The sequence below is a fragment of the Buchnera aphidicola (Aphis fabae) genome, assembly GCF_009069125.1.
In the GTDB taxonomy this organism is placed as follows: domain Bacteria; phylum Pseudomonadota; class Gammaproteobacteria; order Enterobacterales; family Enterobacteriaceae; genus Buchnera; species Buchnera aphidicola_BB.
This window is the reverse complement of the sequence record NZ_CP042427.1, coordinates 403,700-461,370: the sequence shown is the minus strand read 5'-3', so window position 1 is coordinate 461,370 and position 57,671 is coordinate 403,700. Positions and strand designations below refer to the sequence as shown.

Genomic DNA, 57,671 nt, shown 5'->3' with positions numbered 1-57,671 from the left:
CTTAAAGCAAGTTCTACTTGTTTTTTTGCTATAATAGGTCTAGCTAAAGCAGTTCCTAATAAATAAGTACCTTCATATAAAGCACCTGTTTTTAATATAGGAAAAACATAATCTTCTATAAACTCATCTTTTAAATCAAAAATATGGCAGCTAGAAGCGCCAGATTGCAATGCTTTTTTATTAATATCATTTAAATCATCTTTTGATTGACCGATATCTGCCACAAAAGCAATAACATCAACTTTATAAGTTTCTTTTAACCAAGGTATAATTGCAGAAGTATCTAATCCTCCTGAATATGCCAATACAACTTTTTCAAGATTCTTATTCATATTTAAATACCTTTAATATAATCAAACTATGATAAAACTCGTGTTCCAATATTTATACCATTAAATAATAATTTTAAATCTTCTATATTTTGCCAGCTTGCAATATCTACTGAACGATTCAAAATTTTAGCTGCGTCTAGTGCTGCATTTACTTTAACAATCATACCATCCGTAATAATTCCTTGAGAAATTAATTTTTTAGCTTGAATATTATTTATTTCTTTAATTCTTTGACCTTTACCATCTAATATTGAACTGATATCTGATAATAAAATTAAATGAGCCTCCAATGTCGTTGCTAATGCTGTTGCAGCTAAGTCTGCATTTACATTCATTAATTGACCATCATTAGTAATACCTATAGAACTAATAATTGGCAAAATACTTTGTTTACATAAATTTAATAAAAAAACAGGAGATCCCGATGTAACTTTTCCAACATGTCCTAAATCTTTATCTAATATTTCTGTATTTGTACTCTTTCCATCAGATAAACATAATCCTACAGCATTAATTTTATTTTTTAATGCCCATGCTAGAAGAATTTTATTAGCTGTTCCAGCCAAAGCACCCGTAATAATATTTATATGTTCAGAAGGAGTAATTCGTAATCCATTTTTTTTCTTTACTGGTAAAGATAATTCATTCATTAAATTATCTATTAATCGTCCACCTCCATGAATTATTACAATACTGCGTTTATTAGATTGTTGATACTCATAAATAGCTTTAAATAAACCCATCATTGCATTATCACTTTCTAAAAGAACTCCACCTAATTTAATAACTAAAGGAGTCATCATTAAATACCTCGTCAAATAATTGATTCTGTTTCAGAAAATCCAAAACGAATATTAAAACATTGTACTGCTTGAGCAGCTGCACCTTTTAATAAATTATCTTCAGCTGTTACAATAACAAGATATTCATTTCTAATAGTAAATCCAATGTCACAAAATGGTAATTTTGCTATTCCTTTAATACTTGGAAAAGTGTTTTTATATATTCTAATTAATGATTTATCTTTATAAAAAGTATTATATATATCATAAATGTTAGTTAACTTAAGATTTGTTTTTAATTTACATACAATAGTGGCAATGATACCTCTTGAAAATGAACCCAAGTGTGGAATAAAAACTACTGGAATACCTAGATGCTCTATAATTTCTGGAGTATGACGATGTGTAAAAATATTATATGGAGCTAAACTAACTTCACAAAAACTATTATTAATATTAGGTTGTCTACCAGCACCACTAACACCACTAATTGCATTAACTATAGGAATATATGATTTAGATAAAACATCAGCTTCTACAAAAGGTTTTAGTGCTAATTGTATACAAGTAGCATAACAACCTGGAACCGCAATTAATTTAGCTTTTTGAATTTTTTTATAATTCCATTCAGCTAGTCCATAAATAGATTTTTTTAAAATTTTTTCATAATTATGAATAAAACCATAATATTCTAAATAAATATCAATATTATTTATTCTATATGCGCCCGATAGATCTATTACAATATAATTATACTCCATAAACAAAGGAACCAAAGTATGACTAACATTATGATCTGTAGCTAAAAATACAACATCTATATTATCTTTGATTAAAGTAAAATCTTCAATAGAATCAAATGGAATATTTATAATATTTGTATATTCTGGATACAAATCAGAAAATGATTTTCCTATATTAATACTATCTTTAGAAACAAAAATTTTTTTTATTCTAGCAAATTTATGACGATTAATATAATTAACTAATTCTGCTCCAGAGTATCCACTGGCACCAATAATTACAACATTTAACATAAATTAAAAACCTTAAAAAACAAAAAACTATTATAAAAAATTAATTTATTAAATTATTTAAATATAAAACAATATTACACTTTTATTAATCTCATTGATGTTTTTACTTTACAAGTAAGATATGTTTTAATATATAAAAAATCTCAAAAAGTTTTATTAAATGAATAGAAAAATACCTTCTTTTATTGAAATATATAAATCACTAATTAAAATACCTACAATTAGTAGCGAAAAAAAAACAATAGATCAAAGTAATAAAATTTTTATTGATTTATTATCAAATTATTTTTCAGAATTAAATTTTTCAATACAAATAAAAAACATACCTAATACAAATAAATTTAATATGTTATCCTCATTTGGAACAGGAAAAGGAGGTTTATTATTTTCTGGACATACAGATACAGTTGATTTCGATCAAAATACATGGACTAAAGATCCTTTTAAATTAACTGAAAAAGATAATAAATTATATGGATTAGGTGTAGTAGATATGAAAGGATTTTTTGTTTTTTTATTAGATATTATATCTTCTATAAACATAAAAAAAATTAAAAAACCAATTTATATACTTGCTACAGCCAATGAAGAAACAGATATGTCTGGAGCAAGATATTTTGCTCAATCTACAAGTATTAAACCAGATTGTATTATTATTGGCGAACCCACATGTTTAAAATTAGTCAATGCTCATAAAGGTCATTTGTCATATAAAATTGATATTTTTGGTCATACTGGGCATTCAAGTAATCCTGATAATGGTATTAATAGCATTGAAATTGCATATAAAGTAATAAAAGAATTAATTAATTTAAAAAAATATCTTCAACAAAAATACTCACATAAAGATTTTTCTATTGCACATCCAACTATGAATTTTGGATCTATAAAAGGTGGCAATTCAATTAACCGAATTTGTTCATTGTGTAGTATAACTTTTGAAATACGACCTATACCTCAACTAAATCTTAAAACACTTGAAGTACTATTAAAAGAAAAACTAAAAAAAATTAAAAAAAAATGGCCAAATCGAATTTTTTTAAAAAATCTTTTTTTTTCTGTTCCTGCATATGAAATATCTAAAACTCATCACATAGTTCAAAAAATAGAAAGTTTCTGTAAAATTAAATCTAAAAGTGTAAATTATTGTACAGAAGCACCATTTTTAAAAAATATTGCACCTACATTAATTTTAGGTCCTGGTTCAATTGAACAAGCACATTATCCAGATGAATATTTACATTGTGATTTTATTCAACCTACAAAAAAAATTTTAAAAAAAATAATAATGAATTTTTGCTATTAAAAAAATAATGTATATAATTTCTACATTTTACAAACCAAATAAACGACAGATAGAATATACTATATCTGATTGATTTAAAGTATAAAAATGAAAATTTTTTACACCTTCTTCAGATAAATTTTTTATAATATCTATTACTATACTTGCACCTATAACTTTTTGAGCAACTAGATCATCAGTTAATGTATCAAAAATTTCAAACATCCAATATGGAATACTAACATTAGTCATTTTAGAAAATCGTTTTAACTGTTCAAAATTATAAATAGGTAGTATACCTGGTATAATTTCAACATTTATATTATTTTTAATACAATTATCTCGAAAACGTAAATAACTTTCAGTATTAAAAAAAAACTGAGTAATAGCTCGATTAGCACCTGCATCTATTTTCTTTTTTAAATTTAAAATATCAGATTTTGAATTTGTTGATTCTGGATGTGTTTCAGGATAAGCGGCTACAGAAATATCAAAATCAGCTATTTTTTTTAATAAAATAACTAAATCACAAGCATACATTTCATGCAAATGATATTTATCATTAGAATCTCCTCTTAAAGCAAATATGCTTCGAACACCGTTTTCCCAATAAAATTTTGCTATTTTTTCTAACTCCAGTGTTGTTGAATCAACACAAGTTAAATGAGGGGCTGTGATAACACCAGTTTTTTCATGTATTTTTTTTACAATTTTATATGTTTTTTCCCGTTCACCACTATTTGCTCCATAGGTGACAGAAAAAAAAAATGGTTTTAATTCATTTAATTTAATCACAGAATTAAATAATTTATTTTCTGAATCTATATTTTTAGGTGGAAAAAATTCAAAAGAATATTTCATTTTTTTATTTAAGTTATTCAATTTTTGATCAATTATATCTTTATGATATTTATTTTTTAAAAAACTCATTTATAAAAACTCCACTAAAATATTTTAATTTCATCTATAATATTATAAGTAAACATACGATTTTTATACTTAAAATAGTATATCTTTAAACAATATTAAAAATTTATATGCATAAAAATCAAATCTATCAAAAATCTTTAAAAGATTTAAACACATTTTCTATAAATGTAACAGCAAAAAAAATTATTTTTATTAGAACCATTAAGTCATTAATTGATATTTGTAAAAAATGTGACTTATCTAATATTCCTTATATCATTTTAGGAGAGGGTAGTAATGTACTGTTTTTAGAAAATTACAAAGGAATAGTTATTATTAATAGAATTAAAGGAATTACAATTAAAGAAAAAAAAAATTTTTGGTTATTACATGTTCTTTCAGGAGAAAAATGGAATGATTTAGTTAAATATACATTAAGAATGGGTTTTTTTGGATTAGAAAACTTAGCATTAATTCCTGGTTGTTTAGGATCTGCTGCAATTCAAAATATCGGTGCATATGGTTTAGAGTTAAAAAATGTATGTCAATATGTTGATATTATTTCTTTAAAAAATTCTAAAATAATAAGAATTGAAAAAGATTTATGTAAATTCTCTTATCGAAATAGTATTTTTAAACATAAGTATACAGAAGGATATGCAGTACTTGCTGTTGGTATAAAAATATTAAAAAAATGGAATCCTATTGTTTTTAAGTCATTTTTTAAAAACATAAATATTACAAAAATAAATCCTTATAAAATATATAATAGTATATGTAGAATAAGAAAAAAAAAACTACCTAATATTAATAAACTAGGAAATGCAGGTAGTTTTTTTAAAAATCCTATTATTTCTAAAAAAAATGCAAAAAAAATTTTATCTTTATATATGAATATACCATATTATTTCCAAATTGATGGATCTATAAAAATTTCAGCTGCTTGGTTAATTGAAAAATATGATTTTAATAATATTAAAATTGGAGACGCAGCTATTTATCAAAAACAAAAGCTTATATTGATTAATCAGAAAGAAGCAAAACCAAAAGAAATTTTAAAACTAGCCAAAATAATACAAGAATCTATTTTAAAAAAATTTAAAATATGGTTAGAACCTGAAATAGATTTTATTAATTCTTCAGGGAAAATAAAATTATTGAAAAATATTTAATTTAAATATTTATAAATCAAATTTTTTATCTTAAAACATTATTTTATTTATTATATTAACTAATAATTTGAAAAAAAAATTATTTTTCAAAAAACCTTGCAATAACAACGAAAAAACATATAATATTAAAAAGTCAAATTTATTTGATTAATTTAAAAAATAATTTTAATATAGCCGGCTTAGCTCAGCAGGTAGAGCAACTGACTTGTAATCAGTAGGTCACCAGTTCGATTCCGGTAGCCGGCACAATATTTTTATAGGTGGGATTCCCGAGCGGCCAAAGGGAGCAGACTGTAAATCTGCCGTCTGAGACTTCGAAGGTTCGAATCCTTCTCCCACCAAAAATGCGGACATCGTATAATGGATATTACCTCAGCCTTCCAAGCTGATGATGCGGGTTCAATTCCCGCTGACCGCTCAAAAAATTACTGCTGATATGGCTCAGTCGGTAGAGCACACCCTTGGTAAGGGTGAGGTCCCCAGTTCAATTCTGGGTATCAGCATTATTTTTTTTATTTAAAAAACTAATAAAATTTCAAAAATAATATTCAATCCAAACATCTCAATCTCACCTATAATTAAAATTTTCTAAATCCTAAAATCAATATATCTTTAAAAAGATTTTAATTTTTCAAAACATTTTTTAAAATTTATATTTTAAAAAATTAAATATTAAAAAATTCTAACATATTTTTTCTTTTAATTATTTTATTTTTTGTAATGCGCAGGAGAAACTATGAATATACAAATGCCTAATCAGAAAAAATTTAAAAATATAGAAAAAATAAAGTGGATTTTTATATGTATAAATTTTATTTTATGTATTTTAATTGACTATTATTTTAGTAAAATAAATTTTTTTATCCGAATTTCATTAATATTTTTTTTAATTAGTTGTACAATCGGTATCTTAATTAGTACAGAAAAAGGAAAATCTATTCTATTATATGTAAATGCCTCAAAAAGTGAAATGAAAAAAATAATATGGCCTAAATATAAAGAAACTTTATATACTACACTTATAATTATTTTTGTGACAATATTTATGTCGCTACTTTTGTGGGGTCTAGATAATATTATATTTCGTTTAATAGCATTTATTATTAATTTAAGGTTATAAAAAATGCACGAAAGCTCAAAAAAAAAATGGTATGTATTACAAGCTTTTTCTGGTTTTGAAAGTCGTGTTGCTCAATCAATACGAGAACATGTTAAATTAAATAAAATGCAAAATTTTTTTGGGGAAGTAATGGTTCCATCTGAAGAAGTAGTAGAAATTAGAGGAGGACAACGTAGAAAAAGTGAATATAAATTTTTTCCAGGATATGTTTTAATTCAAATGATTATGACAGATGCAACATGGCATTTAATTAGAAATATTCCTAGAGTATTAGGTTTTATTGGAGGCAAATCAGATAAGCCATCACCAATCAGTAATAAAGAAGTAGAAACTATTGTTAATAGACTGCGTCAAATTGGTGATAAACCAAGACCGAAAACTTTATTTGAACCAGGAGAAATGATTCGAGTTAACGATGGTCCTTTTGCTGATTTTAACGGAGTGGTAGAAGAAGTAGATTATGAAAAAAGTAGATTAAAAGTATCTGTCTCTATTTTTGGAAGATCTACTCCTGTAGAGTTAGATTTTAGACAAGTTGAAAAAAATTAAAAACATTTTTATATAAATACTAAAGAGAATCTTGAAATGGCAAAAAAAATACAATCTTACATAAAACTTCAAGTATCTGCTGGCATGGCAAATCCAAGTCCTCCAATAGGTCCTGCATTGGGACAAAAAGGAGTAAATATTATGGAATTTTGTAAACTATTTAATGCAAAAACAGAAAATATAGAAAAAGGATTACCTATACCAGTAATTATAACAGTATATTCTGACCGTTCATTTACATTTATAACTAAAACACCTCCAGCTTCTATCTTATTAAAAAAAGCCGCTGGAATTAAATCGGGATCTAGTAAACCGAAAACAGAAATGAAAGGTAAAGTAACAAAATTACAAATTGAAGAAATAGCTAATATCAAAAAAAAAGACATGACTGGTTCAAATATTCAAAATATGATTCAATCTATCAAAGGAACAGCTAAATCTATGGGTTTGATCATCGAGGATTAATTATGATTAAAATTGCTAAACGTATGAAAAAAATAAAAAAAAATGTTGAAATTAACAAATTATATCATATTGATGAATTAATTACATTACTAAAAAATTCATCAAAAGTAAATTTTATTGAAAGTATTGATATCGCTGTTAATTTAGGAATAAACCCAAAAAAATCAGATCAAAATATACGAGGAACAACTATATTACCACATGGTATTGGTCGTATTGTTAAAGTGGCTGTATTTACTCAAGGTGAAAATGTTGAAATAGCCAAAAAAGCTGGTGCAGAATATATTGGAATGGAAGAATTATCTGAAAAAATAAAAAAAGAAGGTATTATGTTTAATACTGTTATTGCATCACCTGACGCTATGAAAGTTGTAACTCAATTAGGTCATATATTAGGACCTCGTGGATTAATGCCTAATCCTAAATTAGGTACAGTGACAACAAATATTGCTGAAGCAATTAAAAATGCAAAAACAGGACAAATTTGTTATCGAAATGATAAAAACGGAATCATTCATGCTACTATCGGAAAAATTAACTTCGAAAACATTCAGATTAAAGACAATTTTAATACTTTTTTAGAATCAATAAAAAAATCAAAACCACCACAATCTAAAGGAATATACATAAAAAAAATTGTCTTATCTAGTACTATGGGAATCGGTTTAACTCTAGATCAATCGAATCTATCTTTATAATAAGATGTTTTTACTTTACGATAGAAAAAAAATTATTTATAATGATATCCCCTTTTTAAAAAAAATTCAAAATTTATTTTAATAAATTTTTTATAATCATAAAGAAACAATAATACTAATCCCAATTATTACTTAGTATACTTAATTAAAAATCTTTTCTCTAAATAAAAATATAGGAGAATACGATAAAATGGCGTTAAATCTTAACAAAAAAAAAACAATTGTTTCTAAAATAAATCAAATTTCTAATTCAGCTTTATCAGCTGTAATTGCAAACTCTCAAGGAATTTCTGTAAATCAAATAAATCAATTAAGACAGTCAGGACGTAAATTAGGCGTAAAAATGAGTATTGTACGTAATACTCTATTATCTTTAGCAATTAAAAATACAGCTTTTGAATGTTTAAAAAAAATTATAAAAGGTTCTACTTTTATAGCTTATTCTACAAATCATCCAGGTAGCGGAGCTAGATTATTTAAAAAATTTGAAAAAAAAAATAAACAATTTAAAATTACAGGAGCAGTATTTGAAGGTAAACTATTATCTAATTTAGAAATAAATCAACTTGCAGATATGCCAACTTATGAAGAAGCAATAGCAAAACTTTTATTAATATTAAAAATATCAGCTGCTGGAAAACTTATTTATACATTATCTGCTATAAAACAGAAAAAAGAAACCTCTTAAAAGAGGTTATTATTTTTGATGTATTATTAACATCTAAAATAATTCTAATTGTTATTAGGAATTATTGTTATGTCTATTACTAAAGAACAAATTTTAGAAGCTGTATCAGAAATGTCTATTATGAATGTTGTAGAACTTATTTCAGCAATGGAGAAAAAATTTGGAGTTTCTGCAAATATGTCTATGCAGTCCAATAACAACAATGAAAAAAAAGCTGCTGAAGAAAAAACAGAGTTTGATCTTTTTTTAAAAGTTATTGGTCCAAATAAAGTTTCAGTTATTAAGAGTGTTCGTAGTGCAACTGGTTTAGGACTAAAAGAAGCTAAAGATTTAGTAGAGTCTGCACCAACTGTTATAAAAGAAAACATGAATAAAAAAGATGCAGAATCACTTAAAAAAACTTTAGAAGATGTTGGTGCTGAAATCGAAATTAAGTAAAATATTATATATTTTAATTTAATTAACTTCCACATATGGCTGGTGTTTTTAATTCACCAGCCCTTTTACATAATATAAAATATTTAAAAAATTTTAAAAATACTTTTAAAACAAAAATTATTTAAACAACTGAAAACAAATAATTAAAATAAAAAATGTCTCTTCTTCAGATTAAAAGGCAATAATATTAGTCTGCATTTATCTGTCAACGAGCTTAGGAACCCTATGGTTTACTCTTATACCGAAAAAAAACGTATTCGTAAAGATTTTGGAAAACGTCCTCAAATTTTGGATATACCATATCTTCTTTCAATTCAACTTAATTCTTATAAAAAATTTATCAAAATAGACCCAGAAGGACAACATGGATTAGAAGCAGCTTTTCAATCAGTATTTCCTATACGTGGTTATAATGGAAATTCTGAATTACAATATGTAAGTTATAGATTAGGAGAGGCAACATTTGATGTTAAAGAATGTCAAATACGAGGTGCTACTTATTCTGCTCCATTAAGAGTCAAATTAAGATTAGTTATTTATGAACGTGATATATTAGAACCGACAGTTAAAGATATTAAAGAACAAGAAGTATATATGGGTGAAATACCATTAATGACAAATAATGGAACTTTCATAATTAATGGTACAGAAAGAGTTGTTGTATCTCAATTACACCGAAGTCCTGGTGTATTTTTTGATAGTGATAAAGGAAAAACACATTCTTCAGGAAAAGTTTTATATAATGCTCGTATTATTCCTTACAGAGGATCATGGTTAGATTTTGAATTTGATCCAAAAGATAATTTATTTGTTAGAATTGATAGACGCAGAAAATTACCAGTCACTATTATTTTACGTGCTCTTGAATATGACACAGAAGAAATATTAAATTTATTTTTTGAAAAAAATATTTTTAAAATAGATAATAATAAAATTGAATTAGAATTAGTTTCAGAAAGACTTCGAGGTGAAACTGCTTCTTTTGATATTCAAAAAAATGGGAAAATATATATTAAAAAAGGGCGTCGTATTACTGCTCGACATATTCAAGAATTAAATAGATCTAAAATTCAATCTATTATAGTACCAGTAGAATATATTCTAGGAAGAATAGTCTCAAAAAACTACTTAAATCCAATAACAAAAGAAATAATTATCTCAGCTAATACAGAATTATCTTTAGAAACACTAACAAAATTACGTAAATTAAATTTTTCATATATTGAGACACTTTTTACTAATGATTTAGATCATGGTCCATATATTTCTGAAACACTTCGTATTGATTCGTCATACGATAGAACAAGTGCATTAATGGAAATTTATCGCGTAATGAGACCTGGAGAACCCCTTACCAAAGAAGCTACAGAAAATTTATTTGAAAACTTATTTTTTTCTGAAGATCGATATGATCTTTCATCTGTTGGACGTATGAAATTTAACAGATCTTTATCACGTAAAAAAATCGAAGGACTAGGAACATTAAATAAAGAAGATATAATTGATGTAATAAAAAAATTAATTGACATCCGAAATGGAAAAGGAGAAGTAGATGATATCGATCATTTAGGAAATAGACGAATTAGATCAGTAGGAGAAATGGCAGAAAATCAATTTAGACTTGGTTTAGTCAGAGTAGAAAGAGCTGTAAAAGAAAGGTTGTCAGTAGGAGATTTAGAAACTTTAATACCACAAGATATGATCAACGCCAAGCCAATATCTGCAGCTGTAAAAGAGTTTTTTGGTTCCAGTCAATTATCTCAATTTATGGATCAAAATAATCCTTTATCAGAAATTACACATAAACGAAGAATTTCAGCTTTAGGATTAGGCGGTTTAACTAGAGAAAGAGCTGGTTTTGAAGTAAGAGATGTTCATCCAACACATTATGGTCGAGTTTGTCCAATAGAAACACCAGAAGGGCCTAATATTGGATTAATTAATTCTTTATCAGTATATGCAAGAACTAATTCATATGGTTTTTTAGAAACACCTTATAGAAAAGTAAAAAATAGATTCGTGACAAAAGAAATTCACTATTTATCTGCAATAGAAGAAGGTAATTATATTATAGCACAAGCTAATACAAATATAGATAAAAACAATTTTTTTATTGATGATTTAGTAACTTGCAGACATAAAGGAGAATCAAGTTTATTTAATTGTAATCAAGTTGATTATATGGATGTGTCTACTCAACAAATTGTATCTGTTGGAGCATCTTTAATTCCTTTTCTTGAGCATGATGATGCAAATAGAGCTTTAATGGGAGCAAATATGCAACGCCAAGCAGTACCTACTCTAAAAACTGATAAACCTTTAGTAGGTACAGGAATGGAAAGAGCTGTAGCTGTAGATTCAGGAGTTACAATTGTAGCAAAAAGAAGTGGTATTGTTCAATATGTAGACGCTTCTCGAATTATAATCAAAGTTCATGAAAATGAAACATACTTGGGAGAAGCTGGTATAGATATTTATAATTTAACTAAATATACTCGTTCAAATCAAAATACTTGCATCAATCAAAAACCATGTGTTCAATTAAATGAAAAAATAAATAAAGGAGATGTATTAGCCGATGGACCATCTACTGATTTAGGCGAATTGGCATTAGGACAAAATATGCGAGTAGCTTTTATGCCTTGGAATGGATATAACTTTGAAGATTCTATATTAGTTTCAGAAAAAGTTGTACAAGAAGATCGATTTACTACAATCCATATTCAAGAACTATCCTGTATATCTAGAGATACTAAATTAGGACCTGAAGAAATTAGTTCAGACATACCTAATGTAGGAGAAGCGGCTCTATGTAAATTAGATGAATCAGGAATTGTATATATTGGAGCTGAAATAAAAGGAGGAGATATTTTAGTAGGAAAAGTAACGCCTAAAGGAGAAACACAATTAACACCAGAAGAAAAATTATTACGTGCTATTTTTGGTGAAAAAGCATCTGATGTAAAAGATTCATCATTAAGAGTTCCTAATGGAGTATCTGGAACTGTAATTGATGTTCAAATTTTTACACGAGATGGTGTAAAAAAAGATAAAAGAGCTTTAGAAATTGAAGATATGCAACTTAAAAAAGCAAGAAAAGATCTTACAGAAGAATTTAAAATATTTCAATTAAGCTTATTTCTCAAAATTAAAAAAACTCTTTTATCTTTCAATATTGAAATAGAACATTTAAATCAATTACCTTTTGAAAAATGGCTTTCAATTAATGTGCAAAAAGAAGATCAAAAACAAAAAATAGAAGAATTTGTACAACAACATAATGAATTAAAAAAAGAATTCGAAAAAAAAATAGAAATAAAACGTCGAAAAATCACACAAGGTGATGATCTTGCACCAGGAGTATTAAAAATAGTAAAAGTATATCTAGCAGTAAAACGTCAAATACAACCAGGCGATAAAATGGCTGGAAGACATGGAAATAAAGGAGTAATTTCTAAAATTAATCCTATTGAAGATATGCCGTATGATGAAAATGGAATACCAGTAGACATTGTTTTAAATCCTTTAGGCGTACCATCACGTATGAATATTGGACAAATCTTAGAAACACATTTAGGAATGGCTGCAAAAGGAATTGGAGATCAAATTAATAACATGCTAAAAAAACAAGAAAAAATATCTCACTTAAGAAAATTTATTCAAAAAACTTTTGATTTAGGAGAAAACTTAAGACAAAAAGTAAATTTAGAAGAATTTTCAAATGAAGAAGTATTGCATTTAGCACAAAATTTAAGAAAAGGTGTGCCTATTGCAACACCAGTATTTGATGGTGCAAAAGAAAATGAAATAAAACAAATGTTGAAATTTGCAAATTTACCTATATCTGGACAAATTTTTCTTTTTGATGGAAGAACAGGAGAAAGGTTTGAAAGACCAGTTACTGTTGGTTATATGTATATGTTAAAATTAAATCATCTAGTAGATGACAAAATGCATGCTCGTTCAACTGGTTCTTATAGTCTTGTAACTCAACAACCATTAGGAGGGAAAGCGCAGTTTGGCGGACAAAGATTTGGTGAAATGGAAGTTTGGGCATTGGAAGCGTATGGAGCTTCTTATACATTACAAGAAATGTTAACTGTGAAATCTGACGATGTCAACGGAAGAACTAAAATGTATAAAAATATTGTAGATGGTAATCATCAAATGGAACCTGGAATGCCAGAGTCATTTAATGTGTTATTAAAAGAAATTCGTTCACTAGGAATTAATATTGAATTAGAAAACGAATAAAAAATATTTAATATATTAAGTCAATATATAGATTTAAAACCTTCAAAAGTTTCACTCCAATGAGAGCTCATGCGTGAAAGATTTACTAAAATTTTTAAAAGCCCAAACTAAAACCGAAGATTTTGATGCTATCAAAATTTCATTAGCATCACCAGATGTAATTAGATCTTGGTCATTCGGTGAAGTTAAAAAACCAGAAACGATTAACTATCGTACATTTAAACCAGAAAGAGACGGATTGTTTTGTGCACGTATTTTTGGTCCAGTTAAAGATTATGAATGTCTATGCGGAAAGTATAAAAGATTAAAACATCGAGGTGTTATTTGTGAAAAATGCGGTGTTGAAGTTACACAAAGTAAAGTAAGACGTGAACGAATGGGTCATATAGAACTTTCATCTCCTACAGCTCATATTTGGTTTTTAAAGTCATTACCATCACGTATAGGTTTATTATTAGATATGCCATTAAGAGATATTGAAAGAGTACTCTATTTTGAATCCTATGTTGTTATTAATCCAGGTATGACTCATCTTGAAAAAAATCAAATTTTAACAGAAGAACAATATTTAGATGCATTAGAAGAATTTGGAGATGAATTTCATGCAACAATGGGTGCAGAAGCAATCCAATTATTACTAAAAAATATGCATTTAATAAAAGAATGTGAAAACTTAAGAATAGAATTAAATGAAACAAATTCTGAAACAAAACGAAAAAAATTAACAAAAAGAATTAAACTAATCGAATCATTTCTACAATCTAATAATAAACCAGAGTGGATGATTCTTACTGTTTTACCAGTACTACCTCCTGATTTAAGACCATTAGTACCGTTAGATGGTGGTAGATTTGCAACATCTGATCTAAATGATTTATATCGAAGAGTTATTAATAGAAATAATCGATTAAAAAGACTATTAGATTTAGCTGCTCCTGATATTATTGTTCGAAATGAAAAAAGAATGTTACAAGAAGCAGTAGATGCACTCCTAGATAATGGAAGAAGAGGAAGAGCTATTACAGGATCTAATAAAAGACCTCTTAAATCTTTAGCTGATATGATCAAAGGCAAACAAGGTAGATTTCGTCAAAATTTACTTGGAAAACGTGTAGATTACTCAGGCAGGTCAGTTATTACTGTTGGCCCTTATCTACGACTACATCAATGTGGTTTGCCTAAAAAAATGGCTTTAGAACTTTTTAAACCATTTATATACGGAAAATTAGAAGTACGAGGTTTAGCAACCACCATAAAAGCTGCAAAAAAAATGGTAGAAAGAGAAGAATCTGTAGTTTGGGATATATTGGATGAAGTAATTCGAGAACATCCAGTATTATTAAATCGAGCACCAACGTTACATAGATTAGGTATTCAAGCATTTGAACCTGTTTTAATAGAAGGAAAAGCAATTCAATTACATCCATTGGTTTGTGCTGCTTATAACGCTGATTTTGATGGTGATCAAATGGCTGTTCACGTTCCATTAACACTAGAAGCTCAATTAGAAGCTCGAGCGTTAATGATGTCTACAAATAATATTTTATCACCAGCTAATGGAGAACCAATTATCGTACCTTCTCAGGATGTAGTTTTAGGGTTGTATTACATGACTCGAGAAAAAATAAATGGTAAAGGAGAAGGTATGTTTTTAAATGGTTCTCATGAAGCAGAAAAAATATATCATTTAGGTATTGCTGAACTACATTCTTTAATTAAAATAAGAATAATAGAATATCAAAAAAATGAAAATAACGAGTTAATCCCTGTAAAAAAAATAGTTAATACTACTATAGGAAGAGCAATTTTATGGATGATTGTTCCTAAAGGTTTACCATTTAGTATGGTTAATCAAACTTTAGGCAAAAAAGATATTTCTAAAATGTTAAATATATGTTATCGAATTTTAGGCTTAAAACCTACTGTTACTTTTGCCGATCAAATTATGTATACTGGTTTTGCTTATGCAGCAAGATCAGGAGCATCTGTCGGTATTAATGATATGGTTATACCAGAAAAAAAATCAAATATTATTTATGAAGCAGAAATTGAAGTTGCTGAAATACAAGAACAATTTCAATCTGGTTTAGTTACAGCAGGAGAAAGATATAATAAAGTTATTGATATTTGGGCTGCAGCAAATGAAAGAGTAGCAAAAGCAATGATGGAAAATTTATCTACAGAATTAGTTTTAAATAAAAAAGGAAAATTAAAAAAACAAATTTCTTTTAACAGTATATTTATGATGGCTGATTCAGGAGCAAGAGGATCTGCAGCTCAAATTCGTCAATTAGCTGGAATGCGTGGTTTAATGGCTAAGCCTGACGGTTCTATTATTGAAACTCCAATTACAGCAAACTTTAGAGAAGGTTTGAATGTATTACAATATTTTATTTCCACTCATGGAGCTCGAAAAGGATTAGCTGATACAGCATTAAAAACTGCTAATTCTGGTTATTTAACCCGTCGTCTTGTAGATGTAGCACAAGATTTAGTTGTTACAAAAAAAGATTGTGGGACACATGAAGGAATTATAATGACTCCATTAATCGAAGGTGGAGATGTTAAGGAAGCATTACGTGAAAGAGTTTTGGGTCGAGTAACTGCAGAAAACATATTACATCCTAATACTAAAAAAATACTAATTGAACGAAATACATTATTAAACGAAAAATGGTGTGATCTATTAGAAAAAAATTCTATTGATACTATCAAAGTAAGATCAGTAGTTAATTGTGATACCGATTTTGGTGTATGTGCATACTGTTATGGTCGAGATTTAGCAAGAGGTAATTTAGTTAATAAAGGAGAGGCAATAGGAGTAATTGCTGCTCAATCTATAGGAGAACCTGGTACTCAGTTAACTATGAGGACTTTTCATATTGGAGGAGCTGCATCAAGAGCAGCAACTGAATCTAGTATACAAATTAAAAATAAAGGCATTATAAATCTTAATAATGCAAAGTCTGTAACTAATTCTTCAGGGAAAATAGTTATAACATCAAGAAATGTAGAATTAAATATTATTGATAAATTTGGAAGAACAAAAGAAAGCTATAAAATACCTTACGGATCTATAATGGCTAAAAAAAATGGAGAAGAAGTTACTTCTGGAGAAACTATAGCGAAATGGGATCCACATACTATACCAGTAATTACAGAAGTAAATGGATTTGTTCGTTTTGTAGATATGATAGATGGTCAAAGTATTACAAGACAAGCAGATGAGTTAACCGGATTATCTTCAATAGTAGTTTTAGACACAGCTGAAAGAATGACTATTGGTAAAGATTTGAGACCTTCATTAAAAATTATTGATGAAAAAGGAAACGATGTACTTATTTCAGGAACAGAAATGCCTGCTCAATATTTTTTACCTGGAAAAGCAATCGTACAATTAAATGATGGTGTTAAAATCAGTTCAGGTGATACTTTAGCAAGAGTACCTCAAGAATCAGGAGGAACTAAAGATATCACTGGAGGATTGCCAAGAGTCGCAGATTTATTTGAAGCAAGACGTCCAAAAGAACTAGCTATTTTAGCTGAAATTAGTGGGATTGTTTCATTTGGAAAGGAAACAAAAGGGAAAAGAAGATTAATTATTACTCCAGTAGATGGCAATGATTCATATGAAGAAATGATTCCAAAATGGAGACAGTTAAATGTCTTCGAAGGTGAACGAGTCGAACGAGGCGATGTTATCTCTGATGGTCCAGAATCACCACATGATATTCTTCGTTTACGAGGTGTACAAGCTGTAACTAAATATATAGTCAATGAAGTACAAGAAGTATATCGTTTACAAGGTGTAAAAATTAATGATAAACATATTGAAGTTATCGTTAGACAGATGCTTAGAAAAGCAACAATAATTAAATCGGGAAATTCAGATTTTTTAGATGGAGAACAAGTTGAATTTTCAAGAATAAAAATTTCAAATCGTATATTAAATAAAAAAAATAAAATGCCAGCTACTTTTTCAAGAGATTTATTAGGAATTACTAAAGCATCGTTAGCAACTGAATCATTTATATCTGCTGCATCTTTTCAAGAAACAACTAGAGTCTTAACAGAATCAGCAGTAGCGGGAAAAAAAGACGAACTACGAGGATTAAAAGAAAATGTCATTGTTGGTCGTTTAATTCCAGCAGGTACTGGATATGCATATCATAAAGAACGATTAAATCGTCGTAAAACTACAAATAATAATCATACATTAAATAATAGCAATAATAATTCATCTTCACAAGTTAGCGCAGAAGAAGCATCTGCAAGTTTATCTGAGTTATTAAACTCTACTCTTACATAGAAACTATATCTATATAATTTTTGTAAAATATAATAAAACATGGCTGCTCTATAAAAGCAGCCTAAATAATTTATAAAAATATTAAAAATAAATTTTTATTACAATAACAATATATACTTTATTTATACTATCTTTTTATTTTTTTTTAGATATATTATATATCTTAATTTTATTTAATTCATTTAATTAATCTTTTTTTATCTTAAATTAATTTTAAAGAATATAATATCAATCAAATTTCAATTTAAATTATATAAAATATCAACTTAAATATGTTTTTAAAATTTTTAAAAACATAAAATTTATATTAAAAATAATTTATTTTGATTAAAAAAAAAATACGTTCTTTTATTAAAATTCACATCAACATAATTTAAATTAATTATTATTTTTTTAAATAAAAAGGGAAGATAATGAATAAAACTCAATTAATTAATATTATTTCTAAAAAATCTAATCTATCTAAAATACAAGTTAAATCTACTTTAGAATCAACACTATCGACTATTGTCGACTCTTTAAAAAAAGGTGAATCCGTACAAATAGTCGGATTTGGTACATTTAAAGTAAATTTAAGAGCTTCTCGAACAGGAAGAAACCCACAAACAGGAAAAGAAATTATTATTCCCGCAACAAAGGTCCCTAGTTTTATATCTGGAAAAACATTAAAAAATGCAATTAAATAAAAAATCATTACATTAAAAATTTCAAGGGGGCAAAATGCCCCTATGAAATTAAATATCTGAAAAATTTTTAAATAAATTTTACTAAAAATACTTTTTTATACAAAAGAACTAAAATTATGTTATCAAATAATATATTAAAAAATGCTTTAGTCAGTTTATCTAATAAAGAACATTTATTAGAGATATCAAAAGTTTTATTAGAAAAAAAAATTAATTTATTTTCAACAGGAGGAACTGCAAAATATTTAAAAAATCATAATATACCTGTAGTTGAAATTTCAGAATATACCAACTTTCCAGAAATAATGGATGGTCGTGTGAAAACTATGCATCCTAAAATAATAGCAGGTATTTTAGCTAGAAGAAAAAAAGACCAAACAATTATGAAATTACACAATATACTACCAATTGATATAGTTATTGTTAATTTTTATCCATTTGATAAAATAAATATTGAAAAAAAACATAATATAGAAGAAATGATTAAAAACATTGATATTGGAGGCCCTACATTAGTTAGATCTGCGGCTAAAAATTACAAAGATGTTATAGTTATAGTAAATTTTTCTGATTTCAAATTAATTTTTAATTCAATAAAAAATAACTATGTCAGTATAGAAAAAAGATTATATTTAGCAAGTCAAGCTTTTTCATACACCTCACGTTATGAACAAAACATTGAAAAGTATTTTATAAATGCAAATAAATTTAACACAAAATATAAAAATGATTTATTTCCAAATCAAGTTAAATTAAAATTTATTAAAAAACAAAATTTAAGATACGGAGAAAACCAACACCAAAAATCTGCTTTATATATAAAAGAAAATTTTTTAGATCCTGGTACAATTAGTTCGTCATATCAAATACACGGGAAACAATTATCTTACAACAATATATCTGATGCAGATATAGCCTTAGAATGTGTTAAACAATTTTCTCAACCGGCTTGTGTTATTGTTAAACACGGTAACCCTTGTGGGGTTTCTGAAAATAAATCTCTATTACAAGCATATATATCTGCTTATAAAGCAGATCCTATTTCTGCATTTGGAGGAATAGTTGCATTTAATTGTATAATAGATATAAAAACAGCTGAAGAAATTATTCAAACACAGTTTATTGAAGTAATTATTGCTCCTGAAATAAACAATACATCTTTAGAAATATTAAAAAAGAAAAAAAACATAAGAATATTAATTACTGGAAAATTTAAAAAAAATAATGAAAAAATAGATTTTAAAAGAATAAATAACGGATTGCTGCTACAAGAATATGATAATGATGAAATAAATATAAAAAAATTTAATTTTATTACAAAAAGATTACCTAATGAAGAAGAATTAAAAGACGCTATATTTTGTTGGAAAGTAGTAAAATATGTTAAATCAAATGCAATTTTATATGGTCTTAAAAAAACAACTATTAGTATAGGAGCTGGTCAAACAAGTAGAGTAGATGCAACTCAATTGGCAAATTTTAAGGCAAAAAATAGAGGATTTAATACAAAAGGAGCCACCATGGCATCTGATGCATTTTTTCCTTTTATAGATGGCATAGAAACAGCCGCCTCTATTGGAATCAGTTGTATTATTCAACCAGGTGGTTCAATTCGTGATCAAGAAATAATAGAATGTGCCAATCAATATAATATAGCAATGATTTTTACTCAAAAACGTCATTTTAAACATTAATTTTTACGATATTAAAACAATATAAATATAACTTTAATATTTTAAATGAACAAAAAAATTATTATATTTTTTAAATCATCATTTAGATTTTTATTTATATAAAATAATCTAAAAGATGATTTAATATTTTATTAAGTAAATATTTTTAATAATATAGTATTATATTAGATATTTTTTTTAATTTTATTTCTTATTTTTTTCGAAGCTTCTACCATATTTTTTAATGCAGATACTGTTTCTTTCCAATTTCTTGTTTTTAAACCACAATCTGGATTCACCCAAATACGATTTAATGGTATATACTTCATTGCTTTTTTTAATAAAATATCAATTGCTTTAATATTAGGTATATTCGAAGAATGAATATCATATACACCTGGACCAACTTCATTTGGATATTTAAAATTTTTAAACGACTCTAATAATTCCATGTCAGAACGCGCTGTTTCAATTGTAATAACATCAGCATCTAATAAAGCAATAGAATCCATAATATCATTAAATTCACAATAACACATATGTGTATGAATTTGTGTAGTATTTTTCACATTAAAACAAGTTAAACGAAAAGCGTCCACTGCCCAAGTTAAATAATTATTCCACAAACTTTTTTTCAAAGGCAAACCTTCTCGTAATGCAGGCTCATCAATTTGAATAATTTCAATTCCTTCTTTTTCTAAGTCTAAAACTTCATCCTGTAATGCTAGTGCAATTTGTTTAGAAATAATTTCCAATGAAATATCTTCTCTAGGAAAAGACCAAAATAAAATCGTAACTGGTCCTGTTAACATACCTTTTACTGGTTTTTTTGTTAAAGATTGAGCATATTTCAACCATTCTATAGTAATAGGTTTTGGACGGCTAATATCACCAATAATAATAGGTGGTTTTACACAACGTGAACCATAACTTTGAACCCATCCATTATCTGTAAATACAAAACCATCTAAATATTCACCAAAATATTCCACCATATCATTTCTTTCAGCTTCTCCATGTACAAGCACATCAATATCTAATTCTTCTTGTACTTTTACTACTTCTTTAATATGTTGTTTAATACCTTTCTTATATTCTTCAAAATTTATTAAATTTGCTTTATAATCTCTTCTTAACTTTCTTATTTCTATTGTTTGAGGAAAAGAACCAATAGTAGTTGTAGGTAAAATAGGTAAGTTAAATTTATTTTTCTGTTCTTCAGCACGGATAGCGTAATTGCTAATTCGATGAAAATTATTATTTAAAATTTTAGAAACACGTTGTTGAACTTCAAATTTCTGAACTTTTTTAGAGGAACTACGTTTATAAAGTGGATCAGACCATTGTTCAATAAAAGTAGTATTATTATCTTTTAATGCTTTTAATAATAACGTTAATTCACTACATTTCTGTACAGCAAAAGCAAACCATTTTTTAATTTCTGGATCTAAATGTTTTTCTATATTTAAATCAATAGGAGAATGTAATAATGAACAAGATGAACTAATTAATAAATTTTGACGAAATTTAGTAATTTTAGAAAGAACTTTAAACCATTTTAAAAGATCTGACTTCCAAATATTTCGACCATTAATAACTCCTAAAGATAACATCCATTCTTTAGGAATTTTATTATTAAAATCAAATATATTGTATTTTCCACAAACTAAATCAATATGAATACCATGTACAGGCAAATCACGAATAAATTCTATATTATGATTAATACTATCAAAATATGTTGTTAATAATATTTTAGTTTTTCCATATAAATATTTATAAGCATAAGAATAAGCTTTTTTCCATTTTTCTGGAAGTTCTAAAACTAAAGCAGGTTCATCTATTTGAACAAAATCAATATTTCTTGCAGATAATTCACTTAAAATATATTTATATATAGGTAGTATACTATCAAGCAAGTCTAAACGATCGAAATATTTTTCTTTTACTTTTCCTAACCATAAGTATGTAATAGGACCTAAAATAATAGGTTTAACTTTATAACCTAATAATAAAGCCTCATCTATTTCTTCTAAAAGTTGATTCCAAGAAAATTTTAATGTTCTATTTTTACTAAACTCTGGAACTATATAATGATAATTAGTATTAAACCACTTAGTCATTTCTGATGCAGAAATATCTGGATAAGATCCTCTAGCTATGCGAAATAAACAATCCAAATCAATAGAAGCATTAATATCATTATGTCTTTCTGGTATATTTCCTAACATCATACTAGTACTTAAAACATGATCGTACCAAGCAAAATCTCCAACTGATATATATTGAATTCCAGTATCCTTTTGTTTTTTCCAATTATCTTTTCTTAAATTTTTTCCTATAAGTAATAAATCTGATTGTTTAATATTACCAGACCAATAAGATTCTTGAGCTCTTTTAAGTTCTCGATTTATACCTATTCTTGGAAAACCAAGTATATGACTCGAAATAACCATTTGTTTCCCTTATAATTTTTTTATAAATATTTAATAAATATTTATTTAAAATAATTTAATAATTGATTTATTTAAAATAGATATCTTATAATTCTAGTATTAAATAAAATACGCAAGCGCAAATATTTAATTCTCGATATGAAGGAATCTCATGATCGAAATAAAACATCTACGAACCTTACAAGCCTTAAAAAATAGTGGTTCATTAAGCTCTGCTGCAATTCAATTGCATCAAACACAATCAGCCATTTCTCATCAATTTAATACACTAGAAAAAAGATTAGGTTTCAAATTATTCATTCGAAAAACTAATCCTGTAAAATTTACAATTCAAGGCAAAATTTTACTAAAACTATCTAAAGAGATGTTACCTAAGATAGATAAAGCAATAAAAAACTGCAAATATACTCATCATACTGTTATTAAGCTCGCCATCGAATGTCATAGCTGTATTCATTGGTTAACACCAGCGTTAAAAATTTTCCATAAAAACTGGCCTAAAGTAGAAATAGATTTTTACTCTGATATGATTTTTAGTCCGCAACCATCCCTTCAACAAGGAAAATTAGATATTGTATTAACTTCAGAAGTTTTACCTAAAAATGATTTAATTTATATACCAATGTTTGATTTTGAAGTTCGATTAATTCTATCTCCCAGTCATCCTTTAGCACATAAAGAAAAAACAATTATTCCAGAAGATTTAGTATCTGAAACATTAATGACATATCCAATAGAACGTCATAGATTAGACATATGGAAATTTTTTTTAAAACCAGCAGGAATAATACCAATATTTAAAAATGTAAATAATACCTCACTTCTTATACAAATGGTATCAGCAAAAATGGGTATTACTGCTTTACCACATTGGGTAGTAGATAATTTTGAGAAACAAAATTTAATTGTGACAAAACAATTAGGTCAAGGGGTATGGAAAAGATTATATGCTGCTGTAAGAAATGGCGAACAAAAAGAACTAGCTATACAAAATTTTATTTTTTCTATATGTTCACATGCTAATACTCATTTAAAATTTATTCGTCACATACTACAACCTGGATTTTTTAAAAATTTCAAATATTAATTTAAATTAAAACGTTTATATAATAATAGTTTTATGTAATAAACATTTTATCCAAAAAAGCTGCTACACTATCATCTTTATTATTACCAATAACTTCAGCGTATGGTAAAATATTTTTTAAACGAGAATCAGCATTTTTCATAATACATGGTTTCCCTGAAATACTTAACATATCGTAATCATTCATGCCATCACCAAAAGTAATACATTCTTTTAAAGAAATACCTAAAATATTAGATATTAATTTTAATCCATGACCTTTCGATGTTTTCCCAGATATAACTTCTAAACATCCTGGAACCGAAAAACTAACATTCACTTTATTGCCTAACAAAGTAATAATATATTTTTCAAGATTATATAATTTTTCAAAATTATTACTTGTAAAGAAAACTTTACTCACTTTCTTAAAATTAAATTTATCTGGATGAAAATATTTGTATTTAAGTAATGATAAACTTGGACAAAAGTTATTTTGAATTTTATTGTTATTTATATACCATTGATTATTTCGATACACTTGAGTAATAATATCTGAATCTAAATATTTTAAACAAATCAGTTTAAAAGCAATGTCTACATCTAAATTATTTTCAAATATTAACTTATTATCTAAATTATAAACTTTAGCTCCATTAGAAGTAATCATAAAAATTCTAATATTTAAATTATCTCGAATATGCATCATATCAATATGATGACGACCTGATGCGAAAACAATATACAAACCTTTATTGATTAATAATTTTATGATTTTTTCTGTATATTTTGTTATTTTATTTTCTGGAGATAATAAAGTACCATCTAAATCTACTGTAATAATTCGATACATAATAAACCTTAATATATAAAACAATATATTTAATATGCTTGAAAAATACTTTAATAATCAATTTATATTTATTAACTGCTTATTATATTTTTTAACTTTAATAATATTTTAAATAAAATAATTTAAAAAGTTCATGTATTTATACAAAATATAAAAAAGGATATATATGTTAAAAACTGAGACAATTATCATTATATTAGCAGCTGGAAAAGGTAGTAGAATGAAATCTAATTGCCCAAAGGTATTACATAAATTAGGTGGAAAAACAATATTAGAATATGTTTTAAATACAGCAAAATCTATTAAACCTAAAAAAATAATATTAGTTTGCACAGATAATATAAAAAAAATATTATCTAAAACTCAAAATATTTCTGTAGAATGGGTAATTCAAAAACAGCAAAAAGGAACAGGGAACGCTATAATTATAGCATCAAAAAATTTTTCAAACAATGAAAACATTATTGTTCTTTATGGAGATATGCCATTTATTTCTAAAGAATCTATAAAAAAATTACAAGAATCTAAAAAAAAATCAAATTTAAGTTTATTAACTAGTAACATAGAAAAACCAGAAGGATACGGAAGAGTCTTTAGAAAAAAAGGAAAAGTAATAAGCATTATAGAAGATAAATGCGCTAATAATGAAGAAAAATTGATTAAGGAAGTATATTCGGGAACATTTATAGCAAATGGAAAAGATTTAAAAAGATGGTTATTAAAAATTAATCAAAACAACATTAACCAAGAATTTTATGCTACAGATATTGTTTATTTAGCTTATTTAGAAGGTAAAACTATTTCAACAGTAGAACCTGTACATTATAAAGAAATATTAGGTATAAATAATCAATTACAATTATCTATTTTAGAAAAAATCATTCAACAAGAAATAAGCAATAATCTTATGATAGCTGGTGTAAAATTAAAAGATCCATATCATTTTAACTTAAGAGGAACTTTAAAACATGGAAAAAATATAGAAATAGATACAAATGTTATATTAGAGGGCAATATAATTTTAGGAAACAATGTTAAAATCGGAGCAGGTTCTATAATTAAAAATAGTTTTATTAACAATCAATCTCAAATTAAAGAATATACAATTATAGAAAATGCTAAAATAGGAAAAAATTGCATAATAGGACCTTTTTCTCACTTAAGAAACCACACTATATTAAACAATGAAACACATATAGGTAACTTTGTTGAAATTAAAGATAGTATTATAGGCAAAAAATCAAAAATAAAACATCTTAGTTATGTTGGAAATTCTGAGATTGGTTCTCGAGTAAATATGGGTGCAGGTAGTATTACATGTAATTATGACGGTTTTGAAAAATTAAAAACTATTATTGGTGATAATGTTTTTATAGGATCTAATACCGAATTAATTGCTCCTGTTAAAATTTCAAAAAATACAACTATCGCAGCAGGAACTACAGTGACAAAAAATGTAGATAAACCATGTTTAGTTTATAACAAGAAAAAACAAAAACATAAAGAAAACTGGATTTATACTAAAAAAAATGACAAAAAAAATACTAATTAATCACATAAATTAATAAAAATTATTTTATAATCAAACAAGGGTAAATCTATATGTGTGGTATTGTTGCTGCAGTAACACAACGCAATATAATTAATTTTCTTCTTAAAAGTATTAAACGATTAGAATATCGAGGATACGATTCTTCTGGCTTGGCTATAGTAAATAAAAACAATGATTTTAATCGAGTTAGATGTGTAGGTAAAGTAGATGAATTAATAGAAAAAACAAAAAATAAAAAATTATTTGGAACTATTGGTCTTGCGCATACACGATGGGCAACTCACGGAAAAGTTTCAGAAAAAAATACACATCCACATATTTCCTCTCATATTGCTATTGTTCATAATGGTATTATTGAAAACAGCTTACAACTTAGATCATTATTAAAAAAACAAGGTTATATATTTAATTCTGATACAGATACCGAAGTTATTGTACATTTATTACATTGGGAACAAAAAAAAACAGGTAAATCTCTTCTAGAAGTACTAAATAATAGTTTAATAAAATTAAACGGAAATTATAGCATGGTAATTATGGATAGTCATAATCCATCAAAATTAATAGCCGTTTGTTCTGGAAGCCCATTGATTATTGGCTTAGGAAAAGGAGAAAATTTTATAGCTTCAGACCAAATTGCATTATTAAATATTACAAAACGTTTTATATATTTAAAAAAAGGAGATATTGCTATTGTAAAACCAGAAAAAACTAAAATTTTTAATAAAAATAATTCTATAATTCAAAGAAAAATCATTACGTCTGATGTCAAATATGAATGTGTAAAAAAAGGAAAATATAAACATTATATGGAAAAAGAAATATACGAACAACCAAAATCCATTCGAAATACTCTAAAAAATCGTTTAAAAGACAATACAACTATTTATTTTTCAGAGTTAGGATTAAAAGAAAAAAATATTTTTTTACATTTAGAACATATTCAAATAGTTGCATGCGGAACTTCTTATCATGCTGCAATGGTCTCTAAGCATTGGTTTGAATCACTTGCTAATATTCCATGTGATGTAGAAGTGGCTTCTGAATTTTCTTCTCGAAAATTAGCAGTAAGAAAAAAAAGTTTTTTTATTACTTTATCTCAATCAGGTGAAACAGCAGATACTTTAACAGCATTAAGAATTTCTAAAAAATTAGGATATTTAGGCAATTTAACTATATGTAATATGAAAGGTTCGTCTTTAGTACAAGAATCCGATAACTATTTATTAACTAAAGCAGGAGTTGAAATTGGAGTCGCTTCTACTAAATCATTTACTACACAACTAACTGTTTTGTTAATGTTAGTAGCAAAAATAGTTAGTATCAAAAAAAAAGAAAATGATATTGAAAAAAAAATTGTAAAAATTTTAACTGTTTTACCACATAGAATTGAAGAAGTTTTAAAAAAAAACAAAGAAATTCAAAATATAGCAAAAAAGTTATATAATAAAAAAAATATATTATTTCTTGGAAGAGGTGATCAATATCCTATAGCTATGGAAGGAGCGTTAAAATTAAAAGAAATTTCTTATATCCATGCAGAAGCTTATCCATCTGGAGAATTAAAACATGGACCTCTTGCATTAATTGATAAAAATATACCTATTATTATTACAGCTCCAAAAAACTCATTACTTGAGAAAACAAAACAAAATATTCAAGAAATATGTACAAGAGGTGGTTTAATCTATATTTTTTCTGATGAAGAAATAAATTTAGAAAACAATATCACACTTTTAAAAGTTCCATATGTGGAAGATATAATAGCACCTATTTTTTATATAATTCCATTACAGTTACTTGCATATTATATTGCTTTAAGTAAAGGAACAAATATAGATCAACCAAGAAATCTTGCAAAATCTGTAACAGTAGAATAAAAATTTATATTCATTTTATATAAAAGAGTATGAGTTTTTAGTTCTATACAATAGCCTCATACTCTATATGATATAAAAGTATATTTTAATTAACAATATTTTTACATTTTAATTTAATTTTCTATGGCTATTTTTAATTTCTTCATAGCATTTTTTTCTAATTGTCGTACACGTTCTGCGGAAATTCCATAATTATTTGCCAATGCTTGTAGAGTATTTTTTTTATTGTTATCAAGCCATCTAGACTGAATAATATCACGGCTACGTTTATCTAAACCTAACAAAGCATTACTTAATTTATGTGTTGCATGTTCATCCCAATTATCTCGTTCAAATCCATTAGCAAAATCAGATGTTTTATCTTGCAAATAAGGCATATTTAAATGATTTTTACCATCTTTTAAATCTTCATCTGGAAATGAATTAAAAGTTACATCCTGAGCTGACATACGAGATTCCATTTCTCTAACATCAGCTGTACTTACCCCTAATTCTCGAGCAACGATTTCAATTTCTTCTTTATTAAACCAACCTAGTCTATTCTTACTTTTTCTTAAATTAAAAAATAGTTTTCTTTGAGCTTTTGTAGTGGCGACTTTTACAATTCTCCAATTTCTAAGTACATATTCATGTATCTCGGATTTAATCCAATGAACTGCAAAGGAAACTAAACGCACTCCAATTTCAGGATTAAATCTTCGAACTGCTTTCATTAAACCTATATTTCCTTCTTGTATTAAATCAGCTTGAAGTAAACCATATCCTGAATAATTACGTGAAATATGAATAACAAATCGAAGATGAGAAAGAATTAAAGTTTTAGCAGCATCTAAATCACTATTGTAACGTAAACGATGAGTCAATAACTTTTCTTCTTCAATAGATAACATAGGCCATAAATTAGCTATTCTAATATAAGCATCTAAGTTACCTAATGATGTTACAGACAAAATCTGCACTTTATTAGTCATGTTAATTCCAGCATGAACGAAATATGTTGAATTAATTATAAGTATGTGGGATATTTTTATCATACTTTAGTTAAAATTTAAAATCAAAAATTTATATAAATATTAAATGTATTTGTATTAGAATAAAATTAACAACATAAATTATTTATACTTTAAAATTTATAAAAAAATTATTTTATATTATGAAAAATAGAATTAATAAAATCACTACTATTAAAAGCAAGCAAATCAGTTGACTTTTCACCAGTTCCAATATAACGAATAGGAATAGAAAATTGATCTGATAATGCAAAAATTACCCCTCCTTTTGCTGTTCCATCTAATTTAGTAATAATTAATCCAGTTAAATTAAGTGATTTATGAAACATTTCAGTTTGTTTGATTGTATTTTGTCCATTACAAGCATCAATTACTAATACTATTTCATGTGGAGCAGATACATTTAACTTTTTCATAACTCTAATTATTTTTTTTAATTCTTCTAATAAATGTTGCTTATTATGTAATCTTCCTGCTGTATCAATTATTAAAACATCTATTTTTTTCGAAATAGCAGATTTTAATGCATCAAATGCTACTGCAGCTGGATCGGCTCCGGAAATTTGAGCTATAACTGGAATATCATGTTTTTTCCCTAATATTTGTAATTGCTCTATTGCTGCTGCTCGAAATGTATCTGCTGCTGCTAACATAACAGATTTTTTATCTAACTTATATTTTTTTGCTAATTTTAAAGCAGTTGTAGTTTTTCCTGTACCATTTACACCTACTACTAATATAACAAACGGAATTTGATTTGAAATTAAAAGAGGTTTTTCTACTTTTTTTAAAATTAAATGCATTCTTTCTTGTAGAAGAAAATAAACTTCTTTTGGATTTTTTAATACTTGACGATGAGTATCACTAATTAATCCTTGAATAATTTTTTCAGTAGTATTAACACCAATATCAGATAAAATCATAGTATCTTCTAATTCTTCAAACAAAGCATTATCTATATGTTTTAAAGAAAAGATACGACTAATCCCATCACCAAAAAAATTTTTAGTTTTTTTTAAACTTTCTTTTAATTTAAAAAAAAAATTCATTTTTATATTATTTTCATTATCTAATTTTTTAAAATCTTTAGTATTTATTTTATTTTGTATTTTACATTTATTTAAATCAATTTTATTTCTTTTAATTATCTTTGAATTAATCCAAGAGAATAAATTATTTTTTTTGTTATCATTCATTTAACTGACCCCTTAATTAAAAAAGTAAAAACTATTTACTTTATATTGTAAAAAATTCAAAATTAAATATTTATTTAAATTATATTTAATAATAAAATAAATTATATCACTAACATAGATAATCTAATAAAATGTACAATTCTTTTTTTAAAAAAAAAGGACAAGTTTATATTATTTCAGGTAAGTTAAAAGGAAGAAAATTATCTTTTAAAGAAAATTTAAATATACGTCCGACAACTAATCGAATAAGAGAAACGCTTTTTAATTGGCTTTCTAAATATATTCAAAATTCTCGTTGTTTAGATTGTTTTGCAGGTAGCGGAGCATTAGGATTAGAAGCTATATCTCGACATGCTAAATTTGTTACTTTATTAGAAATAGAAAAAAAAAATGTAATTTCATTGAAAAATAACATAAAAAAATTAAATATATCTAATCTAGAAATCATACATACAAATACTTTAAATTGGTTAAAAAAACCAAAAAAACCATATGATATAATATTTATAGATCCACCATATAATGAAGAATTAATAGATAAAACTATTATTTTGTTAGAGAAAAAAAAATGGATAAAAAATAAATCAATAATTTATATAGAAACAAAAAGAAATCAACCTTTAATAATATCACATAATTTCGATTTATATAAAAAAAAAGTAACTAATCAAATTGCATGCTATCTTTATATTTTTAAAATAAAAAAATCTAAAACTTAAAATATTAATAAATTTAATAGGATAAAATTTTTATGAAAATTTTAGTCTCCAAAAATATAAATCTAGATTTATTTTGTAAAAATCCTTTGCAAATTATAAAAACAACGAAAAATGGAACTTTATCAATATCAAAAAATAAAAAAATTCTATTCTATGTTATAACTCCATCAGTGTTAAAAAAAATATTTGATCTTGAATATAATTTTGAAAACAAAAACACAAAACAAGAAGAAAAAATAAAACAAAAATTTTCTATGCATTCTAAATGGACTCCTGATAAAGATTTTGTTAGAAAAGCGGCATTATGGGGAATAATATTAGAAAAAGAAGCATCTAAATATGAACTTAGCGCTTTTATTTCCTATTGGGAAGCTGAAGGTTGTTTTTTCTATCATGTACAATGGGAACAAAAACTAGCAAGAAGCTTACAAAGAGTTCGTTCTTTTAATCTACTTAAAAAACAAAAGGATATTACTTATATACCAGTACCTGATCAAAAAATACCTGATGGATTTAGAGGTAAATAATGACATTTTATACCGAATTTTTTAAACGTCTTCAGCGAATTATGCCTAATAACATAAAACCTAAATTTAAAAATGATCAAGATTTATTAGCTTGGAACCAGGAACAAGGTAGAATATCATCTGAATCAATACTACGTGAAAACAAAGCAATGAAAATGCAAAGAGTTTTAGGGAGATCTGGAATTCGTGAATTATATATGAATTGTTCCTTTGAAAATTATAAAATTGAACATGAAGGACAAAGAAAGGTACTAAAAGCAGCAAAACGTTATGCTGAAGAATTTCATGAAAATATCGCAAGTTTTATTTTTTCAGGGCGACCTGGAACAGGTAAAAATCATTTAGCATCAGCTATAGGAAACTACTTAATTTTACATGGAAAAAGTATTTTAATTGTAACAGTAGCAGACTTAATGTCTAATATGAAAGGCACATTTAGTGGTACCAGTAATATTACTGAAGAAAACTTATTACATAATCTAAGTAGTGTTGATTTGTTAATGATTGATGAAATTGGAATGCAAACTGAATCTAGATATGAAAAAGTCATTATTAACCAAATAGTTGATAGACGATCATCATCAAAACGATCTACTGGTATGTTATCTAACTTAGATCATAAAGGTATGAAAAGTTTATTAGGCGAAAGAGTAATTGATAGAATGAGATTAGGAAATAGTTTATGGTTAACTTTTGAATGGGAAAGCTATAGACAATATGTAAAAGGTAATGAGTACTAATTAAATTTTATTTAACTCTAGCTACATACTCACCAGATCGTGTATCTACTTTAATTAAAGATCCAACTTGTACAAATAGTGGAACTTTAACAATTGCCCCCGTATTCAATTTTGCTAATTTAGTGCTCGCATTAATAGTATCACCCTTTAAAGTTGATTCTGTATCTACTACTTTTAATTCTACAAAAATATTAGGTGTAACAGAAATTGCTTTATTATTCCAAAATGTAATAATACATGTATCTTGTTCTAATAACCATTTTCTATTTAAACCAATAATTTTTTTTTCTACTGATAAATCTTCAAAAGTATTATTATTAATAAAATACCAAAAATTACCATCATTATATAAATAAGATAATTTATACTCTGAAATATCAGCTATTTCTAATGAATCAGTTGATTTAAAAGTTTTTTCTATTAGTTGATTGGTTAATAATCTTCTTAATTTAACACGAACAAAAGCCTGACCTTTTCCAGGTTTTACAAATTCACTAGACTCTATTAAATACGGTTCTTTTTCGAAAATAATTTTATGACCAATACGAAAATTATTACTTTGATATACTCTCATCAAAACCTCTATAAAAATAATATTAAATATTTAATTTCTAGTGAATAATAAAATTTTAGTACATAATATTAAATACTTAAGAAAAGTTTAAAAAAACTATTCTAAAAATTTTTTAAAATTATTAAGCAAATGAGTTTCATTTTTAAAAATGAAAATGAGCTATTGATTTGAAAATTAAAAACCTTATATTAATTTTTTAATTTAAAATTTATTAATATCTTTAAAACTAATAATTTAATTTTTATTTTTTATTTTATAAACAACAAATCCTTTCCTCAGAAAATATATCTGAGGAAAGAAATCTTTAAATTAATTTGAATAATGATTAACTAAAAAATTTTTACATCATTCCGCCCATTCCGCCCATTCCGCCAGCAGGAGATGCACTTACATCAGAAGATTTTTCATCTTTTGGTAAATCTGTAACCATACATTCTGTAGTAATCATTAAACCAGCAACAGATGCAGCGTATTGTAATGCAGATCTTGTAACTTTAGTAGGATCTAATATTCCAAAATCAATCATATCTCCATATTGATCAGTAGCAGCATTATAACCATAGTTACCTTTTCCATCTTTAACATTATTAGTAACTACAGAAGGTTCTTCACCTGAATTTGAAACAATTTGACGTAAAGGAGCTTCCATTGCACGTAAAGCAACTCTAATTCCAACATTTTGATCTTCGTTTTGACCGCGTAAACTAGATATTTTTCCTGCAACACGAACTAATGCAACACCACCGCCAGCAACCACACCTTCTTCTACAGCAGCACGAGTTGCATGTAACGCATCTTCAACACGAGCTTTCTTTTCTTTCATTTCTACTTCTGTTGCTGCTCCTACTTTAAGTACTGCAACACCACCAGATAATTTAGCTAAACGCTCATTTAACTTTTCTTTATCATAATCGGAAGTAGCTTCTTGAATTTCTTGTCGAATTTGACTAATACGACTTTGGATAGCATGTTTTTCTCCAATACCACCAATGATTGTTGTCGTATCTTTATTAATTACAACACGCTTTGCTTGTCCTAAATCTTCTAAAGTAGCTTTTTCTAATTCCATTGCCAGTTCTTCTGAAATGACAGAACCTCCAGTTAGAATCGAAATATCTTGTAACATCGATTTTCTTCTATCACCAAATCCAGGAGCTTTAACAGCAGCAACTTTTACGATACCACGCATAGAATTAACTACTAAAGTAGCTAATGCTTCTCCTTCTAGATCTTCTGAAATTATTAATAATGGTTTTCCAGATTTAGCAACAGATTCTAATATTGGAAGCATTTCTCGTACATTAGAAATTTTTTTATCAGCCATTAAAATATATGGGTTTTCTAATTCAACGATTCCAGTTTCTGGTTTATTAATAAAATAAGGAGATAGATAACCTCGATCAAACTGCATACCTTTAACAACTTCAAGTTCATTTTGTAAACCTGTTCCTTCTTCTACTGTAATAACTCCATCATTTCCTACTTTTTCCATAGCTTCTGCAATTAAAGCTCCTACTTTTTCATCAGCATTAGCAGAAATAGTACCAACTTGTGTAATTGCTTTAGAATCAGAACACGGTACAGATAAATTTTTTAGCTCTTCAACAGCACTAATCACTGCTTTATCAATACCTCGTTTTAAATCCATAGGATTCATTCCAGCAGCCACAGCTTTTAAACCTTCATTGACTATTGATTGTGCTAATAATGTTGCTGTTGTAGTTCCATCTCCTGCTGCATCATTTGCTTTAGATGCAACTTCTTTTACCATTTGAGCTCCCATGTTCTCGAATTTATCTTCTAATTCGATTTCACGAGCTACTGATACACCATCTTTAGTAATACTAGGTGCTCCAAAAGATTTATCTAAAACTACATTTCTACCTTTTGGACCTAATGTAACTTTAACTGCATCAGCTAATACATTAACTCCACGAAGCATTTTAATTCGAGCTTCATTACCAAATTTTACATCTTTAGCGCCCATTTTGACATTTCCTTAAATATATTTTTTTTATGGATTTATAGCATAGTTTACTATTCAACAATTGCTAAAATGTCACTTTCAGTTAAAATTAATAATTCTTCATTATCAATTTTTTCTGTTTTTGCACCATAACCTTCATTAAAAATTACAATATCTCCGATTTTAACATCTAATGGTTTAATTTCTCCATTATCTAGAACACGACCGTTACCCACTGCCACAACCGTACCTCGGTTTGATTTTCCAGCAGCAGAACCTGTAAGAACAATACCACCAGCAGATTTTGATTCTGCTTCTTGACGTTTTACAAGTAAACGATCATGCAATGGACGAATTTTCATATGATAATACTCCTGTGAATAATCCTGTTTAATTGTTATTTTATGTTTTATTTATAAAAATTTAATGTTTTATCTTTAATATTAAATATAGGGATGTTTATGAAAACTTTCAAGGGTAAAAATTATTTTTAATTATTTTTTTTTTATTAAATAAATTTTTAATTGAAAATTGAAATTGATTTACTATAAAAAAAGTATTGACAAAGTTTTATCTTTGATGATTTAATGTAAAAAATGCCCGGATAGCTCAGTCGGTAGAGCAGGGGACTGAAAATCCCCGTGTCGGTGGTTCAATTCCGCCTCCGGGCATAAATTAATTCATTTGCCTTCATTTACCTATACAAAAAGTAGAAAAAATACGATTTAATAAATCATTTGAACTAAAAGAACCAGTTATTTCTCCTATTAATTTATTCATTAAACTGAGTGATTCAGCTAAAAATTCAATATTTTTGTATTTTAACCAATTTTTATTTGCTTTTAAAAATTCATGATAAGATAAATCAATTTGATGTAAATGACGTCTCCTAGCTAAAAACAATCCTTCTTTTACTTTATTTTTTTCTGATTTTACAAGATGTTTTTTTAATATATTGACTCCTTGACCTGTAAGCGCAGAAATACTAATAAAATAACAATCTTCTATTTTTTTAATACCAAAATCATCTTTTAATAAATCATTTTTATTTAAAACAAAAGTTATCTGTATAGAATTATTATAAAAATTCATTTTTTTAATAAAATCATTTGATATTTTTTTTTGATTTTTAGGATTAATTGTTTTATCTATTACAAATAAAATATGATCACATGTTTTCAGGGTTTCCCAAGCTCGATTAATACCAATTTTTTCAATCTCATCTTGCGTATTATGAAAACCTGCAGTATCAATAATTTCACATAAAAAACCATTGATATTAATCTGTTCATAAAGAAGATCACGTGTTGTTCCAGGAATATTTGTGACAATTGCTCGATTACTTGAAGATAACATATTTAATAAACTAGACTTTCCAGCATTAGGAGGCCCAACAATTATAATTTTTTTAGTTTCTCTTATAATACTTGTATCTGAAATGATTTTTTTTATTTTTAAAAATTGATTTTTTAATTGATTCAAATTATTAGAAACAATATCATCAAAATTAAAATTAATTTCTTCTTCTGGAAAATCTATACTAGACTCGATATCAACACGAAATTGAGTAAGTATTTCTACTAGATTATTTATATCACGTGAAAAATTGCCTTGCAAAGAATTTAATGAAGCTTTAACCATAGATTCAGTTTCAGAATTAATTAAATCATCTATTGCTTCTGCCTGTACCAAATCAATTTTACCATTTAAAAAAGCACGTTCACAAAATTCACCTGGTTTAGCTAATCTTGTGTTTTTAATAAATAAAATTCTTTTAATCAATAAATCTATGATAAATGGGCTACCATGACATTGTAATTCTAATATATCTTCACCTGTAAATGAAAAAGGTGCAGGAAACCATAAAGATATACCGTGATCTAAAATTTCTTTATTTTTATTTAAAAATTTTGTATAAGTAGCAAATCTCGGATTAGGTGTTTTACCTAAAATTTCTATAGCAACTTCTTTTGCATTAATTCCAGAAATTCGTAATATTCCAACAGCACTTTTTCCTGGATGAGTTACTTGAGCAACAATAGTATCATTTTGTATCATAAAATACTTTCTTATCTAGAATATTTTTTTTAAATTTAAATAAAAATTTTTATTTTCATGCTTTCTTTTTAAAATTAAATAAAATAAATTTTTGTTGTATAATAGTAACTAAATTACTAACTATATAATATAAAACTAATCCTGCAGGAAACCATAAAAAAAACACTGTAAAAACAATAGGCATAAAATTCATTATTTTTTGTTGTAATGGATCAGAAATATTACTAGATGATGTACTTTGAATAAAAAACATTGTAAAACCCATAACAATTGGTAAAACATAATAAGGATCTTGAGCAGATAAATCTTTAATCCACAATAAAAAAGGAGCATGACGTAGTTCAACAGATCCAATTAACATATAATAAAGTGATAAAAAAATAGGCATTTGTATAAAAACAGGTAAACAACCACCTAATGGATTTATTTTTTCTTTTTTATATAAATTCATCATTTCTTGACTCATACGCTGTTTGTTGTTCCCAAAATTTTTTTTTATTTCATTAATTTTAGGTTGCAATTTTCTCATCTTAGCCATAGAAATATATTGTGCTTTCGTTAAAGGATAAGTAACAGCTTTCATAATAAATGTAATTAAAATAATAGAAAAACCCCAGTTTCCTATAATATTATATAAAATACTTAATAATTTAAATAATGGTTGAGATAAAAACCAAAGCCATCCATAATCTACTGTTAAATCTAAATTTGGAGCAACTAATGCCATATCTTTTTGTATTGCTGGGCCTATCCATAACTTTGATTTTATAATAGATTGAGAATTTGAAGGAACATTAAAAAAAGCAGATTTATATCCAATAGTAGCAATATTATGATTTATATAAGATGTATAAATAGTATTTAAATTTATATCTTCTTCAGGTATCCAAGCTACAGAAAAATATTGCTGTAACATTGCGATCCAACCACTTTTAGTGAAAATATGTAATTGTTGATTTTTAGAAATATCATCAAACTTATATTTTTCATATTTTGTATCAGTGCTTGAATATGCAGCTCCTCGAAATGTCTGTAAAGCAAAGTTACCACTATAAATATCACGTTTCTTAGGAAGTTTGATCGTTTGTTTTAACTGTCCAAACATACGAAGTTGCAAATTATTATTGCTAAGATTATTTATATGATATTCTATTTGTACATCATATTTACCTGGTTTAAGAATAAAAGTTTTAGTATAAATAATATTATTATTTTTAATAAAACTTATTGGTACACGTAATTCTTTTTTATTATTTTCTAATTCAAAAAAATTCTTTTTTGCATGATAGAGTGGTCTATTATAATTTTCTGCATTATCTGGTCCATCTTTTCCAATTAATCCACTTTGTGCTTGATAAATAAAATCTGATGCTGTTTCTAATAACTTTAGTGGTTTAGAAGAATTTAATTTATCTTTATAAGCTAATAAACTAGCTTCTTCTATATCTCCTCCGCGCATGTTTACAACTAAACGAACTACATCATTTTTAATAATAATTTGATTTTGATAATCTTTCTTTTCAGGTTCTAAACCAATACTACTTTGTTCATTTATATGAATATTTAAAAATGCTTGATTTTGCCATTCTTGCCAAAGTAAAAAAGAAACAAATAAAAAGGCAAAAATAAAAAAATTACGCTGTACTTCCATAATTAATATTCGCTTTTATCTTTCATATTTAAAGATATTAAATTACATCTATCTGAATATAATGGATTACACTTAAATAAACGAAAAATTGTCAATACTATACCTTTAATTACACCAAATTTACGTAAAGATAATAGCATATATGTTGAACAAGTTGGGTAAAAACGACAATTTGATCGCATAAAAGGACTAATACAGTACTGATAAATTAAAACAAAAAAACTTAAAAACCATACAACTATTGTTGATAATTTAACCATAAATTCTCCAATATATTAATTATATTTTTATTGTTTAAAAAAATAATATTTTTTTTAACGACTACTATAAAATCCATAGAAGTTAATTTATGTTGTAATAAACGAAAAGTTTCTCGAATTAATCTTTTAATTATATTACGCTTATATGCATATTTTATATTTTTTTTAGATATGCTAATACCTAATCTAGGATATCCCAATAAATTAGGACGTCCTAAAATAATTAATTCAAACTTTTTTTGAATATAATATTTCTTAAAAACATATTTAAAATTTATAGATTTTAATAATCTTGATTTTTTTTTAAAAAAATAATTTAACACCATACTAAACCTATTATTTACTAGAAACACTCAAACGAGATCTTAATTTAGCACGTCTACGTGATAAAATATAACGACCATTTTTAGTTGCCATTCGAATTCTAAATCCATGTGAACGATTACGCTTTAATATTGATGGTTGAAAAGTTCGTTTCATTTTGATATTTACCTAAATAAAATTAATAAGATTCTATAATTAGTTAAGTATAAAATATAAGAAAATATTTTCTTAAAAATAAATTTATTTTAAAAATAAACTATTACTTTATTATTTTTAAAAATAAAATATAGCTAAAAATAATTTTATCAAATAAAAATATTTAAAAAATACATGAAATCTTTTCGTTATACTTACCTATCTTAAATTGTATAACTTTCAATGTAAAAATATAATTTTATATAATTCTTTTATATAAAAAAATTTAAACTTCAATTGTATTTAATTTTGTTCGCTTGGAGTCTACCGTGTCACTTTGTCTTTGGAAACAGTGTCTTAACCGGTTACAAAATGAACTACCATCTACAGAATTTAGTATGTGGATACGCTCTCTAAAAGCTAAACTAAATAATAATATTTTAGAAATATATGCTCCTAATCAATTTATATTAGAATGGGTAAAAGAAAAATATTTAATTACTTTTAAAACAATACTAAAAGATTTTTGTGGTGTAAATACACCATTATTAACATTTAAAGTATATCAAAATTCTAAAGAAAAAAAATTTAAAAAAAACACTTTAAATAATTCAAAAAAAATAAACATAAAACATAAATGGGATAAAATACCGATTTTAAATGAGTTATCTTATCGTTCCAACATTAATAAAAAAAATAAATTTGAAAACTTTATAGAAGGAAAATCTAATCAATTAGCACGTGCTGCAGCTTCTCAAGTTGCTCATAATCCCGGTAGTTCTTACAATCCACTATTTTTATATGGTGGCACAGGATTAGGTAAAACACACTTACTTCATGCAATTGGAAATGAAATATTAACATATAAATATAATATGAAAATAATTTATATGCATTCTGAACGTTTTGTTCAAGATATGGTAAAAGCTTTACAAAATAATGCAATTGAAAAATTCAAACTACATTATCGTTCAGTTGATGCATTATTAATTGATGATATTCAGTTTTTTTCAAATAAAGAACGTTCTCAAGAAGAATTTTTTCATACATTTAATTCTCTTCTAGAAGGAAATCAGCAAATTATATTAACTTCAGATCGTTATCCTAAAGAAATAAATGGTGTTGAAGATCGATTAAAATCAAGATTTGGATGGGGTTTAACTGTTGCTATAGACCCACCAGAATTAGAAACAAGAGTGGCTATATTGATAAAAAAAGCTGATGAAAAAAATATTATATTACCTGATGAAGTAGCTTTTTTTATTGCTAAACGTCTATGTTCTAATGTACGTGAATTAGAAGGTGCTTTAAATAGAATTATTGTTAATACTGGTTTTGCTTATAGAACTATTACAATTGAATTTGTACGAGAAGCACTTAGAGATATATTAGCTTTACAAGCAAAACTTATCACAATTGATAACATTCAAAAAACAGTTGCAGAATACTATAAAATTAAAGTTTCAGATTTATTATCTAGAAGACGTTCTCGGTCAGTAGCTAGACCAAGACAAATGGCTATGGCTATGGCAAAAGAACTGACTAATCATAGTTTACCAGAAATTGGAGATGCATTTAACGGAAGAGATCATACTACAGTATTACATGCTTGTCGTAAAATTGAACAATTACGAGAAGAAAACAATGATATTAAAGAAGATTTTTCCAACTTAATTAGGACTCTATCAGTGTAATCTTATGAAATTTATTATTCAAAACAATATTTTAGTTGAAAATTTAAAAAAAATTAGTCGATTATTAGTTAAAAATACTTCATTTCCTATTTTAGAAAATATTCTTATAGAAATAAAAAAAAATATATTATCTTTAACTACAACAAATTTAGAGATTGAAATAATTGCAAATATTGAAATATCAACAGCACATACACCAGGAAAAACAACTATTTCAGGTAAAAAAATATTAAATATTTGTCGAAATTTACCAAAAACATCAAATGTTCAAATAGAACTAAAAAATAATAAAATATATATTTCTTCTGAAAATAGTAGTTATATACTATCAACTTTACCACCTGAAAATTTTCCTAATCATCAAAATTTCCATAATACTTCTAGTTTTCATATATCATCAGATATTTTAAAAAATATGATAATAAAAACTGAATTTGCAATGGGAAAACAAGACATTCGTTATTATCTTAATGGCATGTTATTTGAAAAAAAAGAAAACTATCTTCGTAATGTGGCAACAGATGGATATCGATTAGCAACGTCATATATTATTTTAAAAGAAAAAATAAATTCTTTTTCTATTATTATTCCAAATAAAGGAATAATGGAAATGTTAAGATTACTAAACACTAAAGAAACATTATTACATATTTTAATTGGTACTAATAATTTAAGAATACATATAAATAATTTAATTTTTACCACTCAATTAATTGAAGGAAAATATCCTGATTATAATAGTGTTTTATTAGATCACTCAGAAAAACCTATCATTATTAATCATGATTTACTAAAAAAATCGTTACTACGGACTTCTATTTTATCACATGAAAAATTTTCAGGAATTGAAATAAATATTCAAAATGGAGAGCTTAAAACAATATCTGACAATCAAGAAGAAGAAACGGCGGAAGATAAATTTAACGTTGAATATTTTGATAAAATCATAGAAATATCAATTAATGTTTATTATATATTAGATGTTCTTAATACTATTAATACTAAAAATATTTTATTATTTTTAAATAAATGTCAATCTTCAATACAAATTGAACCAGAAAATAATTCTTCAACTGTTTACGTTATAATGTTACTTAAACGTTAACTCAAAAAAATTCTATAATATAAAGTAAAAAATAATTAATTTTGAAACATATTAAAAAAATCAAATAGGAATACTTATGATAGACACCTATAATTCTTCAAATATTCAGATTCTAAGAGGATTAGATGCAGTACGAAAAAGACCTGGAATGTATATTGGAGACACTGATGATGGTAGTGGTTTACATCATATGGTTTTCGAAATTGTAGATAATTCTATTGATGAAGCACTAGCGGGATTTTGCAAAGAAATTATAGTAATTATTCATAAAGATAACTCAGTATCAATACAAGATGATGGTAGAGGAATTCCAACAGATATACATCACGAAGAAAAAGTTTCAGCTGCAGAAGTTATTATGACTGTACTACATTCAGGAGGAAAATTTGATGATTCTTCATATAAAATTTCTGGCGGACTACATGGCGTAGGAATTTCAGTTGTTAATGCTTTATCAGAAAAACTAGAATTAATAATATACAAAAATAATAAACAATATAAACAAATATATAAAAATGGAATTCCAGAATCACCTTTATTCACAATTGGAACCACAAATAAAACTGGTACATATATTAGATTTTGGCCTAGTTATAAAACTTTTACAAACAAAATAAAATTTCAATATGAAATTTTATCTAAACGTTTACGTGAGCTATCTTTTCTTAACTCTAATATTTCCATTTACTTAAAAGATAATAGAAACGAAACTGAAAATCATTATCATTATAAAGGTGGAATTAAGGCTTTTATTAAATTTTTAAATAAAAACAAAATAGTAATTAATTCAAATATATTCTATTTTAAATCAATTAAAAATAATGTTGAATTAGAAGTAGCGATGCAATGGAATGAATCACATAAAGAAAACATATATTGTTTTACAAATAATATACCTCAAAAAGATGGTGGCACACATTTAGCTGGTTTTCGATCTGGAGTAACACGTACATTAAACCTACATATTGAACGTGAAGGATATAATAAAAAGCATAAAACTGTTGTTACAGGAGAAGATACACGAGAAGGATTGACCGCAATTATATCAATTAAATTACCTGATCCAAAATTTTCTTCACAAACAAAAGACAAATTAGTTTCATCTGAAGCAAAATCAGTAATAGAATCATTAATTAATGAATATCTTATTGAATATCTTTTAGAAAATCCTGTTGAATCAAAAGCTATAATTCAAAAAATTATAAATACCGCAAAAACAAGAGAAGCTGCAAGACGTGCTAGAGAAATAAACAAAAAAAAAGGAATATTAGATTTAGGAGGATTACCTGGAAAATTATCTGATTGTCAAGAAAATGATCCGACAACATCAGAAATTTATTTAGTAGAAGGAGATTCTGCAGGTGGATCTGCAAAACAAGGCAGAAATAGAAAAAACCAAGCAATTTTACCACTTAAGGGAAAAATATTAAATGTACAAAAATCAAAATTTGATAAAATAATTTTATCTCAAGAACTAGCAGCTCTAATTACAGCATTAGGCTGTGGAATCGGAGAAAATGAGTATAATTTAGAAAAGTTAAGATATAATCATATTATTATAATGACTGATGCGGATGTTGACGGGGCACATATTCGAACATTGTTACTAACATTTTTTTATCGTCAATTACCTGAATTAATTGAAAAAGGATATATTTATATTGCTCAACCCCCTTTATATAAAATTAAAATAGGAAAAAAAGAGAAATATATTAAAAACGATGAAGAAATGAAAAAATATCAAGTAAAAATAGCTTTAAAAGATCTAATTATAAAAAACAAAAAAAATAACGACATTGAAAATAATACAAAATTATTTAAAAAAATTATCTCCGAATTTAATAAAATCCAAATTAAATTAAAAAGAAATAAAAATAATTTTCCTGAAATAATATTAAATGAACTAATTTACCAACCATATTTAAATGATTTAAAAAATAAAGAAAAAGTATTTACATGGATAGAAAAATTAGCAGAAACATTAAATCAAAAAGATCAAAATAATACATTTTATCAAGCAAAAATTAATGAAAAAGAAAATGAAAACATATTTGAACCAAGTATAATTTCATCAAGATATGAATATTATAATCAATATGAATTTACAAAGAAATTTCTTACAAGCAAAGAATATATTTCTATTGTTAACTTGGGAGAAAAATTTAAAAATTTTCAAAAAAACAATAACTTTATAGAAAAAGGAGATAAAAAACATACAATAAATGATATTAAAAATACTATAGAATGGTTGACTAATGAAACTAAAAATAATTTATTTATACAACGTTATAAAGGACTTGGAGAAATGAATCCAGATCAATTATGGAAAACAACAATGAATCCTGAAACAAGAAACATGTTACAAGTTACAATTCATGATGCAATTTCAGCAAATAATTTATTTAATATTCTGATGGGAGATGCAGTTGAACCTAGACGAAAATTTATAGAATATAATGCTTTAAATGCTGAAAATATAGATATTTAAAAAAAATTTTAACATATATATTATACATTAAAACACAAATTTTTCAGAATCAATTGCGGCAGGAAAAACCAGCCGCGAATATATTATCTTATTTAAACTTATCCATAATTTCAAGAACACGAAGTTTTGCAATTTCTTTAGATATTTGAAGTAAAAGATCATCTTTTTTAATTTTTTTATCTTGATTTTTAAAATATTCTTCAGCTTGTTTTTTTGTTTCTAAAATACGTGCTCGATCTAAATCTACACCACGAATAGCAATATCTGCTAAAATAGAAATAATAGAAGGTTGAATTTCTAAAATTCCTCCTGATATATAAATACACTCTTCTGTATTGTTTTTATGAAATATATATACGATTCCTGGTTTAATTATGCTTAATAATTGAGTATGTCCTGGATAAATACCCATGTCTCCTTCACTACCAGAAACTTGTATTTTATTAACTAATCCAGAAAATATACGTTTTTCAACACTAACAATATCTAAATAAAAATCCATGGATATATCCAAAATATTTATTATCATTTATAATGTTTTTGATTTTTCTTGAACTTCTTCAATTGAACCTACCATGTAAAACGCTTGTTCTGGTAAATCATCAAATTCACCTTCTATTATTCCTTTAAACGCACGAATATTATCTTTCAAAGATACATATTTACCTGGAAAACCAGTAAATACTTCTGCAACAAAAAATGGTTGCGATAAAAATCTCTGTATTTTACGTGCTCTTGAAACTAATTTTTTATCTTCTTCTGAAAGTTCATCCATTCCTAATATTGCAATAATATCTTTTAACTCTTGATATCTTTGTAATATTGATTGAACTCCTCGTGCTGTATTATAATGTTCATCTCCAATAATATAAGGATCTAATTGACGACTTGTAGAATTTAAAGGATCAACAGCTGGATAAATACCTAAAGATGCAATTTGACGACTTAGTGTCACTGTAGAATCTAGATGCGCAAACGTCGTAGCAGGTGATGGATCTGTTAAATCATCTGCAGGAACATAAACTGCTTGAACAGAAGTAATTGAACCTTTTTTAGTCGAAGTAATTCTTTCTTGTAATAAACCCATTTCTTCAGATAAAGTAGGTTGATATCCTACAGCAGATGGCATTCTTCCAAGCAAGGCTGATACTTCTGTTCCAGCTAAAGTATAACGATATATATTATCGATAAACAATAAAACATTTTTACCTTCATCACGAAATTTTTCTGCAATAGTTAATCCTGTAAAAGCAACACGTAACCGATTTCCTGGAGGTTCATTCATTTGGCCATATACTAAAGAAACTTTATCCAATACCTTAGACTCTTTCATTTCATAATAAAAGTCATTTCCTTCTCGTGTTCTTTCACCTACTCCAGTAAACACTGAATAACCAGAATGTTCTATTGCAATATTTCTAATTAATTCCATCATATTTACTGTTTTACCTACACCTGCTCCTCCAAACAAACCAACTTTTCCACCTTTTGAAAAAGGACAGATTAAATCAATAACTTTTATACCTGTTTCTAAAATTTCCTGAGAAGTAGCTTGTTCTTGATAACTAGGTGGAGATCTGTGAATTTCCCAATGTTCTATTTTAGAAGAATCTGTACTTCTTAATGGTCCTTTACCATCTATAGTTTCTCCTAAGACATTTATTATACGACCTAATGTAGATTGTCCTACTGGTATCTTAATGTAATGCCCAAGATCAATAACAATTAAACCTCTTTTCAAACCATTTGTAGATCCCATAGCAATTGTTCTAACAATACCAGAGCCTAATTGTTGTTGAACTTCTAAAATAAGTTTTATTTTTTGATTTTTTACTTCTAAAGCATTATATATTTTTGGTACTGCACTTTGATCAAATTCTACATCTACCACAGCACCAATAATTTGAACAATTTTTCCAGTAGCTACCATTGCATACCTCTAACTAATTTTAATCTACTGATACTGCTGATGCTCCAGCAATAATTTCATTTAATTCTTGAGTAATGTTAGCTTGACGAACTTTATTATAAACTAGTTGTAGTTCTTTAATACGACTAGCACTATTATCTGTTGCAGTTTTCATAGCTACCATACGAGCTGCTTGTTCGCTTGCAATATTTTCTAAAATACTTTGATAAACTTGAGATTCAATATATCTATCAAATAATGTATCTAAAATTAGTTTAGATTCTGGTTCATATAAATAATCCCATTTTTCTTTATTTAATATATTTTTTTCAGGAGATAAAGGAAGAAGTTGAGTAATTATTGGATATTGAGACATTTTATTGTGAAACTTATTATACGCAATAAATATTTTATCAATTTCATTATTTTGATATTTTTCTAAAATAATTTGTATAGATCCAATTAATTTAGATAAATCTGGATTTTCTCCTATATTAGTTACTTGAGCAAGAATAGAACTGCCATATAACTTAAATACAGATAAACTTTTTAAACCAAATAATATTAAATCACAAGGAATATTCAAATACATAAATTTCTTCATTTTTAATAGTACTTGTTTAAAAAGATTAGTATTTAAACTACCACATAAACCACGATCAGTTGAAATAATAATCATACCAATTCTTTTACTATCTCGATTTTCTAAATAACTATGTTTATATTCTAGACTTCCTTTTACAATATGATGAATCACTTTTTTAATAATTTCGCAATAAGGTCTGCCTAAACGCATTCTTTCTTCGGTTTTTCTCATTTTAGAAATAGCAACCATTTCCATTGCTTTAGTAATTTTTTTTGTACTTATAACACTAGTTATTTGATTTTGTATTTCTTTTATACCCACTGGTATTTTCTCTTTTTTATGGTAAATTTTTTTTAAAATAAATTATTATAAAATTAAGAATTTTTAAATTTTTTTATTAATTCAATAAATTTATCTTTTATTTTACTATTAAAATCTCCATCTTGATTAATTTGCATCATTAAATTTAAATCATAATTATATGCATATGTCAAAATATCTCGTTCAAATTGAGCTATTTTTTCAATAGAAATATCATCAAGAAAATGATTTGCTGAAAGAAAAAACATTAGTGCTTGTTCAGCTATACTCAGAGGAGTATATTGTTTTTGTTTAAGTAATTCTGTAATTTTTTGACCATAAATTAACTGTTTTTGTGTTGCTGGATCTAAATCTGATGCAAATTGTGAAAATGCTGCAAGTTCATGATATTGAGCTAATGCTGTTCGTATTCCAGAAGATAATTGTTTGATAATTTTAGTTTGAGCCGAACTACCAACACGAGAAACAGAAATACCAGCATTTACAGCAGGCCGAATACCTGAATTAAATAAATTAGATTCTAAAAATATTTGACCATCAGTAATAGAAATAACGTTAGTCGGAACAAATGCAGAAACATCACCAGACTGTGTTTCAATAATTGGCAACGCTGTAAGTGATCCTGTTTGTCCAATAACTTTTCCTTTAGTAAGATTCTTTACATATTCTTCAGACACACGAGCCGATCTTTCTAACAAACGAGAATGTAAATAAAATATATCTCCAGGAAAAGCTTCTCTCCCAGGAGGACGGCGTAATAACAAAGAGATCTGACGATAAGCAACTGCATGTTTAGATAGATCATCATAAACGATTAAAGCATCTTTTCCTTGATCACGAAAAAATTCTCCCATAGCGCAACCTGAATATGGTGATAAATATTGTAAAGAAGCAGCTTCAGAAGCGGAAGCAACAACAATGATAGTATTTGCTAAAGCATCATATTCTTCTAATTTTTTAACAACATTAATAACAGTTGAAAGTTTTTGTCCTATAGCAACATAAATACATGGAATACCAGATTTTTTTTGATTTATAATAGTATCTATTGCAAGCGCAGTTTTACCAGTTTGACGATCTCCGATAATTAGCTCACGTTGACCTCGACCAATAGGAATCATAGAATCAATAGCTTTGTAACCAGTTTGTATTGGTTGGTTAATTGATTTTCGTTCAATAACTCCTGGAGCATTTGCTTCTACTGGTAAAAAACTATCATATTTTATAATCCCTTTTCCATCGATAGGAGCACCTAATGCGTTAACAATTCGACCTAAAAGATTGATACCAACAGGAACCTCTAAAATTTTTCCTGTGCATCTTACTTTCATTCCTTCAGTAATGCAAATATAAGGACCCATCACTACAGCAGACACTGTATCTCTTTCTATATTGAGCGCAATAGCATATTCGTTATTAGGTAACGAAATCATTTCTCCTAACATAACTTCAGAAAGACCGTAGATTTTTATAATACCATCGTTCACAGAAATAATAGTACCTTCATTATAAGATTGATTAAATACCTCGAATTGATTAATTCTTTCTTTAATTAATTGACTAATTTCTGTAGAATTTAATTGCATATATTGTTCTCTTGAAAATTTAATACTGAAGATAATTGTTTTAAATGATTTCGCATAGAAAAATCAAAAATTTGATCATTTATCCCTATAATGACACCATCAAGTATATAATTATTAATTTTATATATAAATTTAACTTTAGAAGATAATATTTCTTCTAAAACAAGGCGTATTTCAATAACTTGATCTTGTTTTAAAACAAATGCGGATGTCAATTCAACAATAATAATTTTTTGATAAGAAGCTTCTAGCTTAAGAAATTGTTTTAATATATTATTAAATATTTTAAACCGCTGATTATGAGCTAATAATTTTATTAAATTTTTTGAATGTCCGTCAAGATATTCGTCAATAACAAATATAAAAAATGATGATAAATAGTGAGGAGATAAAGATCCAGATAAAAATTTTTGAACTTTTTTAAATGAAATAATTTTATTAATTAAAATTAATGTTTGTTTCCATTTTTTTATAGAATCATTTTTTATTGCTATTTCAAAAATAGCTTTAGCATAAGGTCTAGCAATAGTATCAAATGACATGAATATTACCTACATTGATTTTTTATCTCTGATAACGAAGTTATTATATTATTTATAAAAAATTTATTTTTATTTTCTTGGATATTTTTTTTAATTATTTTTTCAGTCATTAAAATAGATAGATCTATAATTTCTTTTTGTAATTTTTGACGTGCATCCATAAATTGCATATCAATTTCTATTTGGCTATTTAATAAAATTTTTTTAGTTTCTTTAATCGCTTTATTTCTTGCTTCTTCTAAAATGAATATTTTTTTTTGATTTGCTTCATTTAAAATCAAAGAAGCTTTTTCTTTTGTCTCTTTAATCATTTCATCCATTTTTTTTTGCATAATAAGAGATTCTTTTTCAATTTTTTTTGAAGAAATTAAAGTATCTTCAATTTTTTTTTGTCTTGTTTCTATAGCCAAAATGATAGGAGGCCATATATATTTCATACAAAACCAAACAAATAAAAAAAATGAAATTGCTTGTCCAAAAATTGTTGCATTAAGATTCACAATTATACGCCTTATATTAAATTAAAAATTAATCTTTACGCCATTCAAAAACGTAAAGATTTTACTAATTATTTAAAATAAAAACTATTTTTTTAACAAATAAAAAATTAAGAAATAGCAAAAAGCATATATAAACCTAAACCTACAGCAATCATAGGAATTGCATCGACTAATCCCATTACAACAAAAAATTGTGTTCTTAATAAAGGAATTAAATCAGGTTGTCTTGCTGCTCCTTCTAAAAATTTTCCACCCAAAATACCAATACCAATCGCAGCACCAATTGCAGCTAATCCAATCATAATAGCTACTGCTATATACAACATATCAACATTTAAATTATCCATTATCAACCCCGGTTTTTAGTAGGATTATAGTCAAATTTTATCTTAATGAGATTGCGAAGCTATTGATAAATAAACAATTGTCAATACCATGAAAATAAAAGCTTGCAAAGAAATTATTAAAATATGAAAAATAGCCCATGGAACATTTAAAAAACACTGAGACCACCATGGAAGCAAACCTGCAATTAAAATAAAAATCATTTCACCAGAATACATATTACCAAAAAGTCTTAATCCTAAAGAAATAGGCTTAGATAATAACGAAACAAATTCCAATAAAAAATTAAAAATAAAAAATACAGGATGATTAAAAGGTTGTAAAGTTAGTTCTTTAAAAAAACCAATATACCCCTTAATCTTTATACTATAAAATAAAATTAAAACAAAAACTGCTAATGACATTGATAAAGTAATATTTACATCTGCAGATGGAACAATACGAATAGCTGAAATGTGAAATAATCTATCAAAAAACAAAGGTATAAAATCAATTGGAATTAAATCCATAAGATTCATTAAAAAAACCCATATAAAAACTGTTAATGACAATGGTGCTATAAGTGGGTTATTACCTTGAAACATATTTTTTACATTAGATAATATAAACTCAAAAATTATTTCAATACACGCTTGTACTTTATTTGGAACACCAGTCGTAATTTTTTTTGCCACTGTGTAAAAAATACTTAAAAAAACACATCCTAATATAAAAGAAAATATTATTGAATCAAGATTTAAAATCCAAAAATGAGAAGCAATACTTCCATTTTCAATAATCTTGAAATTAAATAAATCTATTTGTAAATGATGTAAATGATGACTGATATATTTTTGAGGATTGGGTATTTTCTCTAAAAACATAATTTTTTCTCATTTATTTTATATTAAATTTAATATAAAAACATAAAACTTTAAAAAATTTTACTAAAAATACTATTAAAAAATATATTATTTTTAAGCAATTATTAAAAAAATAATCAATTTCAATTAAATAATTTAAATAGTAATTATATTACATTTTAAATTGAACAGTAAATCTTTTATAAAATAAGTTTTTTATAAGCTTCTTTTTTTAAATGTATCAATAGAACAGATATAGCTGCTGGTGTAATACCAGAAATACGAGATGCTTGACCAATAGAAACTGGTTTATAATCATTTAACTTAGAAATTGCTTCATGCGATAAACCTTTTACTTTTTTATAATCATATTGAGATGATAAAAAAGTATTTTCATTTTTTAAATGTTTATTAATCTCTTCTAACTGTCTTTTGATGTAACCTTCATATTTTATTTCATTTTCTATATGATGAATAACTGCTAGATCAGATGTGTTAGCATTAAAAATATTTAAATAAGCTAAATTTTTGTATGTTATTTCTGGTCGTTTTAATAAATTAAATATATTTATTTCTTTAGTTAATGAAATATTAAAAAAACTATTTAAAAGTTTAGAATTAGAAGATTCAGGATGTATTTTTGTTTTCTTTAAATATTTTATTTCAGAATTAATATTTAATAATTTACTACTATAACGAGACCACCTAAAATCATCTATTAATCCAAATTTACGAGCAATTTCAGTAAGACGTAAATCAGCATTATCTTCTCGTAAAATTAATCGATATTCAGCACGTGAAGTAAACATACGATATGGTTCTCTAGTTCCTTGTGTAGTAAGATCATCAATAAGAACACCTAAATAAGCTTGATCACGTCTAGGAAACCATTGTTTTCGACCCAATGCATGTAGTCCAGCATTTAAACCCGCTAAAAGACCTTGTGAAGCAGCTTCTTCATATCCAGTAGTACCGTTGATTTGACCTGCTAAAAAGAGTCCTTTAATCCATTTACTTTCTAAAGTTAAATTTAAATCTTTAGGGTCAAAAAAATCATATTCTATTGCGTATCCTGGATCAATAATTTTAGCTTTTTCCAATCCTTTTATAGATTTAATTATTTCTTCTTGAATATTTAACGGTAAACTAGTTGAAATTCCATTAGGATATATTCTAGAACTAGATAAACCTTCTGGTTCTAAAAAAATCTGATGTGAAATTTTATTTGGAAAACGTACAATTTTATCTTCAATAGAGGGACAATATCGAGGTCCTAAACCTGTTATTAAACCTTGACGTATTGGACTTTTATCTAAATTATCACGTATTATTTGATGTGTTTTTTCATTTGTATGTGTAAGATAACATGGTATTTGACGAGGATGATCTGAAGCATTTCCTATAAAAGAAAAAACTGGAACAGGAATATCTCCATATTGAACAAATAAATCCTTAAAATTAATAGTATTTAAATCAATTCTAGGTGGAGTACCTGTTTTTAGTCGATTCACTCGTAAAGGTAATTCTCTCAAACGACATGCTAAATCTAAAGAAGCCTTTTCACCTCTTCTTCCTGAAAAATAACTATCTGAACCTATATGTATTCTACCTCCTAAAAAAGTACCTGTAGACAAAACAACTGATTTAGCATGAAAACTTATCTGACTTTGTGTTAAAACACCAATAACCTTATAATTCTTTACAATTAAATCTTTTATTTCCTCTTCTAAAATTAATAAATTCTTTTCTTTTTTCAATAATTTTCTTACACTTTGAGAATAAAGTACTCTATCAGCTTGTGCCCGAGTAGATCGTACGGCAGGTCCTTTTTTACTATTTAAAATTCTAAATTGAATGCCTGAATAATCAATTGCTCTAGCCATTACACCGCCTAAAGCATCTATTTCTTTTACTAAATGACTTTTTCCAATTCCACCAATTGCTGGATTGCAAGACAAAACACCAATATCCGTTATATTTTTCGTTAATAACAATGTTTTACACCCTAATCTTGAAGAAGCTGATGCAGCTTCAGTTCCAGCATGTCCTCCACCAATAATAATTACATCAAAAATTTTTAAATTTGACTGCAACATATAAAAACCCTTTAAATGTTAAGATTATTTTATACAGTATTAATATTTTAATCAAGATAACACATGTAAACACCAAACATAAAACTTTAATATTAAAGATTAGTTTTTAATATTTAGTTAGTTTTTATTATTTTAAAAAACAAATAAACAATAAATATAATAATATTATTATTATTAGCAAATACAAAATCTGTGGATAAGTCATGTGTAGCATTGATAATAAAAGAACTTCTGGTATTAATTAACTGTGTACAATTAGTGTTTTTCATAGGTATAACTTTTTGAAAAGTTATTTATTTTAATAAAAACGAAAAAAAAAAATATTTTTAAATAATTAATATTGCATTCATTATATTTTTTTTAAAAATATCTTTTTAACTATAAAAAGATTAAACTTATAAAGACTTATTTAAAATTTTTTTTTATTTGACTAGAAGGATAAAAAAATGCATTTAATACAAAACAATCAAACTAAAAAACCAAGTATTTCTAGAAAAAAAGTTTTTTTGATTACATTTTTTTTTATTATGATTTTTACTATGTTATTTTTTATTATTAAACCAAAAAACAAAACAAAAAATTTAAAAAACATCAAATATGAAGAAATAATAAAAGAGATAAATGCAAAAAAGAATTCAGATTTTATAAATATAGAAAAATTTATAATAGAAAACAAAAATATTTATGGAACTTTAGTTTCTTTATCATTAGCAAAACAATATATTTTAAAAAATAACCTAGAAAAAGCATTCATTCAATTAAAAACTAGCTTAAAATATACAAAAGATGAAAATTTAAAAAACATTTTAAGATTAAGAATGTCAGAAATAAAAATAGAACAAAATAAAGATAAAGATGCAATGCAAATTATTCAAGAAATTAAAGATGATGCCTGGAAAAGTATAGTAGAAAATATAAAAGGAGATATTTTTATGAAAAGTGGAAATATACAATTAGCTATTCAAGCTTGGAAAAAAAGCAAATATTTTGAAGAATCTAAAACATTTAAAGAAATACTTAATATGAAAATAAACGAAGTTGAAAAAAAATAAAAAATTTATTTATAAAAAAAGAGTTCATAATAAAATGTTACCTATCATCGTATTAATTGGTCGTACTAATGTAGGAAAATCTACTTTATTTAATATTTTAACTAAAAAAAGAAATGCACTAGTTTCAAGTTTTTCAGGACTGACTCGGGATAGAAATTATGAATTTTGTTATTTAGAAAAAAATAAAAAATTCATTTTAACAGATACTGCTGGTTTTGATTTTGAATCAAAAGTCATACAAAAACAAGCTTATAAACAAACGTTAATAGCTATGAAAGAAGCTGATTTGATTTTCTTTGTAGTTAATGCTCGTGAAGGAATACTTCCAGAAGAATATGAAATATTAAAAAAAATAAGAAAATATCAAAAAGAATCATTTCTTATTATTAATAAAATCGATGGAATAAAAGAAATAGAAAAAATAAACGAATTTTACTCTTTAGGATTGAAAAAAAACATAAAAATTTCTGCAAGTCATAACCAAGGAATTAATCATCTTATTAATAAATATTTAATCCCTTGGATAGAATGTAAATTTAAAAAAATAAAATTACAAAAAAAAATAGAAGAAAAAGAAGAAATAGAAAATGTTCCAATAAAAATTGCATGTATAGGTAAACCTAATGTAGGAAAATCGACATTAATCAATGCTCTTATCATGCAAAATAGAATAATTACTTCTAATATACCAGGTACAACATTAGATACTATATCTGTGCCTATAAAATATAATAATAAAAATTATATTTTAATTGATACCGCAGGAGCATCAAAAAAGAAAAGAAAAAAAAACAAAATAGAACAAATATCTATAATTAAAACTTTACAAGCTGTTGAAACAACAGATATAGCATTATTAATTATAGATGCGAAAAATGAACAAAAAAAAATATGTAATCAAAACTTGTTATTAATAAATATTATTGAAAAATGTGGAAAACCATTAATAATAATAATTAATAAATGGGATTTATTAAATTTTTCAGAAAAAAATAAATTTAAAGAATTAATAAATTATCAATTAAAAAACTCTTTTTTTTCAAATATGCATTTTATATCAGCAATTAAAAGTAAAGGAATCTTTAAAATATTTCAATTAGTTGAAAATATTTATCAATCCACTAAAAAACAAATAAATACTTCTACACTTATGCAAATTATGAAAAATGCAATAAAAAAACATCAGCCGCCAATGATAAATGGACGTCGTATTAAATTAAAATATATACATTTAGGAAGTACCACTCCAATGAAAATTATTATACACGGTAACCAAACAAGATACTTATCTTTAACTTATAAAAAATATTTAAAAAATTTTTTTCATGAAGCTCTTCAAATAAATGGAGTTCCAATTAAAATTCAATTTAAAGAAACAAAAAATCCATATATTTAAATTAAAAAAATTAGCTATCAGAAATATGATTAGCATTATATAGTGGAATTTCTACCTCTATATCAACATCTCCAACAATTGCCTGGCAACTTAGTCGACTAGTAGATTCAAGACCCCATGCTTTATCTAAAACATCTTCTTCTTTTTCAGTCCATCCTGAAAGAGAAAAGAAACCTTTACGTATAATACAATGACAAGTACTACAAGCGCATGATTTTTCGCATGCATGTTCTAACTTAATATTATTAAATAATGCAACATTTAAGATAGTTTCACCTTTTTTACATTCACAAATAGCACCTTTTGGTAATATAGTCTTATGAGGTAGAAAAAAAATTTTAGGCATTATTTAGTCTCATCTGTTTTGTTATTTAAAGAATTATTAATTGCATTTTGTAAACGCAATGAAAAAAAATGTTTAGTCACTTCATCAAGTTTTTTTAAATTTAATTTCATAGAATAAAAATCATCTTGATCAATTGATTTTTTTAATGCTGTTTGATTTGATTTTATTTTTTTTAGTTCTTCTTGACTAATTAAATATTTATCTTGTTTTAAAGCTTTTTTTAATAAATTTAAAATATTTTTAGATTCAATTTTTTTTTCTTCTTTAATTCTTAAATAATAATCATTTTTCATATAATACAAATGATCTTCAACAATTTTAGAAGCATTTTTATATTCTAATAAAGAATAATCAATTTTAATTGTTTTTTCTTTTCTACTGTTTTTTTCAAATGCTGTTATACTAATTAAACCATTAGTATCAATCTGAAATGTAACTAAAATTCTAACTGTACCAGCCTTTCCAGAAGAAATATTTTTTAAAACAAAACGAGAAAGTGAAATACAATGCTTTACAAGCTCTCTTTCTCCTTGAACTATATGAATTACAATACCTGTTTGATTATCTTTTGAAGTTGTAAATTCTTTTGTTTTTGAAATAGGTATATGACTATTACGAAAAATAATTTTTTCCATAAAACCACCCATAACTTCAATTCCTAACGAAAGAGGTACAACATCTAATAATATTGTTCGATCCTGATAAGTATTACGCATGAGCATATTACATTGTAATGCAGCTCCAATAGCTACTACTTGATCTGGATTAATTGAAATCAACGGATTAATTGTAAAAAATTTTTTAACTTCATGATATACCAATGGAACTCGTGTAGAACCTCCTACCATAATAATTTCTTTAATATCTTTTACATTTAAATCTATTTCTTTAAATATTTTTGAACAAATTAATAAAGTTTTTTTAATTAAATGTTTGATAATTACATTAAATTCATTCCGAGTAATTACTCCTTTCCAATCTAAAATACTAACTTCTACTATTTGATAAGAAGTTAACTTTATTTTTGTTTGCTTAGCTACGTTTAATAATAAAGTATAAAAAGAATCATCATATTTATGATGTAATAAATTTGCTTTCTTATAAATATAATTTGCTAAAAGAACATCAAAATCATCACCACCTAAATTAGAATCACCACTTGTAGCTAATACCTCAAATAATCCTTTATTTAATTTTAATATAGAAACATCAAATGTTCCACCTCCAAGATCATAAATAACAATGATACCTTGTTTATTTTTTTCTAAACCGTATGCCATAGCAGCAGATGTCGGTTCATTTAATAATCTAATTAAATTTATTCCTGAATTAATAGCAGCTTGCTTTATTAAAGAGCGTTGAATATTATCAAAATAGGCTGGTACAGTTATAACTGTTGCATCCATTTGAGTTTTATATAAAAAACACGCTCTTTCTTTTAAATATTGTAATATTTGACTAACAACATTAGTAGCAGAAATTTTTCCTAATTTAGTATA

General features: G+C 25.7%; 50 protein-coding genes and 5 tRNA genes (2 of these 55 running past the window's edge). 28 read left to right on the top strand and 27 right to left on the bottom strand.

Annotated elements, in window-relative coordinates; translation table 11 throughout:
• The 3 genes in view from FQV33_RS02300 to argC are tightly spaced (at most 26 nt apart) and all read right to left on the bottom strand, a layout consistent with a single transcriptional unit that may run on beyond the window.
• A protein-coding gene (locus FQV33_RS02300; protein WP_158348230.1) for an argininosuccinate synthase crosses the window boundary here: on the bottom strand, positions 1-332 show its 5' portion. Its footprint begins 877 nt before the window's first position; the window shows 332 of its 1,209 coding nt (coding positions 1-332); it begins with the start codon at positions 330-332; its stop codon lies beyond the left edge, outside the window.
• Positions 333-358: 26 nt separating this feature from the next.
• Positions 359-1,132: an acetylglutamate kinase gene (gene argB, locus FQV33_RS02295; protein ID WP_158348228.1), complete on the bottom strand. Its 774-nt coding sequence runs from the start codon at positions 1,130-1,132 to the stop codon at positions 359-361.
• Positions 1,133-1,146: 14 nt separating this feature from the next.
• On the bottom strand, positions 1,147-2,151 hold the full coding sequence (argC, locus tag FQV33_RS02290) for an N-acetyl-gamma-glutamyl-phosphate reductase (protein ID WP_158348226.1): 1,005 nt from the start codon (positions 2,149-2,151) through the stop codon (positions 1,147-1,149).
• A 160-nt stretch (positions 2,152-2,311) separates the two neighbouring features.
• Between argC and argE the strand changes: the two genes are divergently transcribed.
• Complete coding sequence (argE, locus tag FQV33_RS02285; protein WP_158348224.1) at positions 2,312-3,457, top strand: acetylornithine deacetylase; 1,146 nt, start codon at positions 2,312-2,314, stop codon at positions 3,455-3,457.
• 27 nt (positions 3,458-3,484) lie between these two features.
• On the opposite strand, the gene metF is transcribed toward argE, so the two are convergent.
• Positions 3,485-4,366: a methylenetetrahydrofolate reductase gene (gene metF / locus FQV33_RS02280; RefSeq protein ID WP_158348222.1), complete on the bottom strand. Its 882-nt coding sequence runs from the start codon at positions 4,364-4,366 to the stop codon at positions 3,485-3,487.
• Between the two features lie 107 nt (positions 4,367-4,473).
• Between metF and murB the strand changes: the two genes are divergently transcribed.
• From murB to purH, 15 genes are all read left to right on the top strand, one after another.
• A complete protein-coding gene (gene murB, locus FQV33_RS02275) occupies positions 4,474-5,517 on the top strand; it encodes a UDP-N-acetylmuramate dehydrogenase (RefSeq protein WP_158348220.1) in 1,044 nt (347 codons plus the stop codon).
• A gap of 173 nt (positions 5,518-5,690) precedes the next feature.
• A tRNA-Thr gene (locus FQV33_RS02270) sits at positions 5,691-5,763 on the top strand.
• A gap of 13 nt (positions 5,764-5,776) precedes the next feature.
• Positions 5,777-5,858, top strand: a tRNA-Tyr gene (locus FQV33_RS02265).
• 5 nt (positions 5,859-5,863) lie between these two features.
• Positions 5,864-5,935: transfer RNA gene (locus FQV33_RS02260), tRNA-Gly, on the top strand.
• A gap of 12 nt (positions 5,936-5,947) precedes the next feature.
• Positions 5,948-6,020: transfer RNA gene (locus tag FQV33_RS02255), tRNA-Thr, on the top strand.
• Between the two features lie 233 nt (positions 6,021-6,253).
• On the top strand, positions 6,254-6,637 hold the full coding sequence (gene secE / locus FQV33_RS02250; RefSeq protein WP_158348218.1) for a preprotein translocase subunit SecE: 384 nt from the start codon (positions 6,254-6,256) through the stop codon (positions 6,635-6,637).
• A 3-nt stretch (positions 6,638-6,640) separates the two neighbouring features.
• Positions 6,641-7,186, top strand: coding sequence for a transcription termination/antitermination protein NusG (gene nusG / locus FQV33_RS02245; RefSeq protein WP_158348216.1), 546 nt, complete (start codon positions 6,641-6,643; stop codon positions 7,184-7,186).
• A 36-nt stretch (positions 7,187-7,222) separates the two neighbouring features.
• A complete protein-coding gene (gene rplK, locus FQV33_RS02240) occupies positions 7,223-7,651 on the top strand; it encodes a 50S ribosomal protein L11 (RefSeq protein ID WP_158348214.1) in 429 nt (142 codons plus the stop codon).
• Between the two features lie 2 nt (positions 7,652-7,653).
• Positions 7,654-8,349: a 50S ribosomal protein L1 gene (gene rplA, locus FQV33_RS02235; RefSeq protein ID WP_158348212.1), complete on the top strand. Its 696-nt coding sequence runs from the start codon at positions 7,654-7,656 to the stop codon at positions 8,347-8,349.
• Between the two features lie 190 nt (positions 8,350-8,539).
• The gene (rplJ, locus tag FQV33_RS02230; RefSeq protein WP_158348210.1) at positions 8,540-9,037 is read left to right on the top strand and encodes a 50S ribosomal protein L10; all 498 of its coding nucleotides are present in this window, start codon (positions 8,540-8,542) and stop codon (positions 9,035-9,037) included.
• Positions 9,038-9,106: 69 nt separating this feature from the next.
• Positions 9,107-9,475 carry a 50S ribosomal protein L7/L12 gene (gene rplL / locus FQV33_RS02225; RefSeq protein WP_158348208.1) on the top strand — a complete coding sequence of 123 codons (369 nt, stop codon included), beginning with the start codon at positions 9,107-9,109 and terminating at the stop codon, positions 9,473-9,475.
• 225 nt (positions 9,476-9,700) lie between these two features.
• The gene (rpoB, locus tag FQV33_RS02220) at positions 9,701-13,729 is read left to right on the top strand and encodes a DNA-directed RNA polymerase subunit beta (RefSeq protein ID WP_158348206.1); all 4,029 of its coding nucleotides are present in this window, start codon (positions 9,701-9,703) and stop codon (positions 13,727-13,729) included.
• Between the two features lie 73 nt (positions 13,730-13,802).
• Positions 13,803-18,038 (top strand): DNA-directed RNA polymerase subunit beta', encoded by a 4,236-nt coding sequence (gene rpoC, locus FQV33_RS02215; RefSeq protein ID WP_158348204.1) that lies wholly within the window; start codon positions 13,803-13,805, stop codon positions 18,036-18,038.
• A gap of 413 nt (positions 18,039-18,451) precedes the next feature.
• Positions 18,452-18,724, top strand: a complete 273-nt coding sequence (locus FQV33_RS02210) for an HU family DNA-binding protein (RefSeq protein ID WP_158348202.1) — start codon at positions 18,452-18,454, stop codon at positions 18,722-18,724.
• 116 nt (positions 18,725-18,840) lie between these two features.
• Positions 18,841-20,418 carry a bifunctional phosphoribosylaminoimidazolecarboxamide formyltransferase/IMP cyclohydrolase gene (purH, locus tag FQV33_RS02205; protein WP_158348200.1) on the top strand — a complete coding sequence of 526 codons (1,578 nt, stop codon included), beginning with the start codon at positions 18,841-18,843 and terminating at the stop codon, positions 20,416-20,418.
• A 164-nt stretch (positions 20,419-20,582) separates the two neighbouring features.
• On the opposite strand, the gene metE is transcribed toward purH, so the two are convergent.
• Entirely contained in the window at positions 20,583-22,853 is a 2,271-nt protein-coding gene (gene metE, locus FQV33_RS02200) for a 5-methyltetrahydropteroyltriglutamate--homocysteine S-methyltransferase (RefSeq protein ID WP_158348198.1), read from the bottom strand.
• A 151-nt stretch (positions 22,854-23,004) separates the two neighbouring features.
• On the opposite strand from metE, the gene metR reads away from it, so the two are divergent.
• On the top strand, positions 23,005-23,940 hold the full coding sequence (gene metR, locus FQV33_RS02195; RefSeq protein ID WP_158348196.1) for an HTH-type transcriptional regulator MetR: 936 nt from the start codon (positions 23,005-23,007) through the stop codon (positions 23,938-23,940).
• Between the two features lie 31 nt (positions 23,941-23,971).
• Here metR and FQV33_RS02190 read toward each other — a convergent pair whose 3' ends face one another.
• Positions 23,972-24,772, bottom strand: coding sequence for a Cof-type HAD-IIB family hydrolase (locus FQV33_RS02190; RefSeq protein WP_158348194.1), 801 nt, complete (start codon positions 24,770-24,772; stop codon positions 23,972-23,974).
• 166 nt (positions 24,773-24,938) lie between these two features.
• On the opposite strand from FQV33_RS02190, the gene glmU reads away from it, so the two are divergent.
• Positions 24,939-26,324: a bifunctional UDP-N-acetylglucosamine diphosphorylase/glucosamine-1-phosphate N-acetyltransferase GlmU gene (glmU, locus tag FQV33_RS02185; RefSeq protein ID WP_158348192.1), complete on the top strand. Its 1,386-nt coding sequence runs from the start codon at positions 24,939-24,941 to the stop codon at positions 26,322-26,324.
• A 50-nt stretch (positions 26,325-26,374) separates the two neighbouring features.
• Positions 26,375-28,204 (top strand): glutamine--fructose-6-phosphate transaminase (isomerizing), encoded by a 1,830-nt coding sequence (gene glmS, locus FQV33_RS02180; RefSeq protein WP_158348190.1) that lies wholly within the window; start codon positions 26,375-26,377, stop codon positions 28,202-28,204.
• 113 nt (positions 28,205-28,317) lie between these two features.
• Here glmS and rpoH read toward each other — a convergent pair whose 3' ends face one another.
• On the bottom strand, positions 28,318-29,175 hold the full coding sequence (gene rpoH / locus FQV33_RS02175; protein WP_158348188.1) for an RNA polymerase sigma factor RpoH: 858 nt from the start codon (positions 29,173-29,175) through the stop codon (positions 28,318-28,320).
• 170 nt (positions 29,176-29,345) lie between these two features.
• Positions 29,346-30,410: a signal recognition particle-docking protein FtsY gene (gene ftsY, locus FQV33_RS02170; protein ID WP_158348186.1), complete on the bottom strand. Its 1,065-nt coding sequence runs from the start codon at positions 30,408-30,410 to the stop codon at positions 29,346-29,348.
• Between the two features lie 131 nt (positions 30,411-30,541).
• Here ftsY and rsmD point away from each other — a divergent pair, with 131 nt between their 5' ends.
• Genes rsmD through dnaC form a run of 3 tightly spaced genes read left to right on the top strand, consistent with a single transcriptional unit; the run spans position 30,542 to position 32,396 of the window.
• Complete coding sequence (gene rsmD, locus FQV33_RS02165) at positions 30,542-31,129, top strand: 16S rRNA (guanine(966)-N(2))-methyltransferase RsmD (protein WP_158348184.1); 588 nt, start codon at positions 30,542-30,544, stop codon at positions 31,127-31,129.
• A gap of 32 nt (positions 31,130-31,161) precedes the next feature.
• Complete coding sequence (locus FQV33_RS02160; RefSeq protein WP_158348182.1) at positions 31,162-31,656, top strand: DnaT-like ssDNA-binding domain-containing protein; 495 nt, start codon at positions 31,162-31,164, stop codon at positions 31,654-31,656.
• Positions 31,656-32,396 (top strand): DNA replication protein DnaC, encoded by a 741-nt coding sequence (dnaC, locus tag FQV33_RS02155; protein WP_158348180.1) that lies wholly within the window; start codon positions 31,656-31,658, stop codon positions 32,394-32,396. Before FQV33_RS02160 ends, dnaC begins: the two co-directional genes overlap by 1 nt.
• A gap of 7 nt (positions 32,397-32,403) precedes the next feature.
• Here the strand turns inward: dnaC and efp are convergent, their stop codons facing one another.
• The 3 genes from efp to FQV33_RS02140 form a co-directional block, all read right to left on the bottom strand.
• Positions 32,404-32,970 carry an elongation factor P gene (gene efp, locus FQV33_RS02150; protein WP_158348178.1) on the bottom strand — a complete coding sequence of 189 codons (567 nt, stop codon included), beginning with the start codon at positions 32,968-32,970 and terminating at the stop codon, positions 32,404-32,406.
• A 340-nt stretch (positions 32,971-33,310) separates the two neighbouring features.
• Positions 33,311-34,957 (bottom strand): chaperonin GroEL, encoded by a 1,647-nt coding sequence (gene groL / locus FQV33_RS02145; protein WP_158348176.1) that lies wholly within the window; start codon positions 34,955-34,957, stop codon positions 33,311-33,313.
• 50 nt (positions 34,958-35,007) lie between these two features.
• Positions 35,008-35,298 (bottom strand): co-chaperone GroES, encoded by a 291-nt coding sequence (locus tag FQV33_RS02140; protein WP_158348174.1) that lies wholly within the window; start codon positions 35,296-35,298, stop codon positions 35,008-35,010.
• 236 nt (positions 35,299-35,534) lie between these two features.
• Between FQV33_RS02140 and FQV33_RS02135 the strand changes: the two genes are divergently transcribed.
• Positions 35,535-35,607, top strand: a tRNA-Phe gene (locus FQV33_RS02135).
• Between the two features lie 19 nt (positions 35,608-35,626).
• Here FQV33_RS02135 and mnmE read toward each other — a convergent pair.
• Genes mnmE through rpmH form a run of 5 tightly spaced genes read right to left on the bottom strand, consistent with a single transcriptional unit; the run spans position 35,627 to position 39,385 of the window.
• Positions 35,627-36,994 carry a tRNA uridine-5-carboxymethylaminomethyl(34) synthesis GTPase MnmE gene (gene mnmE / locus FQV33_RS02130; RefSeq protein ID WP_158348172.1) on the bottom strand — a complete coding sequence of 456 codons (1,368 nt, stop codon included), beginning with the start codon at positions 36,992-36,994 and terminating at the stop codon, positions 35,627-35,629.
• Between the two features lie 55 nt (positions 36,995-37,049).
• A complete protein-coding gene (gene yidC, locus FQV33_RS02125; protein WP_158348170.1) occupies positions 37,050-38,645 on the bottom strand; it encodes a membrane protein insertase YidC in 1,596 nt (531 codons plus the stop codon).
• A 2-nt stretch (positions 38,646-38,647) separates the two neighbouring features.
• The gene (yidD, locus tag FQV33_RS02120) at positions 38,648-38,905 is read right to left on the bottom strand and encodes a membrane protein insertion efficiency factor YidD (RefSeq protein ID WP_158348168.1); all 258 of its coding nucleotides are present in this window, start codon (positions 38,903-38,905) and stop codon (positions 38,648-38,650) included.
• Positions 38,884-39,231 (bottom strand): ribonuclease P protein component, encoded by a 348-nt coding sequence (gene rnpA / locus FQV33_RS02115; RefSeq protein WP_319016480.1) that lies wholly within the window; start codon positions 39,229-39,231, stop codon positions 38,884-38,886. The genes yidD and rnpA overlap by 22 nt, the downstream gene beginning before the upstream one ends.
• Before the next feature lie 10 nt (positions 39,232-39,241).
• Positions 39,242-39,385: a 50S ribosomal protein L34 gene (gene rpmH, locus FQV33_RS02110; protein WP_158348166.1), complete on the bottom strand. Its 144-nt coding sequence runs from the start codon at positions 39,383-39,385 to the stop codon at positions 39,242-39,244.
• A 308-nt stretch (positions 39,386-39,693) separates the two neighbouring features.
• Here rpmH and dnaA point away from each other — a divergent pair, with 308 nt between their 5' ends.
• The 3 genes from dnaA (at position 39,694) to gyrB (ending at position 44,651) form a co-directional block, all read left to right on the top strand.
• Positions 39,694-41,058, top strand: a complete 1,365-nt coding sequence (gene dnaA, locus FQV33_RS02105; protein ID WP_158348164.1) for a chromosomal replication initiator protein DnaA — start codon at positions 39,694-39,696, stop codon at positions 41,056-41,058.
• Between the two features lie 4 nt (positions 41,059-41,062).
• Entirely contained in the window at positions 41,063-42,163 is a 1,101-nt protein-coding gene (gene dnaN / locus FQV33_RS02100) for a DNA polymerase III subunit beta (protein ID WP_158348162.1), read from the top strand.
• Between the two features lie 76 nt (positions 42,164-42,239).
• Entirely contained in the window at positions 42,240-44,651 is a 2,412-nt protein-coding gene (gene gyrB / locus FQV33_RS02095; RefSeq protein ID WP_158348160.1) for a DNA topoisomerase (ATP-hydrolyzing) subunit B, read from the top strand.
• 88 nt (positions 44,652-44,739) lie between these two features.
• Here gyrB and FQV33_RS02090 read toward each other — a convergent pair whose 3' ends face one another.
• The 9 genes from FQV33_RS02090 to mnmG all read right to left on the bottom strand — a co-directional run bounded on the left by FQV33_RS02090 (position 44,740) and on the right by mnmG (position 53,378).
• Positions 44,740-45,159, bottom strand: a complete 420-nt coding sequence (locus FQV33_RS02090; protein WP_226856640.1) for a F0F1 ATP synthase subunit epsilon — start codon at positions 45,157-45,159, stop codon at positions 44,740-44,742.
• A 21-nt stretch (positions 45,160-45,180) separates the two neighbouring features.
• Positions 45,181-46,581 carry a F0F1 ATP synthase subunit beta gene (atpD, locus tag FQV33_RS02085; RefSeq protein ID WP_158348156.1) on the bottom strand — a complete coding sequence of 467 codons (1,401 nt, stop codon included), beginning with the start codon at positions 46,579-46,581 and terminating at the stop codon, positions 45,181-45,183.
• Between the two features lie 19 nt (positions 46,582-46,600).
• A complete protein-coding gene (gene atpG, locus FQV33_RS02080) occupies positions 46,601-47,467 on the bottom strand; it encodes a F0F1 ATP synthase subunit gamma (RefSeq protein ID WP_158348154.1) in 867 nt (288 codons plus the stop codon).
• Between the two features lie 53 nt (positions 47,468-47,520).
• Positions 47,521-49,053 carry a F0F1 ATP synthase subunit alpha gene (atpA, locus tag FQV33_RS02075; protein ID WP_158348152.1) on the bottom strand — a complete coding sequence of 511 codons (1,533 nt, stop codon included), beginning with the start codon at positions 49,051-49,053 and terminating at the stop codon, positions 47,521-47,523.
• On the bottom strand, positions 49,044-49,595 hold the full coding sequence (atpH, locus tag FQV33_RS02070) for an ATP synthase F1 subunit delta (RefSeq protein WP_158348150.1): 552 nt from the start codon (positions 49,593-49,595) through the stop codon (positions 49,044-49,046). The genes atpA and atpH overlap by 10 nt, the downstream gene beginning before the upstream one ends.
• Positions 49,596-49,600: 5 nt before the next feature.
• Positions 49,601-50,095, bottom strand: coding sequence for a F0F1 ATP synthase subunit B (locus FQV33_RS02065; RefSeq protein WP_158348148.1), 495 nt, complete (start codon positions 50,093-50,095; stop codon positions 49,601-49,603).
• A gap of 107 nt (positions 50,096-50,202) precedes the next feature.
• On the bottom strand, positions 50,203-50,442 hold the full coding sequence (gene atpE, locus FQV33_RS02060; RefSeq protein ID WP_158348146.1) for a F0F1 ATP synthase subunit C: 240 nt from the start codon (positions 50,440-50,442) through the stop codon (positions 50,203-50,205).
• Between the two features lie 42 nt (positions 50,443-50,484).
• A complete protein-coding gene (atpB, locus tag FQV33_RS02055) occupies positions 50,485-51,303 on the bottom strand; it encodes a F0F1 ATP synthase subunit A (protein ID WP_158348144.1) in 819 nt (272 codons plus the stop codon).
• A 179-nt stretch (positions 51,304-51,482) separates the two neighbouring features.
• Positions 51,483-53,378 carry a tRNA uridine-5-carboxymethylaminomethyl(34) synthesis enzyme MnmG gene (gene mnmG, locus FQV33_RS02050; protein ID WP_158348142.1) on the bottom strand — a complete coding sequence of 632 codons (1,896 nt, stop codon included), beginning with the start codon at positions 53,376-53,378 and terminating at the stop codon, positions 51,483-51,485.
• Positions 53,379-53,824: 446 nt separating this feature from the next.
• Here mnmG and FQV33_RS02045 point away from each other — a divergent pair, with 446 nt between their 5' ends.
• On the top strand, positions 53,825-54,430 hold the full coding sequence (locus tag FQV33_RS02045) for a YfgM family protein (protein ID WP_158348140.1): 606 nt from the start codon (positions 53,825-53,827) through the stop codon (positions 54,428-54,430).
• Between the two features lie 34 nt (positions 54,431-54,464).
• Entirely contained in the window at positions 54,465-55,826 is a 1,362-nt protein-coding gene (der, locus tag FQV33_RS02040) for a ribosome biogenesis GTPase Der (protein ID WP_158348138.1), read from the top strand.
• A gap of 10 nt (positions 55,827-55,836) precedes the next feature.
• On the opposite strand, the gene fdx is transcribed toward der, so the two are convergent.
• Together fdx and hscA are read right to left on the bottom strand one after the other, a co-directional pair.
• Complete coding sequence (gene fdx, locus FQV33_RS02035) at positions 55,837-56,172, bottom strand: ISC system 2Fe-2S type ferredoxin (protein ID WP_158348136.1); 336 nt, start codon at positions 56,170-56,172, stop codon at positions 55,837-55,839.
• On the bottom strand, positions 56,172-57,671 hold the 3' portion of the coding sequence (hscA, locus tag FQV33_RS02030; RefSeq protein ID WP_158348134.1) for a Fe-S protein assembly chaperone HscA. The gene runs 327 nt beyond the window's last position; 1,500 of the gene's 1,827 nt are visible here — the last part of the coding sequence; its start codon lies beyond the right edge, outside the window; the stop codon is at positions 56,172-56,174. The genes fdx and hscA overlap by 1 nt, the downstream gene beginning before the upstream one ends.

Coding starts and splice junctions, on each gene's coding strand:
- argB (WP_158348228.1), bottom strand. CDS start 1,132: ATGACTCCTTTAGTTATTAAATTAGGTGGAGTTCTTTTAGAAAGTGAT.
- argC (WP_158348226.1), bottom strand. CDS start 2,151: ATGTTAAATGTTGTAATTATTGGTGCCAGTGGATACTCTGGAGCAGAA.
- argE (WP_158348224.1), top strand. CDS start 2,312: ATGAATAGAAAAATACCTTCTTTTATTGAAATATATAAATCACTAATT.
- metF (WP_158348222.1), bottom strand. CDS start 4,366: ATGAGTTTTTTAAAAAATAAATATCATAAAGATATAATTGATCAAAAA.
- murB (WP_158348220.1), top strand. CDS start 4,474: ATGCATAAAAATCAAATCTATCAAAAATCTTTAAAAGATTTAAACACA.
- secE (WP_158348218.1), top strand. CDS start 6,254: ATGAATATACAAATGCCTAATCAGAAAAAATTTAAAAATATAGAAAAA.
- nusG (WP_158348216.1), top strand. CDS start 6,641: ATGCACGAAAGCTCAAAAAAAAAATGGTATGTATTACAAGCTTTTTCT.
- rplK (WP_158348214.1), top strand. CDS start 7,223: ATGGCAAAAAAAATACAATCTTACATAAAACTTCAAGTATCTGCTGGC.
- rplA (WP_158348212.1), top strand. CDS start 7,654: ATGATTAAAATTGCTAAACGTATGAAAAAAATAAAAAAAAATGTTGAA.
- rplJ (WP_158348210.1), top strand. CDS start 8,540: ATGGCGTTAAATCTTAACAAAAAAAAAACAATTGTTTCTAAAATAAAT.
- rplL (WP_158348208.1), top strand. CDS start 9,107: ATGTCTATTACTAAAGAACAAATTTTAGAAGCTGTATCAGAAATGTCT.
- rpoB (WP_158348206.1), top strand. CDS start 9,701: ATGGTTTACTCTTATACCGAAAAAAAACGTATTCGTAAAGATTTTGGA.
- FQV33_RS02210 (WP_158348202.1), top strand. CDS start 18,452: ATGAATAAAACTCAATTAATTAATATTATTTCTAAAAAATCTAATCTA.
- purH (WP_158348200.1), top strand. CDS start 18,841: ATGTTATCAAATAATATATTAAAAAATGCTTTAGTCAGTTTATCTAAT.
- metE (WP_158348198.1), bottom strand. CDS start 22,853: ATGGTTATTTCGAGTCATATACTTGGTTTTCCAAGAATAGGTATAAAT.
- metR (WP_158348196.1), top strand. CDS start 23,005: ATGATCGAAATAAAACATCTACGAACCTTACAAGCCTTAAAAAATAGT.
- FQV33_RS02190 (WP_158348194.1), bottom strand. CDS start 24,772: ATGTATCGAATTATTACAGTAGATTTAGATGGTACTTTATTATCTCCA.
- glmU (WP_158348192.1), top strand. CDS start 24,939: ATGTTAAAAACTGAGACAATTATCATTATATTAGCAGCTGGAAAAGGT.
- glmS (WP_158348190.1), top strand. CDS start 26,375: ATGTGTGGTATTGTTGCTGCAGTAACACAACGCAATATAATTAATTTT.
- rpoH (WP_158348188.1), bottom strand. CDS start 29,175: ATGACTAATAAAGTGCAGATTTTGTCTGTAACATCATTAGGTAACTTA.
- ftsY (WP_158348186.1), bottom strand. CDS start 30,410: ATGAATGATAACAAAAAAAATAATTTATTCTCTTGGATTAATTCAAAG.
- rsmD (WP_158348184.1), top strand. CDS start 30,542: ATGTACAATTCTTTTTTTAAAAAAAAAGGACAAGTTTATATTATTTCA.
- FQV33_RS02160 (WP_158348182.1), top strand. CDS start 31,162: ATGAAAATTTTAGTCTCCAAAAATATAAATCTAGATTTATTTTGTAAA.
- dnaC (WP_158348180.1), top strand. CDS start 31,656: ATGACATTTTATACCGAATTTTTTAAACGTCTTCAGCGAATTATGCCT.
- efp (WP_158348178.1), bottom strand. CDS start 32,970: ATGAGAGTATATCAAAGTAATAATTTTCGTATTGGTCATAAAATTATT.
- groL (WP_158348176.1), bottom strand. CDS start 34,957: ATGGGCGCTAAAGATGTAAAATTTGGTAATGAAGCTCGAATTAAAATG.
- FQV33_RS02140 (WP_158348174.1), bottom strand. CDS start 35,298: ATGAAAATTCGTCCATTGCATGATCGTTTACTTGTAAAACGTCAAGAA.
- mnmE (WP_158348172.1), bottom strand. CDS start 36,994: ATGATACAAAATGATACTATTGTTGCTCAAGTAACTCATCCAGGAAAA.
- yidC (WP_158348170.1), bottom strand. CDS start 38,645: ATGGAAGTACAGCGTAATTTTTTTATTTTTGCCTTTTTATTTGTTTCT.
- yidD (WP_158348168.1), bottom strand. CDS start 38,905: ATGGTTAAATTATCAACAATAGTTGTATGGTTTTTAAGTTTTTTTGTT.
- rnpA (WP_319016480.1), bottom strand. CDS start 39,231: ATGGTGTTAAATTATTTTTTTAAAAAAAAATCAAGATTATTAAAATCT.
- rpmH (WP_158348166.1), bottom strand. CDS start 39,385: ATGAAACGAACTTTTCAACCATCAATATTAAAGCGTAATCGTTCACAT.
- dnaN (WP_158348162.1), top strand. CDS start 41,063: ATGAAATTTATTATTCAAAACAATATTTTAGTTGAAAATTTAAAAAAA.
- gyrB (WP_158348160.1), top strand. CDS start 42,240: ATGATAGACACCTATAATTCTTCAAATATTCAGATTCTAAGAGGATTA.
- atpD (WP_158348156.1), bottom strand. CDS start 46,581: ATGGTAGCTACTGGAAAAATTGTTCAAATTATTGGTGCTGTGGTAGAT.
- atpA (WP_158348152.1), bottom strand. CDS start 49,053: ATGCAATTAAATTCTACAGAAATTAGTCAATTAATTAAAGAAAGAATT.
- atpH (WP_158348150.1), bottom strand. CDS start 49,595: ATGTCATTTGATACTATTGCTAGACCTTATGCTAAAGCTATTTTTGAA.
- atpE (WP_158348146.1), bottom strand. CDS start 50,442: ATGGATAATTTAAATGTTGATATGTTGTATATAGCAGTAGCTATTATG.
- atpB (WP_158348144.1), bottom strand. CDS start 51,303: ATGTTTTTAGAGAAAATACCCAATCCTCAAAAATATATCAGTCATCAT.
- mnmG (WP_158348142.1), bottom strand. CDS start 53,378: ATGTTGCAGTCAAATTTAAAAATTTTTGATGTAATTATTATTGGTGGA.
- FQV33_RS02045 (WP_158348140.1), top strand. CDS start 53,825: ATGCATTTAATACAAAACAATCAAACTAAAAAACCAAGTATTTCTAGA.
- der (WP_158348138.1), top strand. CDS start 54,465: ATGTTACCTATCATCGTATTAATTGGTCGTACTAATGTAGGAAAATCT.
- fdx (WP_158348136.1), bottom strand. CDS start 56,172: ATGCCTAAAATTTTTTTTCTACCTCATAAGACTATATTACCAAAAGGT.